Source organism: Kitasatospora sp. NPDC053057 (assembly GCF_044546945.1).
Lineage (GTDB): Bacteria > Actinomycetota > Actinomycetes > Streptomycetales > Streptomycetaceae > Kitasatospora.
The window spans coordinates 57,672-111,288 of record NZ_JBITZP010000020.1; the positions used below are offsets into that span (position 1 = coordinate 57,672).

The following is a 53,617-nucleotide window of genomic DNA, read 5'->3' on the forward strand; positions in this document are numbered from 1 at the left end:
ACGGCGTGCGCGGGGATCGCGGCACCGACACCGCCTTCAAGCGCAGGTCGGCCGGCGCCTACTACTGGCTGATGCGCAAGCTGGTCGGCAAGCGGATGCCCAACCAGGCCGGCGACTTCCGGCTGCTCAGCCGCAACGCCGTGGACGCCCTCAAGCAGCTGCCCGAGCACCAGCCGGTCTACCGGCTGCTGGTGCCGTGGCTCGGCTTCCCCAGCGGCGAGGTGGTGTACGTCCGCGAGGAGCGGGTGGCCGGCGGCACCCACTACCCGCTGTCCAAGATGGTGCGGCTCGCGCTGGACAGCATCACCAACTTCTCCGCCGCCCCGCTGCGGCTGGCCACCTACCTCGGCCTGGTGAGCTTCGTGGTCTGCATCGCGCTCGCGATCCACGCCACCGTCTCGTACGCGCTCGGCTCGACGGTGCCCGGCTGGTCCTCGCTGTTCATCGGGATGCTGTTCCTCGGCGGCGTGCAGCTGATCTGCGTCGGGCTGCTGGGGGAGTACGTCGGCCGGATCTACTCCGCGGTGCAGGCGCGCCCGACCTACTTCGTCGGCTACGACTCGGCCGAGGGCGACGAGCGGGGCCGGGGCCGGTGACGCTGACCGGGCAACCCGCCGCTCCCACCCCGGGGCCCCGCCGCCAGCTGCCGTCCTTCCTGGTCATCGGCGTCCTGAGCACGGTCTTCTACCTGGGGCTGTTCGTCGTCGCGCGGTGGTTCACCGACCCGCAGGCGGCGAACCTGATCGCCCTGGCCGTCAGCGCGGTGGCCAACACGGCGGCCAACCGCCGCTTCACCTTCGGGGTGGTCGGCTCGCAGGGGATGGTCCGCCACCAGCTGCAGGGCGCGGTGGCCTTCCTGATCGGGCTCGGCCTCAGCGCCGGGGTGCTCGCCCTGCTGGACCGGGTGGTGCCGCACGCGTCCCGGCCGGTGGAGGTCGGCGGGCTGATCGTCGCCAACGGGCTGGCCACGGTGGCGAGGTTCGTGCTGTTGAAGGTCTGGGTCTTCCGCGGCCGGGAGTCCGGGCCCTCCGGGTCCTGACCGGCGGATCCGCTCCGCCGCTGACCGCCCGGGCCCGCTCGGCGGGCGGGCCGCGTTCGCGCGCGAGTTCGCAGGCGGTCCGTGGGGGCCCTGGGCCGTCTGGGTCAATGTCACCGTCGGTATGCTGAGGACCTTGCAGCCTGCCCGCAGACGGTAGCGGAAGTCCGGACCCGGTAGGGGGGAGACGGGCGGCAGGGACTCAACCGGAGGGGCACGGCATCGTGTCGACCATGCACAGCTCGCTCGACAGCGAGATCCAGATTCCGACCGTGCCGTCGGGGCCGCCGCCTTCGCCCGCGGACAGTAGACGGTCGCGGCGCAACCCGATCGTCCTGGCAGGCGGGCTCGCCCTGTCCTGGCTGGTGCCGGCCGGCTTGGTCGCGCTGCACCTGGGCGTCGTGCTGCTGCCGCTGCTGCTGCTCGCGGTCGCCGCCGTGATCCGGGTCGGCGGTGTGCTGCTCGACCGGCTCTTCGTCGCCGGGCTGATCCTGGCCGGCTCGGTGCTGACCTTCGGCCTGGTCTTCTCGCTCTGGCCCTGGGGCCTGTCGCCGACGGCCACCACCGGTGTGATGTTCAGCGTGCTGACCACGGCCGCATGGGCCGCCAGGCGCGCCCCCCGGCTGCCGCTGCGCTTCCGCTGGTCCGACCTGCTGGTGCTGGGCACTTTCGCCGGGGTCTGGCACTACCTGTTCCACCCCGTCGCCGGCGCGTCGGCGGCCGAGCGGGTCGCCTACTTCGCCACGGCGGAGGACCGGCTCTCGCACTTCTCCTTCTTCTCCGGCATCCAGAGTGTCGGAGGCTTCGACTTCCTCCACCAGGAAGCCGCCAGGTCCTACCTGATACCGCCGTCCGAGGTGACCTACCCGCAGGGCTCGCACTTCCTGCTGGCCTGGACCGACACGCTGGTCCACTCCGCCGCCGACCCCGGCGACATGATCCAGACCATGAACCGGTACTTCCTGTACCTGCTGGTGGCGTACGCGCTGTTCTGCACCGCGCTGGTCTGGGCGGCTCGCTGGATCGGCGGACCGCGGCTGCGCGGCTGGCGGGCGGCGGCGGTCTGCGCGACCGTCGGCGCGATCATGTTCGCCAGCAACTACCTGGACCTGCTGGTCCACGGCTTCGACTCGACGTTCATCGGCCTGCTGCTGATCGCGCTCGCGCTCGCGGTGCTGATCCGGCCGGCGATGGGCCGAACAGAGTTCCTGCTGGTCGCCTCCGCCGGGCTGATCGCCGTCACCTACACGTACAACATCTACGGCGCTTTCGTCGGCGCGGCGCTGCTGGGCGCGCTGGTGGTGCACCGGCGCAGGTTCGCCGGGCGCTGGTGGTGGACCCTCGGCGCGCTGGCGTGCGCGCTGGGCGTGGCCGCGCTGCCGAGCGTCCTCTCGGTGATGGGCGATCTGGACGTGGCCAGCGCCTCGAACATGAGCGGCCCGAGCGTCAGCGCGGACCGGTCGATCCTCATCGGCGGCGGGCTGCTCGGGCTGCTGGCGGCGGCCATGCCGCGCACCCGCCGCACCGCCACCGGCCGGGCGCACCTGGCGGTGCTGCTCGGCACCGGCGGCCTGCTCAGCGCCTTCGCGGTCTACCAGCTGCACACCATCGGCAAGTACTCGTACTACTTCCACAAGATGACGGCCGTGGGCGTCGTGGTCGCCCTGATATCGATCGGCGCGGTCGGGGCGGTCCTGCAGACGCCCCACCGGGGCACCGGCAATGCGCTGACCCGGCGCCTGGGCGAGGTGGCGCTCTCCGGGCTGACCGTCGCCGCCGCACTGAGCCTCTTCGCCAACGTGCAGTGGGGCTTCCTGGCCACCAAGGACGCCCCGTCCGCGTGGTCCAACAACCCGCTGGTGGTCTGGGGCCGCGGCTCGTTCGAGACCGACATGGGCCCCAAGGGCATGGACGCGCTGAAGGTCCTGCGCGGCGACGGACCGGTGATCGCGCTGGTCTCCAACGACGACGTCAAGAACCTCAAGGCCACCTGGCTCGCCTCGCTGATGAACCGGCGCGGTGGCGACATGAAGGCGCTGTACGACATCCACTGGGTGGACATCGGCGGTCCGCAGGTGAAGGAGGAGGACTACCAGCGCTCCTTCGGCAGGCTGAAGGGCGCCATCGAGAAGCTCCCCGCGCCGCACCCGACGCCGACCATCCTGACCGCCGACCGTTCCGTGGGTGACCGGATCAAGCGGGATCTGGCCAAGAACGGCCTGACGGTCAATGTGCTGAGCGATCAGGGGCTCCTCTGGACCCAGCCGTGGGGCCGTACCTTCCCCGGGACCGTCTGAGATGACCTCCGAGGCGATGCCCGTGCGCACTGAGCATTCACGGCCACCCGCTACTATTCACAGCAATCGCACGGCTTGGCCGGCCTCGTGCGGAGGCGTGTGGCACGGCCGGCCGGTGAATTCGGTGGTCATGTGATGAAGAACCCGATCGCCAAGCTGCTTGGGGCGCTTCCCCCGGGGGCGCGGCTCGTGGTCGGTGGCACGGTCGTGCTCGGAGCCTCGGCGTACGTCTACATGGCGCTCGTGGGCTACAGCCTGAGCACCGTCGGCGCGGCCAGGGTGACGATGCTCTGGACCATCGTGATGTCCGTGGGATGGGGACTCTTCCAGCCGGTCGAGCTGGAGCTGACCCGACTGGTGGCCGCCCGCAAGGTCGCCGGGCACGGAGCACTGCCCGCGGTGCGGCGGATGCTGCTGCTCGCCATGGCGATCCTGGTCGCGGTCTGCGCGGTGCTGGCGATCGCCGCCCGCCCGATCGCCGACCAGCTGTTCAGCGGTGACCGGAGTCTGGTGGTCGCACTGGCCGGCGGCCTGGCCGGCCTCGCGGTGAGCTCGGTCGCCCGCGGCGCGCTGGCCGGTCTCGGGCTGTTCGGCCCGTACGGCACCCAGCTGGCGGTCGACGGCGGCCTGCGCATCGGGCTGGCCGGGCTGGCGGCGGCGGTCGGCCTGCACTCGGCGATGGTCTTCGGCCTGATCCTCTTCGTCTCCCCGCTGGTGGCCTCGCTGATCGGCCTGCGGGACACCCTGGCCGACCGCACCCCCGGGCCGGAGGTCTCCTGGAAGCAGCTGACCAGCGGCCTCGGCCTGCTGATCGCCTCGGTGATGCTCAGCCAGCTGGTGGTCAACGCGACCGTGGTCTGCGTGCGCCTGCTCTCGCCGAAGCACTCCGAGGCCTCCGACGCGCTGGTCTTCGCGGTCGGCCAGGCCGTGGTGATGGCCCGGGCGCCGCTGTTCGCCTACAGCGCCCTGCAGGCCTCGATGGTCTCCGCGCTCTCCGGCGCCGCCGCGGCCGGCAACCACGCCGAGTTCCGCAAGGTGCTGACCCGCACCACCGCGATCGTCGCCGCGATGTGCATCGGCGGCGGCCTGCCGGTGATCGTGCTCGGGTCCAAGCTCAACCCGCTGCTGTTCAACGCCAAGGACGTGCTCGGACCGCTGGACTTCGTCTGGCTGGTGTTCGGGACGCTCTGCTACGTCCTCGCGACGGTCTTCGGCCAGGCGTTGATGTCGAGTGCCCAGCACCGCCGTCAGCTGGTGGGCTGGACCGCCGGTTCCGTAGCATTGGTGGCTGTCGCGCTCGCTCCGGGTAACGTCGGCCTCCGCGCGGAGCTCGCCTACCTGGCCGGCTCGCTGGTCAGCGCGGTCCTGATGCTGTGGTCGCTCTACCGCGCGTTCCCGTCCCGTCCCGCCGCCGTCCCGACCGACCGGTCCGCAGCACAGCCGCTGCGGACGTCCTGAGGTGCGGGGCCCGACGCCATGACCATCACCGATAGACAGACCCGAGGCACGGGCCGCCGTGCCGTTCGCCAAGCATGGAGCACCTGTGTCCGAGTATGACAACGTCTGGCTGGTGATCCCGGCCTACAACGAAGGCCAGGTGATCGCCGAGGTCGTGGAGGGGGCGCGCAAGACCTTCCCGAACATCGTGGTGGTCGACGACGGCTGCACCGACGACACGGCCCAGCACGTCATGACGACCGGCGCCCACCTGGTGCGGCACCCGGTCAACCTGGGGCAGGGCGCCGCACTCCAGACCGGTCTGAAGTACGCGCTGGCCCAGAAGGGCGCCGAGTACTTCGCGACCTTCGACGCCGACGGCCAGCACCAGACCGTGGATGTCGAGAAGATGGTGGCGCTGCTGCGCGAGGGCGAGGCCGACATCGTGCTCGGCTCCCGCTTCATCGAGCAGACCGGCCAGGTGCCGTGGATCAAGCGCGTGGTGCTCCGCACCGCCGCCGCGGTCAGCCCGACGGCCCGCAAGCTCAAGCTCACCGACGCGCACAACGGTCTGCGTGTGATGAACCGCGAGGCCGCCAGCCGGATCAAGATCACCATGAACGGCATGGCGCACGCTTCGGAGATCGTTTCCTTCCTCGCCGGCTCGGACCTCCGGGTCGCCGAGGTCCCGGTGGACATCCTCTACACCGACTACTCGCGCGCCAAGGGCCAGTCCCTGATCAACGGCGTGAACATCCTCTTCGACATCTCGCTGCGGGAGCGTAACCGCCGATGAATCACCTCTGGATCCAGCTGATCCTGGTCGTGGCCGCGGTGGCCATGGCCCTCCTGTTCGTCCGGCGCTGGGACGCCGCGAACACCCGGGCGTGGAAGCGCATCGCCTTCGCGCTGTTCGTGATCGCCAACGTCGTCGCCATCCTGTGGCCGACCGGCGTGACCAAGCTGGCCACCGCGCTCGGCGTCGGCCGCGGCACGGACCTGGTGCTCTACCTGATGGTGATCGCCATGGGCTTCCTCACCCTCAACACCTACCTGCGCTTCCGCTCGCTGGAGAAGAAGCTCACGGACCTGGCCCGCACCGTGGCCATCACCGAGGGCGTCCGCCACAACAACGACCGCCTGGACACCCCGGTCGGTTCCGACCGCTGATCCCGAGCGGTCACGACGGCGCGGTACCAACGGCGCAGTGCCTACGGCTGAGGGCCGGCACCCCTGACGGGGTCCGGCCCTCAGCCGTAGGCGGTGGGGCTCAGCCCCCGGCCTGCTCCGCCGGCCTGACTTTCCGATCGGTGACGTACCCGAACGCCGGCACGCGCCGACGGGCCCCGGGGCGGACGACCCGGCCGACGCGAGCGTTTGAAAAAGCTGGTTGACTTGGCTCGCCCGGCGGCCGCGGCCGGTCGGCACCGAAGCACGACCCAGGACCAGGAGGTGCGGCGCCGCCATGAGCGTCGATTTCGTCATCCCGTACTACGGCGACCCGGAATACCTGTTCGCCACGATCGACAGCATCCGGGCCCAGCACCAGCAGGACTGGCGGCTGACCGTGGTGGACGACCAGTACCCGGGCAACCGGGCGCTGGAGTACATCGAGAGCCTGGACGACGAGCGGATCCGCTACGTCCGCAACGAGGAGCGGCTGGGCCCCAACGGCAACACCTACAAGGCGTCCACCCTGGCCGAGCGCGAGTTCGTCTCGATGATGGGTGCCGACGACCTGCTGGAGCCGAACTACCTGGACGTCGTCCTGGAGCGCATGAAGGCCGACCCGAACGCGATCGCGGTCCAGCCGGGCGTGAAGGTGATGGACAGCGACGGGGTCCTGGTGCCGGCGCTCGGCATCGGTGACAAGGTCAAGCGCCGGATCGCCGCCCCGGCCCGCAAGGCCGGCCTGATCAGCGGCGAGGACGCGGTGAAGAGCCTGCTGTCCGGCAACTGGCTGTACACCCCCTCGCTCCTCTACCGGCAGTCCGCGCTGTCGAAGATCCCGTACCGCCCGGACATCGACGCCGTCCACGACCTGGCGTTCATGGTCGACATGCTGATGGAGGGCGGCAACCTGCTGGTCGACGAGCGCGAGGTGTTCCGCTACCGCCGCCACCAGGCCAGCGACTCCTCGAACCGGGTCAAGGACGGCAAGCGCTTCGACGAGGAGCTGAAGTACTACGCCCTGATCGCCAAGGAGCTGCGTGCCAAGGGCTGGAACGCCGCGGCCCGCTCGGCCGACCTGCACCTCTCCTCCCGGCTGCACGCCCTGATGGTGGCCGCCGGACGCCTCGGCGCGGGCGACTTCGCCCACGCCGGCGCCATGGTCGGCCGCGCCGTCCGCAGCAGCTGACCCGGCCCGGTACGGGGGCTGTGTCCGGGCTTCGCACGGAATGATCACACTGGCTCCACACCAGGCCGCATGGCAGACTTCGCGAGCGATCCAAGGAGTGGGGTGCGTGCGGGCGACGCGCGGCGCACCTGCAAGTAGGACATGACAAGTGCTGGTTCCAACAACAAGGGAAGTGCCCCGGTGCAGCCGTTGACCGATTCCGCCCGCGAGTCCGACGGGCAGGCGTTGAGGCAGGACGGTGACGGGAACGCGGCCGGGGCCGCCGAGAGGACGACGCCCTCGGCCGTCATGGTCCGTCTGGGGGACCTCGCCGCACGCCGCTGGTTCTGGCCGGTGGCGCTGCTGCTCGGCTATCTCGGGCAGACGGCGTTCCGGCTGGCGCTGTCGATCCACAACTACTACCCCTCGGTGCACGCGGACGAGGACGGCTACCTCGCGATCGCGCGGGTGCTGGCCGGTCGGCCGACCACCGAGATGCCCACCGGCGTGATCATCCCCGGCGGCTACTCGCTGCTGATCTCGCCGGCACTGCGGATCGCCGACGACCCGGCCACCGCGTACCACTTGATCATGGTCATCAACGCGGTGCTCAACGCGCTGGTCTTCCCGCTGGTCTTCGTGGCGGCCCGCCGCCTGGGCCTGTCCCGGCCGCACGCGTTCCTGACCGGGACCGCCGTGGCGCTGCTGCCGCCGGTGATCTTCTACTCCCAGTTCGTCATGACGGACACCGTCCTCCCGGTGCTCCTGCTGATCTGGCTGATCGCGATGCACGGCTGGCTCTCGCCCGGATCGCCGCGCCGCCGCTCGCTCTACGCGGTGGCGATGAGCCTGGCCGCCGGCTACTCGATGGCCACCCATGACCGCGGCGGCGTGGTGGTGGCACTGACGGCGCTGGTCCTCGTCGTGGTGCTGGCCTTCGGCTGGGCGCCTCGGCTCTCCTCGGTGGCCGGGATCGGCGCGCTCGGGGTGGCCTACCTGGGCAGCAAGCTGCTGGCCGACTTCGTCACGAGCCAGTTCAAGGACGTGCCGGGGGCCGGCGTGGGCAACAAGGTCCTCGACAACCTCGAGGACAGCAAATACCTCGGCACGATCATCGTCCGGACCCTCGGCGAGCTGTGGTACTTCATGGCCTCCACCTACGGCCTCGGGGCGGTCGCCTTCGTGCTGTGCGCGGTGGCCGTGTTCCGCCGCCGGTTCCCGGTGGCCGACCGGGTGGTGGCCTTCTGCATGATCGCCATGCTGTGCGGCACCGCGCTGGCCTCCGCCGCCGGCCTCGCGGACACCGAGCGCGTCGACAACTGGGTGTACGCCCGGTACTGCGCCGTGCTGGTGCCGGTGTTCATGGTGGTCGGCCTGGTCGCACTGTTCCGCTCCGGCAAGCGCCCGCTGCTGAAGCTGTCCGCGCTCGGCGTGGTGGTCGTCGTGCTGACCGGGCTGTCGGTCACCGAGTACGCGGGCCGCAAGCTCAACGCCTGGGCCATCCCGTGGACGGTGCCGGACGCCCAGTTCCTGGCCTCCACCTGGGAGGGCCTGCACATGGGCCGGACGACCGTCGGCGCGCTCGCCGTGCTGGCCGCCTGCCTGCTGCTGCGGGTCGCCGGCGGTCGCCGGGTCGTCGCGGCCGTGGTGGCCTGCCTGGCGCTCTTCGCCGCCTACGCGACGGTCGCCGTGACCGAGAACGTCGCCCAGCCGCACTCCAGGTTCCGCGAGTACGAGGCCGTCGGCCTGGCGAAGGAGGCCGGCCTGGGCAAGGGCGACAACGTGGTCCTGGACTGGGACCTCGACTGGGGCGCCCGGACGTCGCTGGCCTTCGAGGTCTACTGGGGCCGGGTCTGGACCAGCAACGTGAAGCACGGCAACACCCCGCCGGAGAAGGCCACCGCGATCCTGCTGACCCTCCCCAAGGACGGGACGCCGCAGTCCAGCTGGGACAAGCCCCTGCCGGGCTGGCACGTCGCGAAGTACGACAAGGACCGCGGCTGGGTGCTCTGGCGCAAGGCCTGAGCCGCGGGACCACCCCATCGGGGCCGGTGAGGTACGCCTCACCGGCCCCGATTGGCATCCGGGCTGCTCCATGTGGCAGTATGTCCAAGTTGCTCGGTTGAGTGCCGATGCTGCGCGCCTCCCGCCGGGAGGACTGGAAGCGAGTCCCATGTACTCGTCGTTCCCGTGATGGCCGTCAAGCGTGAGTTCTACGCCGCGGCAGCTGCGGGGCGAAAGTACGGGAATCTTCCGGGAAGCGTGTGCGGGGCCTCGGCCCGGCTGCCCCCCACCCCGAAAGTTCGAAACCGACGAAGTACTTCGCCGGTTTTTTGCAAGCGCGAGTGCGACACGCCCGAGCGCGGGGGTCGGAGGGGAGTCGTGAAGTGACTAAGGACAAAGGACTACTGAGTAGCCATGGCGGGACAGAAGATCCGCATCCGGCTCAAGGCCTACGACCACGAGGTCATCGACTCCTCGGCGAAGAAGATCGTCGAGACGGTGATCCGTACTGGTGCGCAGGTCGCAGGCCCGGTGCCGCTGCCCACTGAGAAGAACGTGTACTGCGTCATCCGCTCGCCGCACAAGTACAAGGACTCGCGCGAGCACTTCGAGATGCGTACTCACAAGCGTCTGATCGACATCCTCGACCCCACGCCGAAGACGGTTGACTCGCTCATGCGTCTCGACCTGCCGGCGGGCGTCGACATCGAGATCAAGCTCTGAGAGGCGCACCGAAGATGGCTAAGCAGATTAAGGGCATCCTGGGCGAGAAGCTCGGCATGACCCAGGTCTGGGACGAGAACAACCGGGTCGTTCCGGTGACCGTCGTCAAGGCTGGGCCGAATGTCGTGACCCAGGTCCACACCGCCGACAGCCCGGCCGGCTACAGCGCCGTCCAGCTCGGCTTCGGCGAGATCGACCCCCGTAAGGTGAACAAGCCCCTCGCGGGCCACTTCGCCAAGGCCGGTGTCACCCCGCGCCGCCACCTGGTCGAGATCCGTACCTCGGACGCGTCCGAGTACACCCTGGGCCAGGAGATCACCGCCGAGCTGTTCGAGGCGGGTGTCAAGGTCGACGTGACCGGCACCTCCAAGGGCAAGGGCTTCGCCGGTGTCATGAAGCGTCACAACTTCAAGGGTCTCGGCGCCGGTCACGGCACCCAGCGCAAGCACCGCTCGCCCGGTTCCATCGGTGGCTGCGCCACCCCGGGCCGTGTGTTCAAGGGCCTGCGCATGGCTGGTCGGATGGGCCACGAGCGTGTGACCACCCAGAACCTGACCGTGCACGCGGTCGACGCGGAGAAGGGCCTGCTGCTCATCAAGGGCGCCGTCCCGGGCCCGAACGGCGGCCTCGTCCTCGTCCGCACCGCGGCGAAGGGGCTGTGAAGGATATGAGCACCATTGACATCCTGTCGCCGGCTGGCGACAAGACCGGCAGCCTGGAGCTGCCGGCCGAGATCTTCGACGCGAAGGTCAGCGTTCCGCTGATGCACCAGGTCGTCGTGGCGCAGCTCGCTGCGGCCCGTCAGGGCACCCACAAGACCAAGACTCGTGGCGAGGTCCGCGGTGGCGGCAAGAAGCCGTACCGCCAGAAGGGCACCGGCCGCGCCCGTCAGGGCTCGACCCGTGCGCCGCAGTTCGCCGGCGGTGGCGTCGTGCACGGTCCCGTGCCGCGCGACTACTCGCAGCGGACCCCGAAGAAGATGATCGCCGCCGCCCTGCGCGGTGCGCTCACCGACCGGGCCCGCCACAACCGCATTCACGTCGTCACCGGCGTGACCGCGACCGAGGCGCCGTCGACCAAGGCCGCCAAGGGCCTGTTCGGCAAGATCACCGACCGCAAGAACGTCCTCCTGGTCGTCGAGCGCTCGGACGAGCTGGGCCTCAAGTCCGCTCGCAACCTGCCGAACGTCCACATCCTGGACGCCGGTCAGCTGAACACCTACGACGTGCTCGTCTCCGACGATGTGGTCTTCACCCAGGCCGCCTTCGAGCGTTTCGTGGCCGGTCCGGCCGCGTCCGCCAAGGCCGTTGCCGCTGAGGGCGAGCTCGAAGGGAGCGCCGCCTGATGAGCGACGTTACGAGCAAGACGTTCACGGACCCCCGTGACGTCCTGGTGAAGCCGGTCATCTCCGAGAAGAGCTACTCGCTCCTCGACGAGAACAAGTACACGTTCATCGTGTCTCCGGGCGCCAACAAGACCCAGATCAAGCAGGCCGTCGAGGCGGTCTTCTCGGTCAAGGTCGAGGCTGTCAACACGATCAACCGTCAGGGCAAGCGCAAGCGCTCCAAGACGGGCTTTGGCAAGCGCAAGGACACCAAGCGCGCCATCGTGACGCTGGCCGAGGGCAACCGCATCGACATCTTCGGTGGTCCGGTCTCCTGAACCAGGAGATCGTGATCGTCGATTAGGACGAGGACGAGAGAGCCAAATGGGCATCCGCAAGTACAAGCCGACTACGCCGGGCCGTCGTGGCTCCAGCGTGGCCGACTTCGTAGAAATCACGCGGTCCACCCCGGAGAAGTCGCTGGTTCGCCCCCTGCACAGCAAGGGCGGCCGCAACAACGCCGGTCGTGTCACCGCTCGCCACCAGGGTGGCGGTCACAAGCGCGCCTACCGCGTGATCGACTTCCGTCGTCACGACAAGGACGGCGTGCCGGCCAAGGTCGCGCACATCGAGTACGACCCGAACCGCACCGCGCGCATCGCGCTCCTGCACTACGCGGACGGCGAGAAGCGCTACATCATCGCGCCGCGCGGCATCACGCAGGGTGACCGGATTGAGAACGGCGCTGGCGCCGACATCAAGCCGGGCAACAACCTGCCGCTGCGCAACATCCCGGTCGGTACCACCATCCACGCGGTGGAGCTGCGTCCCGGTGGCGGTGCCAAGCTGGCCCGCTCCGCCGGTTCCGGCATCCAGCTGCTCGCCCGTGAGGGTCGCATGGCGCACCTGCGCATGCCCTCCGGTGAGATCCGCCTGGTGGACGCGCGCTGCCGCGCCACCGTCGGCGAGGTCGGCAACGCCGAGCAGTCGAACATCAACTGGGGCAAGGCCGGCCGCATGCGCTGGAAGGGCGTCCGCCCGACCGTGCGTGGTGTCGCCATGAACCCGATCGACCACCCGCACGGTGGTGGTGAGGGTAAGACCTCCGGTGGTCGCCACCCGGTCTCGCCGTGGGGTAAGCCCGAGGGCCGTACCCGTCGCCCGAACAAGGCGTCGGACAAGCTCATCGTGCGCCGCCGCAAGACCAACAAGAAGCGCTAGGAGCAGGTCAGATGCCGCGCAGTCTCAAGAAGGGCCCCTTCATCGACGGCCACCTCATCAAGAAGGTGGACGCTCAGAACGAGGCGGGTACCCAGAACGTCATCAAGACCTGGTCCCGTCGCTCCGTGATCTCCCCGAGCATGCTCGGTCACACGATCGCGGTTCACGATGGCCGTAAGCACGTCCCGGTGTTCGTCACCGAGTCGATGGTCGGCCACAAGCTCGGCGAGTTCGCTCCGACCCGCACCTTCCGTGGCCACGTGAAGGAAGACCGGAAGTCGAAGCGTCGCTAGAGAGCCCATCAGTGGCTCCTGGCCACGGGCTGAGCTTGCGCGCCAAAAAGACTCAATGACTTACTCCATTAAGGGGACAACCATGGAAGCCAGGGCACAGGCGCGGTACATCCGCGTGACGCCCATGAAGGCCCGCCGCGTGGTGGACCTCATCCGTGGCATGAATGCCACGGAGGCCCAGGCCGTCCTGCGTTTCGCTCCGCAGGCAGCCACCGTGCCGGTCGGCAAGGTGCTCGACAGCGCCATTGCCAACGCCGCGCACAACTACAACCACTCCAACGTGGACGACCTCTACATCTCCGAGGCGTACGTTGACGAGGGTCCGACCCTGAAGCGGTTCCGTCCGCGTGCCCAGGGCCGTGCCTACCGGATCCGCAAGCGGACCAGCCACATCACCGTGGTCGTCAGCAGCAAGGAAGGGACCCGGTAATGGGCCAGAAGGTTAACCCGCACGGGTTCCGCCTCGGCATCAGCACGGACTTCAAGTCCCGCTGGTACGCCGACAAGCTGTACAAGGACTACGTCAAGGAAGACGTTGCCATTCGTCGCATGATGACGAAGGGCATGGAGCGCGCCGGCATCTCCAAGGTCGAGATCGAGCGCACCCGCGACCGCGTCCGCGTTGACATCCACACCGCTCGCCCCGGCATCGTCATCGGTCGCCGTGGCACCGAGGCCGACCGCATCCGCGGCGACCTCGAGAAGCTGACCGGCAAGCAGGTCCAGCTGAACATCCTCGAGGTCAAGAACCCCGAGCTGGACGCCCAGCTCGTGGCTCAGGGCGTCGCGGAGCAGCTGTCCTCCCGCGTCTCCTTCCGTCGTGCCATGCGCAAGTCGATGCAGGGCACCATGAAGTCCGGCGCCAAGGGCATCAAGGTCCAGTGCTCCGGTCGTCTCGGCGGCGCCGAGATGAGCCGTTCGGAGTTCTACCGCGAGGGTCGCGTGCCGCTGCACACCCTGCGTGCGAACGTCGACTACGGCTTCTTCGAGGCCAAGACCACCTTCGGCCGCATCGGCGTGAAGGTCTGGATCTACAAGGGCGACGTCAAGAACATCGCCGAGGTCCGCGCTGAGAACGCCGCTGCCCGCTCGGGCAACCGCCCGGCCCGTCCCGAGGGTGGTCGTCCCGCCCGCGGTGGCGAGCGCCGTGGTGGCGAGCGCGGTGGCCGTGGCCGTCGTCCCGCCGCTGCCGAGGCCCCCGCGGCCGCGGCCGTCGAGGCTCCGGCTGCTGAGAACACCGGAACGGAGGCCTGACCGCAATGCTGATCCCCCGTCGGGTCAAGCACCGCAAGCAGCACCACCCGAAGCGCCGCGGCGCTGCCAAGGGTGGCACCGAGCTGGCGTTCGGCCAGTTCGGCATCCAGGCCGTGACCCCGGCCTACGTGACGAACCGTCAGATCGAGTCCGCTCGTATCGCGATCACCCGTCACATCCGTCGTGGCGGCAAGGTCTGGATCAACATCTACCCGGACCGCCCGCTCACCAAGAAGCCGGCCGAGACCCGCATGGGTTCCGGTAAGGGTTCGCCGGAGTGGTGGATCGCGAACGTGCACCCGGGTCGGGTCATGTTCGAGCTGTCGTACCCGAACGAGAAGGTTGCTCGCGAGGCGCTCACCCGCGCCGCGCACAAGCTGCCGATGAAGTGCCGGATCGTCCGGCGCGAGGACGGTGAGAGCTGATGTCGGCCGCTACCAAGGCTGCTGAGCTTCGCTCGCTGGACAACGAGGGTCTCGTTGCCAAGCTGCGCGAGGCCAAGGAGGAGCTGTTCAACCTCCGCTTCCAGGCGGCGACCGGGCAGCTCGACAACCACGGACGGCTCAAGCTCGTCCGTAAGGACATCGCGCGGATCTACACCCTGATGCGCGAGCGCGAGCTGGGCATCGAGACGGTGGAGAACGCCTGATGACTGAGAACACCAACGAGACGCGCGGTTTCCGCAAGACCCGTGAGGGTCTCGTCGTCAGCGACAAGATGGACAAGACCGTCGTCGTCGCCGTCGAGGACCGCGTCAAGCACGCTCTGTACGGCAAGGTCATCCGCCGTACGAACAAGCTGAAGGCGCACGACGAGCAGAACGCGTGCGGCGTGGGCGACCGGGTCCTCCTCGCGGAGACCCGCCCGCTGTCCGCGACGAAGCGCTGGCGCGTCGTCGAGATCCTCGAGAAGGCCAAGTAACGAAGCCGATGTGGTACGGCCGTATGTGCACCGGGTCCCAGGACGCCGGTGTGAGCAGCGGCCGGCCCGTCGACTCTCGTTGACGATCAGGAGAAAGCTGTGATCCAGCAGGAGTCGCGACTGCGTGTTGCCGACAACACTGGTGCCAAGGAGATCCTTTGCATCCGTGTTCTCGGTGGCTCCGGTCGCCGCTACGCCGGAATCGGGGACGTCATCGTCGCGACCGTCAAGGACGCGATCCCCGGTGGTTCGGTGAAGAAGGGTGACGTCGTCAAGTGCGTCGTCGTCCGCACCGTCAAGGAGCGTCGTCGTCCGGATGGCTCGTACATCCGCTTCGACGAGAACGCCGCTGTCGTGCTGAAGAACACTGAGGGTGACCCCCGTGGCACCCGCATCTTCGGCCCGGTCGGCCGCGAGCTGCGCGACAAGAAGTTCATGAAGATCATCTCGCTGGCGCCGGAGGTGCTCTAACCCATGGCGAACAGCATGAAGATCAAGAAGGGTGACCTGGTCCAGGTCATCACCGGCAAGGACAAGGGCAAGCAGGGCAAGGTCATCCAGGCCATGCCGGCTGAGAACAAGGTCCTGGTCGAGGGTGTCAACCGGGTCAAGAAGCACACCAAGCCGGGTCCGGGTACCCAGGGTGGCATCGTGACCGTCGAGGCCCCGGTGCACGTCTCCAACGTCCAGCTGGTCGTGGAGAAGGACGGCAAGAAGGTCGTCACCCGCGTCGGTTACCGCTTCGACGACCAGGGCAACAAGATCCGCGTTGCCAAGCGGACCGGTGAGGACATCTGATGTCTGAGACGACTGTTGAGAAGGTGGCCCCCCGCCTCAAGGAGCGTTACAACTCCGAGATCAAGGGCCAGCTGCAGGAGCAGTTCTCGTACGAGAACGTCATGCTGATCCCCGGCCTGGTCAAGGTCGTGGTCAACATGGGTGTCGGCGAGGCCGCCCGTGACAGCAAGCTGATCGAGGGCGCGATCCGCGACCTGACCGCGATCACCGGTCAGAAGCCGGCCGTGACCAAGGCTCGCAAGTCCATCGCGCAGTTCAAGCTGCGCGAGGGCCAGCCGATCGGCACCCACGTCACCCTTCGCGGTGACCGCATGTGGGAGTTCCTGGACCGTCTGGTTTCGCTGGCCCTGCCGCGAATCCGTGACTTCCGTGGCCTCTCCCCGAAGCAGTTCGACGGCCGTGGCAACTACACCTTCGGTCTGACCGAGCAGGTTATGTTCCACGAGATCGACCAGGACAAGGTCGACCGTCAGCGCGGTATGGACATCACCGTCGTGACCACCGCTCAGACCGACGACGAGGGCCGGGCGCTCCTGCGCGCTCTGGGCTTCCCGTTCAAGGAGGCGTGAGCCAATGGCGAAGAAGTCCCTCATCGCGAAGTCCGAGCGCAAGCCGAAGTTCGGCGTCCGGGCCTACACCCGGTGCCAGCGCTGCGGCCGTCCGCACTCGGTGTACCGCAAGTTCGGCCTGTGCCGTGTCTGCCTCCGTGAGATGGCGCACCGCGGCGAGCTGCCGGGCGTGACCAAGAGCTCCTGGTAATCCCAGAGCTTTAGGCACTGCCAGCGAAGCAGAGGTGCCCGATCCCACACCGCCCGCCGATCTCACAATGCTGAGGTTTGGGCTGCCGTACGGATTCCCGTAAGGTAGTGGGGTCGGGCCCCCTGCCACGGCTTCCCCATGGATGTCCGTGGTCCTCTTCTGGGAGGGCTCGCACCCAGTCTTACTACGTCGCAGGTCCCCTGCGCTTGTGCCCCTGACGAACTCGGAAGAGTGCGGAAGGGGGACCTGGCGCGGAGAAACCACGGCGAGAGAGGCCTGAGGCCATCATGACCATGACCGACCCCATCGCAGACATGCTCACGCGTCTGCGTAACGCGAACTCGGCGTACCACGACTCCGTGGCGATGCCGGCGAGCAAGATCAAGGCGCACGTCGCCCAGATCCTGCAGCAGGAGGGGTACATCTCCTCCTACAAGGTTGAGGAGCCCGCTGAGGGCGAGGTCGGCAAGAAGCTGACCATCGAGCTCAAGTTCGGCCCCAACCGTGAGCGCTCCATTGCCGGCATCAAGCGCATCAGCAAGCCGGGTCTGCGCGTTTACGCAAAGTCCACCAACCTGCCGAAGGTGCTCGGCGGCCTGGGCGTGGCGATCATCTCCACGTCGTCCGGCCTCCTGACCGACAAGCAGGCCGCCAAGAAGGGCGTAGGCGGAGAAGTTCTCGCCTACGTCTGGTAATTCGGGAAACGGAGGTACAGCAATGTCGCGCATTGGACGGCTGCCCATCCAGGTCCCCGCTGGCGTGGACGTCACCATCGATGGCCAGACGGTCGCGGTGAAGGGCCCCAAGGGTTCCCTCACCCACGTTGTCGCTGAGCCGATCGAGATCGGCAAGGGCGAGGACGGCACCGTGCTCGTCTCCCGCCCGAACGACGAGCGTCGCTCGAAGGCCCTGCACGGCCTGACCCGCACGCTGGTGGCGAACATGATCACCGGCGTGACCGCGGGCTACCGCAAGTCGCTGGAGATCAGCGGTGTCGGCTACCGAGTCACGGCGAAGGGCTCCGACATGGAGTTCGCGCTGGGCTACAGCCACCCGATCCTGATCACCGCGCCGGAGGGCATCTCCTTCGTCGTCGAGTCGCCCACCAAGTTCCACGTGGACGGCATCGACAAGCAGAAGGTCGGCGAGATCGCCGCCAACATCCGCAAGCTGCGCAAGCCCGACCCGTACAAGGCCAAGGGTGTCAAGTACGCGGGCGAGGTCATCCGCCGCAAGGTCGGAAAGAGTGGTAAGTAAGCGATGAGTGTCTCTGTCAAGATCGGCAAGGGCAACGCCTACAAGAGCGCCGCTCGCAAGCGCCGCGCGATCCGCGTTCGCAAGCGCGTCGTCGGCACCGAGGTGCGTCCGCGCCTCGTCGTGACGCGCTCGAACCGTCACATGGTCGCCCAGGTCATCGACGACGCCAAGGGTCACACCCTGGCGTCGGCGTCCACCCTCGACGTGTCCATCAAGGGCGCCGAGGGCGACAAGACCGAGCTGGCCAAGAAGGTCGGGAGCCTGGTCGCCGAGCGCGCCAAGGCCGCCGGCATCGAGTCGGTCGTCTTCGACCGCGCGGGCAACCGGTACGCCGGCCGCATCGCCGCCCTGGCGGACGCGGCTCGCGAGGCCGGGCTCGACTTCTAAGCCGCTCGTCGACTCTGTCGACGGACGTAAACGAGAGAGGTAATTCCAATGGCTGGACCCCAGCGCCGCGAAGGCGGCGCCGGTCGCGGCACGGGTGGCGAGCGGCGCGACCGTAAGCGTGACGGTCAGGGCAACGCCCAGGCTGTCGAGAAGACCGCTTACGTCGAGCGCGTCGTCGCGATCAACCGTGTCGCCAAGGTTGTCAAGGGTGGCCGTCGCTTCAGCTTCACCGCGCTCGTCGTGGTGGGCGATGGCGAGGGCACCGTGGGTGTCGGTTACGGCAAGGCGAAGGAGGTTCCGGCCGCCATCGCCAAGGGCGTTGAGGAGGCCAAGAAGAACTTCTTCCGCGTCCCCCGTATCCAGGGCACCATCCCGCACCCGATTCAGGGTGAGAAGGCCGCCGGCGTCGTGCTGCTGAAGCCCGCCGCCCCCGGTACCGGTGTTATCGCCGGTGGTCCGGTGCGCGCCGTCCTGGAGTGCGCCGGCATCCACGACATCCTGTCGAAGTCGCTCGGCTCGGACAACGCGATCAACATCGTGCACGCCACCGTGGCTGCTCTGAAGGGCCTCGTCCGCCCCGAGGAGATCGCCGCCCGTCGTGGCCTGCCGCTGGAGGACGTGGCCCCCGCCGCTCTGCTGCGGGCGCGTGCTGCTGGGGTGAGCGCCTGATGGCTCGCCTGAAGATCACGCAGACCAAGTCGTACATCGGCAGCAAGCAGAACCACCGTGACACCCTGCGTTCGCTTGGTCTCAAGCGCATGCACGACGTCGTGGTGAAGGAGGACCGTCCCGAGATCCGCGGGATGGCCCACACGGTCCGTCACCTGGTGACGGTTGAGGAGGTGGACTGATCATGGGCGACAACCCGATCAAGATCCACAACCTGCGTCCCGCCCCGGGTGCCAAGACCGACAAGATCCGTGTGGGTCGTGGTGAGGGTTCCAAGGGTAAGACCGCCGGTCGTGGTACCAAGGGCACCAAGGCCCGCTACCAGGTTCCGCAGCGCTTCGAGGGTGGCCAGATGCCGCTCCACATGCGCCTGCCGAAGCTGAAGGGCTTCAAGAACCCGTTCAAGATCACGTTCCAGGTTGTCAACCTCGACAAGCTGGCCGAGCTCTACCCGCAGGGTGGCGAGGTCACGGTCGAGGACCTGGTCGCCAAGGGCGCGGTTCGCAAGAACTCCCTCGTCAAGGTGCTCGGCACCGGCGAGGTCTCGGTTGCGCTGCAGGTGACGGTCGACGCCGTCTCCGGCTCGGCCGCCGAGAAGATCAAGGCCGCCGGCGGTACGGTCACCGAGCTCGTCTGAGCCCGCTGAACCCGCCGACAACCGGCTTCGAGCCCCGCACCTCCTCCGGGAGGTGCGGGGCTCGTGCCTTTACCGGCCCTTTCACTCCGGGGCCGAAATCGGGTGGCACCGGGCCTCGTTCTTTTGTGTGGCAAAACCGGGCATCCCGTACCCCCGTGAGTGGGGGAGCGGCCGTACGCGCTTCTTTCGAGTGGCCGCGCACTGTTAGAGTCCGTGGAGTTCCCTTGTAGGCTGCGCGTAGGCTCGCCTGTGCCGTCTGTACGGGAGCCCGAACCGCAAACTCCCCATTCCAGGACCGACCCTCCCGCCGACGACGCGCGGGAGGCGCAGGAGGCACCGTGCTCAGTGCGTTCGCGCGGGCGTTCCAGACGCCCGACCTGCGCAAGAAGCTGCTGTTCACGCTGGGCATCATGGTGCTGTTCCGGCTGGGCTCGCACATTCCGATCCCGGGCGTGAGCTTCACGGCCGTGAACGAGTGCGTGAAGGAGACCAAGAACAACGGCCTCTTCGGACTCGTCAACCTGTTCAGCGGTGGCGCGCTCCTCCAGCTGACGATCTTCGCCCTCGGCATCATGCCGTACATCACGGCGAGCATCATCCTCCAGCTCCTCACCGTCGTGATCCCGCGACTCGAGGCGCTGAAGAAGGAGGGGCAGGCCGGCACGGCGAAGATCACCCAGTACACCCGCTACCTGACCATCGCGCTCGCCGTGCTCCAGGGCACCGGCATCGTGGCGACGGCCTCCAGCGGTGCGCTGTTCTCGGGCTGCGTGTATGCCAACCAGATCGTGCCGGACACCTCGGTGTTCCGGATCGCCGTCATGGTCATCACGATGACGGCCGGCACCACGGTCATCATGTGGCTGGGCGAGCTGATCACCGACCGCGGCATCGGCAACGGCATGTCGCTGCTGATCTTCACCTCGATCGCCGCGCAGTTCCCGTCCTCGATGTGGGCCATCAAGCAGTCCGGCACCATCGGCGGCGGCTGGGTCGAGTTCCTGTCCGTGGTCGCGGTCGGCGTCATCGTCGTGATGCTGGTCATCTTCGTCGAGCAGGCCCAGCGTCGGATCCCGGTCCAGTACGCGAAGCGGATGATCGGCCGCCGGGCGTTCGGCGGCACCTCGACCTACATCCCGCTCAAGGTGAACCAGGCCGGTGTCATCCCGGTCATCTTCGCCTCGTCGCTGCTGTACATCCCCGCCCTGGTGGTCCAGCTGACCAACAGCCAGTCGGGCTGGGCGGTGTGGATCAAGCAGAACTTCGTCAAGGGTGATCACCCGATCTACATGGCGACGTACTTCCTGCTGATCGTCTTCTTCGCCTTCTTCTACGTCGCCATCTCCTTCAACCCCGAAGAAGTTGCCGACAATATGAAGAAGTATGGTGGCTTCATCCCGGGCATCCGGGCCGGTCGGCCGACGGCCGAGTACCTGAACTACGTGCTGACCCGAATCACGTGGCCGGGTTCGCTCTACCTGGGCCTGATCGCGTTGATCCCGATGATCGCCCTGGTCGCCTTCGGACAGCAGACCAACTTCCCGTTCGGCGGCACCAGCGTTCTCATCGTCGTCGGCGTCGGACTCGAAACTGTGAAGCAGATCGAGAGCCAGCTCCAGCAGCGCAATTACGAAGGGTTCCTCCGCTGATGCGTATCGTCCTCGTTGGTCCTCCCGGGGCCGGGAAGGGTACTCAGGCGCACCTGCTCGCCAAGACCCTGTCCATCCCCCACATCTCCACCGGCGACCTGTTCCGCGCCAACATCGGTCAGGGCACCCCGCTGGGGCTCGAGGCCAAGAGCTACATGGACGCGGGTCGCCTGGTGCCGGATGAGGTCACCATCGGGATGGCCAAGGACCGCATGCTCCAGGCGGACGCCGCCAACGGCTTCCTGCTCGACGGCTTCCCCCGCAACCTGGGCCAGGCCAAGGCGCTCGACGAGTTCCTCGCCGAGCAGGGCATCAAGCTGGACGGCGTGCTGGACCTGGAGGTCCCCGAGGACGAGGTCGTCCGCCGGATCGCCGGCCGCCGCCTGTGCCGCAACGACGGGGGCCACGTCTTCCACGTGGACTACAACCCGCCGAAGGTCGAGGGCGTCTGCGACGAGTGCGGCGGCGAGCTGTACCAGCGCTCGGACGACACCGAGGAGAAGGTGCGCACCCGCCTGGAGGTCTACCACACGGAGACCGAGCCGATCATCGACTACTACGTCCAGCAGGGCCTGGTGGCGACCATCTCGGCCCTCGGCAAGGTGGACGAGGTCACCCAGCGCGCGATCGAGGCGCTGAAGCAGAACGGCTGAGGTCCCTCAGCGAGGTACGGCGTACGGCCGGGTCGCCCGTGGAGCGGGCTGCCCGGCCGTTTCGGCGTCGTACGGTGGTAGGCAGTGGTAATCCGGACTTGGAAGGCGTGACCCTGATGGTGGAGATCAAGACCCCCGAGCAGATCGCGAAGATGCGAGCGGCCGGGCTGGTCGTCGCCGAGGCGCTGAAGGCCTGCCGCGAGGCGGTCGCTCCCGGGGTGACCACCCAGGAGCTCAACGACATCGCCGACAAGGTGATCACCGACCACGGCGCCACCTCGAACTTCCGCGCCCACCACGGCGGCCTGTGGTTCCCCGGGGTGATCTGCGCCTCGGTGAACAACGAGGTCGTGCACGGCATCCCGGGTGACCGGGTGCTGCAGGAGGGCGACATCATCTCGATCGACTGCGGCGCCATCCTGGACGGCTGGCACGGCGACGCGGCGATCACCGTGGCGGTCGGCGAGGTCCGCCCGGAGGTCGAGATGCTGAGCCGGGTGACCGAGGGCTCGATGTGGGCCGGCATCGCCCAGATGAAGAAGAGCAACCGCCTGGTGGACGTCTCCAAGGCGATCGAGGGCTACATCCGCCGCCAGCCGCTGCCGCCCAAGGGCAAGTGGGGCATCACCGAGGGCTACGGCGGCCACGGCATCGGCACCGCGATGCACATGGAACCGCACGTGCTGAACTACGTCGAGCGCGGCCGCGGCAAGGGCCCGAAGCTCGTCCCCGGCACCGTGCTGGCGATCGAGCCGATGGTCTCGCTGGGCACCCCGCACACCGCCGTGCTGGACGACGACTGGACGGTCGTCACCAACGACGGCACCTGGGCCTCGCACTGGGAGCACTCGGTGGCCGTCACCGAGCAGGGCCCGCTGGTGCTGACCGCCTTCGACGGCGGCAAGGCCGAGCTCGCCAAGCTGGGCATCACCGCGGCTCCGGACCCGCTGGCCTAGTCGCCGCGGCGGCGAACTGCCGCTCCTGACAAGGGATCAGAGCCCTGGAGGTTTGGACCTCCAGGGCTTTTGTCCTATTTTTTATCGGCTGGCAGTGGCAGTCTGCGGCTTGACTGGCCTTCGATCGATGCAGGAGAGAACACGTGCTCAAGGGATTCCGCGACTTCATGATGCGCGGCAACGTCGTCGACATGGCCGTCGGTGTGGTCATCGGCGCCGCGTTCACCGCGGTGGTGACCGGCTTCGTGTCCGCGTTCCTCACCCCGCTGGTGGGCGTGGTGATCGGCGCGGCCGGCGACTTCAGCTCGTACAAGGCGACGATCGCCCATGTCACGTTCCCGTACGGCCAGTTCCTGAACGTGCTGATCGCGTTCTTCATGACCGCCGCGGTGCTCTACTTCTGCATCGTGCTGCCGGTCACCAAGGCCACCGCGCGCTACCTGCCGAAGAAGCCGAAGGCCCCGAAGCGCCCCTGCCCCGAGTGCCTGACAGAGATCCCCGAGGCCGCCCGCCGCTGCTCGGCCTGCACCGCCCACGTCGAGCCGCTGACCGTCTCCACCGGGGTCTGAGGCGCCGGGTGTGACGACGGACTCCTTCCGGTACCCCCGTTTTGGCCCGTGGGGCGCGCTGGCGTAGGATGGACCGTCGGCTCACTCGTAGCGTGCTTCAGCACGCCCTCTTCCCCTCGGGGATGGGGTGAACCCAGGTTCGCACGAGCGTTCCGCATACGGTAGCCGGTCCCGGAAGGTGGATCTCGCAGTTCATGGCTAAGAAGCAAGGCGCCATTGAGATCGAGGGCACCGTGATCGAGTCTCTTCCGAACGCGATGTTCAAGGTCGAGCTGCAGAACGGTCACAAGGTCCTCGCGCACATCAGTGGCAAGATGCGCATGCACTACATCCGCATCCTGCCGGACGACCGGGTCGTCGTGGAGCTCAGCCCCTACGACCTCACGCGCGGCCGGATCGTCTACCGCTACAAGTAAGAACGTCAGATCTAGACCCGGAGAACCTGAAACATGAAGGTCAAGCCGAGCGTCAAGAAGATCTGCGACAAGTGCAAGGTGATCCGCCGCCACGGCCGGGTCATGGTGATCTGCGACAACCTGCGCCACAAGCAGCGCCAGGGCTGATCTCTCCCCAGCATTTCTCGTAGTACTTCGCGCGACGCGAAAACGTCATAAGCGGGTCACCCGATCCGTCCCGTGCGGGACGGACTGCCGCCCCCGGTCAGAGGCCGGGGCTCCCTCACCGTGAGGTGTCGGAGTAGGTGGCTCGCCAGACCTCTGAAGAATCACAGGAGCCTTGAATGGCACGCCTCGCCGGCGTTGATCTCCCCCGTGAGAAGCGGATCGAGATCGCCCTCACCTACGTGTACGGCATCGGCCGTACCCGCGCCCAGCAGACCCTCGCCGAGACCGGCGTCAACCCGGATGTCCGCGTTCGCGACATCACCGAGGAAGACCTGGTCAAGCTGAGCCAGTACATCGACGCCAACTACACGGTCGAGGGTGACCTCCGCCGTGAGGTGGCCGCCGACATCCGCCGCAAGGTCGAGATCGGCTGCTACGAGGGTCTGCGTCACCGCCGTGGCCTGCCGGTCCGCGGCCAGCGCACCCACACCAACGCGCGTACCCGTAAGGGCCCGCGTCGCGCGATCGCCGGTAAGAAGAAGCCGGGCAAGAAGTAGTCCGTCCCGTAACCGGACATCCCTCCGGCCCGCGGGTCAGCGGACCGACCACCTCAGTAGGAGAACAGACTTATGCCCCCCAAGGGTCGTCAGGCTGCCGGCGCGAAGAAGATCCGCCGCAAGGAAAAGAAGAACGTCGCTCACGGCCACGCGCACATCAAGAGCACGTTCAACAACACCATCGTTTCGATCACCGACCCCGCGGGCAACGTGATCTCCTGGGCCTCCGCCGGCCACGTCGGCTTCAAGGGCTCGCGCAAGTCCACCCCGTTCGCCGCGCAGATGGCCGCCGAGGCCGCTGCCCGTCGCGCGCAGGAGCACGGCATGCGCAAGGTTGACGTCTTCGTGAAGGGTCCGGGCTCCGGCCGCGAGACCGCGATCCGTTCGCTCCAGGCCACCGGCCTGGAGGTCGGCTCGATCCAGGACGTCACCCCCACCCCGCACAACGGCTGCCGTCCGCCGAAGCGCCGCCGCGTCTGACGCAGCGCCTTCGGGCACGCAGCCTCTGCTGTGAACGTCGTACGGGCTCCCGCGCAGTTGATTCAACACAGCGCGCAGGAGCCCGTACGCTTGGCATGAGGCCATCGCCTCATGGCCATCCGTTCGGCGTCAAATAGTGGGCGCCGAAGACTGGAGGATCGAAACCCCATGCTTATCGCTCAGCGTCCCTCGCTGACCGAAGAGGTCGTCGACGAGTTCCGCTCCCGGTTCGTGATCGAGCCGCTGGAGCCGGGCTTCGGCTACACCCTCGGCAACTCCCTGCGCCGCACGCTCCTGTCGTCGATCCCGGGTGCCGCTGTCACCAGCATCCGCATCGACGGCGTCCTGCACGAGTTCACCACCGTGCCGGGCGTCAAGGAGGACGTGACCGACCTCATCCTCAACATCAAGCAGCTGGTCGTCTCCTCGGAGCACGACGAGCCGGTCGTGATGTACCTGCGCAAGCAGGGCCCGGGTGTCGTCACCGCCGCCGACATCGCCCCGCCGGCGGGTGTCGAGGTGCACAACCCCGAGCTGGTCCTCGCCACCCTCAACGGCAAGGGCAAGCTGGAGATGGAGCTGACCGTCGAGCGCGGTCGCGGCTACGTCTCCGCCGTCCAGAACAAGGCCTCCGGCCAGGAGATCGGCCGCATCCCGGTCGACTCGATCTACAGCCCCGTGCTGAAGGTCACCTACAAGGTCGAGGCCACCCGTGTCGAGCAGCGGACCGACTTCGACAAGCTGATCGTCGACGTCGAGACCAAGCCCGCCATGCGTCCGCGCGACGCCATGGCCTCGGCCGGCAAGACCCTGGTGGAGCTGTTCGGCCTCGCCCGCGAGCTGAACATCGACGCCGAGGGCATCGACATGGGCCCGTCCCCGACGGACGCCGCCCTGGCCGCCGACCTGGCGCTGCCGATCGAGGAGCTGGAGCTCACCGTCCGCTCCTACAACTGCCTCAAGCGCGAGGGCATCCACACCGTGGGTGAGCTCGTCGCCCGCTCCGAGGCCGACCTGCTCGACATCCGCAACTTCGGTGCGAAGTCGATCGACGAGGTCAAGGCGAAGCTGGCCGGCATGGGCCTGGCCCTCAAGGACAGCCCGCCCGGGTTCGACCCGACCGCCGCCGCCGACGCCTTCGGCGCCGACGACCTGGACGACGCGGGTTACGCGGAGACCGAGCAGTACTAAGAGATTTGGCCGCGGGGGCGGTTCTTCCGAGGACCGCCCCCGTCGTCGTGAAAGTCGTGCGGGCACAGTGCCCGTACGCCCGCTGCGGTACCTGATACGGCCGTAGTCGGAGATTCAAGGAGTAACCATGCCGCGTCCCACCAAGGGTGCCCGCCTCGGCGGCGGCCCGCACCACGAGCCGCTGCTGCTCGCCGGTCTGTGCCGGGAGCTGTTCCAGTACGGCCGCATCACCACGACCGAGGCCAAGGCCCGTCGGATGCGCCCGCTGGCGGAGAAGCTGATCACCAAGGCGAAGAAGGGCGACATCCACAACCGTCGCCTGGTGCGCAAGACCATCACCGACATCTCGGTGCTGCACACCCTCTTCACCGAGATCGCGCCGCGCTACGAGAACCGCCCGGGTGGCTACACCCGCATCACCAAGATCGGTCCCCGTCGTGGCGACAACGCCCCGATGGCCGTGATCGAGCTGGTCGAGGCGCTGACCGTCGCGCAGACCGCCGTCGGCGAGGCCGAGGCCGCCACCAAGCGTGCCGTCAAGGAGGCCGATGAGGCCGCCGTCGCCAAGGCTGACGAGAGCAGCAAGGCCGACGAGGCCGAGGCCGCCGAGCAGGCCTGACACCTCTAGGTGTGTTGCGGGCCCGCTCTCCCAGCGATGGGGGAGCGGGCCCGTTCCTTGTTTCCGAGGTCCCCGGGAGAAGAGAAGCAGTGGTCAACGATTGCGCCGAGCAGCCGCCGGTGAAGGACGGCCCGGCCGACGGGTACGTCCGGGTCCGGCTCGACCTCGCCTACCAGGGCGCCGAGTTCTCCGGCTGGGCCCGCCAGAAGGGCGGCCGCCGGACGGTCCAGGAGGAGATCGAGACCGCGCTGCAGATCGTCACCCGCAGCCCGGAGCTGTTCCCGCTGACCGTGGCCGGCCGCACCGACGCCGGCGTCCACGCCCGCGGCCAGGTCGCCCACGTCGACCTGCCGGCCGAGCTGTGGGAGGCGCACCGGGAGAAGCTGCTGCGCCGGCTGGCCGGGCGGCTGCCCGGGGACGTCCGGATCTACCGGGTCGGCGAGGCGCCGGCCGGGTTCGACGCCCGGTTCTCGGCGATCTGGCGCCGGTACGCGTACCGGGTCGCCGACCACCCCGGCGGGGTCGACCCGCTGCTGCGCGGGCACGTGCTCTGGCACGACCGGCCGCTGGACGTGGAGAAGATGAACGCGGCCGCGAAGCTGCTGCTCGGCGAGCACGACTTCGCCGCGTACTGCAAGAAGCGCGAGGGCGCCACCACCATCCGCACCCTGCTGGAGCTGCACTGGGACCGCGTCCCGGTGGACACCTACGCGAGCCAGGAGGGCACCCTCGCGGTGGCCACCGTGCGGGCCGACGCCTTCTGCCACAACATGGTCCGGGCGCTGGTCGGCGCGATGCTGCTGGTCGGCGACGGGCACCGGCCGGTGGAGTTCCCCGGCGAGGTGCTGGCCGGCGGGGTCCGCAACTCGGCCGTCAACGTGATCCGGCCCTACGGGCTCACCCTGGAGGAGGTCGGCTACCCGCCGGACGACCAGCTCGCCGAGCGCAACCGTCAGGCCAGGCGGATGCGCACGCTGCCCGGTCAGCCCGCCGCTTCTTAATCCGTTTTGGCCCGGGGCGTCCGCTTGGGACAATCCTTCCCATGGGACACGTCGAGATTTCGCACCTGGAGTACTACCTGCCGGACGGGCGGGTGCTGTTCGACGACGCGTCCTTCCGGGTCGGCGAGGGCGCCGCGGTCGCCCTGGTCGGAGCCAACGGGGCGGGCAAGACCACCCTGCTGCGCATGATCGCGGGGGACATCCAGCCGCACGGCGGCTCGGTGACGATCAGCGGCGGGCTCGGCGTGATGCGCCAGTTCGTCGGCACCACCGGGCGCGAGGACCAGTCCGCCACCCCGGGCGCGCTGCCGGCCGACGCCTCGGTGCGCGACCTGCTGGTGTCGGTCGCCCCCGAGCGGATCGCCAAGGCGGCCCGCGCGGTGGACGCGGCCGAGCTGGCGATGATCGCCCAGGACGACGAGAAGACGCAGATGGCCTACGCCCAGGCGCTCTCCGACTGGGCGGACGTCGGCGGCTACGACTACGAGACCGACTGGGACGTCTGCACCATGGCCGCCCTGGGCGTGCCCTTCGACAAGGCCCAGTGGCGCGGTCTGAACACCCTGTCCGGCGGCGAGCAGAAGCGGCTGGTGCTGGAGGCGCTGCTGCGCGGCCCCGAAGAGGTGCTGCTGCTCGACGAGCCCGACAACTACCTGGACGTCCCGGCCAAGCGCTGGCTGGAGGAGGCCATCAAGGCCACCTCGAAGACCGTCCTGTTCATCTCGCACGACCGCGAACTGCTCTCCCGCACCGCCGACAAGATCATCAGCGTCGAGTCCGGCGGCGCCGGCAGCAGCGTCTGGGTGCACGGCGGCGGCTTCGACACCTTCCACGAGGCCCGCAAGGCCCGCTTCGAGCGCTTCGAGGAGCTGCGCCGCCGCTGGGACGAGGAGCACGCCAAGCTCAAGAAGCTGGTCGTCACCCTGCGCCAGGCCGCCGCCGTCAGCCACGAGATGGCCTCGCGCTACGCGGCCGCCCAGACCAGGCTGAAGAAGTTCGAGGACGCCGGCCCGCCGGAGGCGCCGCCGCGCGAGCAGACCATCAGCATGCGGCTCAAGGGCGGGCGCACCGGCGTGCGCGCCTTCACCATGGAGCGGCTGGAGCTCACCGGCCTGATGCAGCCCTTCGACCTGGAGGTCTTCTACGGCGAGCGGGTCGCGGTGCTGGGGGCCAACGGCGCCGGCAAGTCGCACCTGCTGCGGCTGCTGGCCGGCGACAGCACGGTCGAGCACACCGGCGACTGGAAGCTCGGCGCCCGGGTCGTCCCCGGACACTTCCGGCAGACCCACGCCCACCCGGAGCTGTTCGGCCGCACCGTCCGGTCGATCATCGAGGAGGAGCACGCGCTCAGCCGCGGCGCCGCGATGGGTGCGCTGCGCCGGTACGAGCTGGACCGTCAGGAGGAGCAGAAGTTCGAGTCGCTGTCCGGCGGGCAGCAGGCCCGGCTGATGATCCTCAAGCTCGAACTCTCCGGTGTGACGGCCCTGTTGCTCGACGAGCCGACTGACAACCTGGACCTGGAGAGCGCCGAGGCGCTGCAGGCCGGGCTGGAGGCCTTCGACGGCACGGTGCTGTGCGTCACCCACGACCGCTGGTTCGCCAAGACCTTCGACCGCTTCCTGGTGTTCGGCGCGGACGGGCGGGTCTTCGAGTCGCCCGAGCCGGTCTGGGACGTCACCCGGGTCGAACGCGAACGCTGAGTGACGGCAGGGCGGGCGGCGGGCGATTTTTGACCGCTTCCCGCCCGCCCGGTAACCTGGACGCTTGATGTGCGTATTGGCTCGCTCTATCTCACGTGAGAGGTCGGTACGCCGGAGACATCAGGTCGACGACCAGCGGTCCCCCTTGAATTGCGTCCAAGGTTGGCCAGGCTGCTCTTCCGTCCGGGTGCTCCTGTCAGGACTCACTCACTGAAAAGCGAAGGCTACGACCGTGCGTACGTACAGCCCCAAGCCCGGCGACGTCCAGCGTCAGTGGCACGTCATCGACGCGACCGACGTCGTGCTCGGCCGCCTGGCTTCCCAGGCCGCCAACCTCCTCCGGGGCAAGCACAAGGCGATCTACGCGCCGCACGTTGACACTGGTGACTTCGTCATCATCATCAACGCCGACAAGGTGCACCTGTCCGGTAACAAGAAGACCCAGAAGCTGGCCTACCGCCACTCGGGCTTCCCGGGCGGTCTGCGCTCGGTGCGCTACGACGACCTGCTGGCGAACAACCCGGAGAAGGCCGTCGAGAAGGCCATCAAGGGCATGATCCCCAAGAACAGCCTGGGCCGCCAGATGCTCTCGAAGCTGAAGGTCTACTCGGGCGACCAGCACCCCCACGCTGCCCAGCAGCCGGTGCCGTTCGAGATCACCCAGGTCGCGCAGTAATTCGGCCACCAAGCCCCCCAACACTGAAAAGAGCTGAGGAACACCGTGGCCGAGACCACTGAAACCCTTGAGGTCGACTTCGACGAGGCCGTTGAGGCCGTCGAGGGCGAGTACACCTCCGAGGAGAGCTACACCTCCGAGTCGCTGGCCGGCCGCTTCGGCGAGGCCACCCCGGGCGCCGGCCTGGGCCGTCGCAAGGAGGCGATCGCCCGCGTGCGCATCGTCCCCGGCACCGGCCAGTGGAAGATCAACGGTCGCACCCTTGAGGGTTACTTCCCGAACAAGGTGCACCAGCAGACCGTGAACGAGCCCTTCAAGCTCCTTGAGCTGGACGGCCGTTACGACGTCGTCGCCCGCATCAGCGGTGGCGGCGTCTCCGGCCAGGCCTACGCGCTGCGCCTCGGCGTCGCCCGTGCCCTGAACGAGGCCGACGTGGACAACAACCGCGGCGCCCTCAAGAAGGCCGGCTTCCTGACCCGTGACGCCCGCGCCGTCGAGCGCAAGAAGGCCGGTCTGAAGAAGGCCCGCAAGGCGCCGCAGTACAGCAAGCGCTAATCGCGTCCCCGGGGGTGCGGTCCGCCCTGGCGGCGCACCCCCTGGTTGCGCAAACCGTCGCCCCGGAGTACCTCGTGTACTCCGGGGCGACGTGTTCCCCGGCTAACGTGCGGCGGCCGGGATCATCGGTGGGTTCCGAGCATGGTGATGGAGGACGTGACAGTGGGACGACTCTTCGGTACGGACGGCGTACGCGGTGTGGCCAACGAGGGCCTGACGGCGGAGCTGGCGCTCGGCCTGTCGGTGGCGGCCTCCCACGTGCTCGGCGAAGCCGGCGCCTTCGACGGGCACCGGCCGGTCGCGGTGGTCGGCCGTGACCCCCGTGCCTCGGGCGAGTTCCTGGAGGCCGCGGTCATCGCCGGCCTGGCGAGCTCCGGCGTCGACGTCCTGCGGGTCGGCGTCCTGCCCACCCCCGCCGTCGCCTACCTCACCGGCGCGCTCGGCGCCGACTTCGGCGTGATGCTGTCCGCCAGTCACAACGCCATGCCGGACAACGGCATCAAGTTCCTCGCCCGCGGCGGCCACAAGCTGGACGACCGGATCGAGGACGCCATCGAGGCGCACTACCGCAAGCACACCGTCGGCGGCGAGGACTGGAACCGCCCGACCGGCGCGGCCGTCGGCCGGGTGCGCGAGTACACCGAGGGCTTCGACAAGTACGTCGCCCACCTGATCGGCGTGCTGCCCAACCGCCTTGACGGCATCAAGGTCGTCATCGACGGCGCCCACGGCGCCGCCGCCTACGTCGCCCCCGAGGCCTTCGCCCGGGCCGGCGCCGAGGTCGTGCACACCCTGGGCGCCGAGCCCACCGGCCTCAACATCAACGACGGTGTCGGCTCCACCCACCTCGACCGGCTGCGCGTCGCGATGAAGGAGCACAAGGCCGACCTCGGCATCGCCCTGGACGGCGACGCCGACCGCTGCCTGGCCGCCGACGCCGAGGGCAACGAGGTGGACGGCGACCAGATCATCGCCATCCTCGCCGTCGCCATGAAGGAGGCCGGCACCCTGCGCCGCAACACCGCGGTGGCCACCGTGATGTCCAACCTCGGCTTCAAGCTGGCGATGGAGCGCGAGGGCATCGACCTGGTGGAGACCGCCGTCGGCGACCGCTACGTGCTGGAGGCGATGAAGGAGCGGGGCTTCGCGCTGGGCGGCGAGCAGTCCGGCCACGTCATCCTGCTGGACCACGCCACCACCGGTGACGGCACCCTGACCGGCCTGATGCTGGGCGCCCGACTGGCCGCCACCAAGCAGCCGCTGGCCGACCTGGCCGCCGTGATGACCCGTCTGCCGCAGGTGCTGGTCAACGTCAAGGACGTCGACAAGAGCCGGGTGAAGACCAGCACCGAGCTGGCCGCCGCCGTCGCCGAGGCCGAGACCGAGCTGGGCGCCACCGGCCGGGTGCTGCTGCGCCCCTCCGGCACCGAGCCGCTGGTCCGGGTCATGGTCGAGGCCGCCGACCCGGCGCAGGCCGAGACGGTCGCCCAGCGACTGGCCGAGGCGGTGCGCACCCACCTGGGCTGAGCCCCCGACACGCCGAAGGGCCCCCGCCTCGCGCGGGGGCCCTTCGCGTCGTGTCCTGGTGGTGGCTCAGAGCTTGCGCAGCAGCGCCCGGCGGACCTTGTGGTCCGAGCCCTTCTGCAGGATCAGCGTGGCCCGGCCCCGGGTGGGCAGCACGTTCTCCAGCAGGTTGGGCTTGTTGATGGTGCGCCAGACCTGCCGGCCGTACTCCATCGCCTCGTCCTCCGGCACCTCGGTGAAGCGGCGGAAGTAGGAGTTCGGGTCCTGGAAGGCGGTCTGCCGCAGCTTGCGGAAGCGGTCCAGGTACCAGTGCTCGATGTCGTCGGTGCGGGCGTCGACGTAGATCGAGAAGTCGAAGTAGTCGGCCACCGCGAGCCGGGTGCGGCCGTCGGTGCCCGGCAGGGCCGGCTGGAGCACGTTCAGGCCCTCGACGATCAGGATGTCCGGGCGCTCCACGGTCAGCCGCTCGTCGGGCACGATGTCGTACACCAGGTGCGAGTACACCGGCGCGGTGACCCGCTCCTTGCCCGCCTTCACGTCCGCGACGAAGCGCATCAGCGCCCGGCGGTCGTACGACTCCGGGAAGCCCTTGCGGGCCATCAGGCCGCGGCGGCGCAGCTCGGCGTTGGGCAGCAGGAAGCCGTCGGTGGTGACCAGCTCGACCCGGGGGTGCTCGGGCCAGCGGGCCAGCAGGGCCTGGAGCAGGCGGGCGGTGGTGGACTTGCCGACGGCGACGGAGCCGGCCACGCCGATGATGAACGGGGTGCGGGTGCGCTCGGTGTCCGGGGTGTCCAGGAACGTGCCCAGCGTGCCGCGCAGTTCGTGCGTGGCGTGGATGTACAGGTTCAGCAGCCGGGACAGGGGCAGGTAGACGTCACGGACCTCGTCGAGGTCGAGGGCTGTGCCGAGGCCGCGCAGCTGCTCCACCTCCTCGGCGGTCAGCGGCAGCGGCGTACGCTCGCGCAGCGCGCTCCACTCGGCCCGGCTGAGGTCCACGTAGGGGGACGGGGACGGGCCGGGCGTGGCAGCGCCCCGCGTACAGAGTTCGGTCAGCACATGCTCCATTGTGAGCCGTAGCGGTGTTCACCGTGGTTGTGGTGTCGGTCACGCAGCGTTCGCGCGAGACGGGAAAACGGCCACAGAACCGCCCTTATGCTGGCACGCATGTGCGGAATTGTTGGATACGTGGGCGCGCAGTCCGCCCTCGACGTAGTAATCGCGGGCCTGCAGCGACTGGAGTACCGGGGCTATGACTCGGCCGGTGTCGCGGTGCAGGCGCAGGACTCCCAGGGGCAGTGGAGTCTCGTCACGGACAAGCGGGCCGGAAAGCTCGGCAACCTGGAGAAGTCGCTCGCCGAGTCGCCCCTGCCCGGCGGCACCACCGGCATCGGCCACACCCGCTGGGCCACCCACGGCGGCCCGACGGACGCCAACGCCCACCCCCATCTGGACGACGACCTCCGGGTGGCCGTGGTCCACAACGGCATCATCGAGAACTTCGCCCAGCTGCGCGCCGAGATCGCGGAGCGCGGCCACACCCTCCGGTCCGAGACCGACACCGAGGTCGTCGCCCACCTGCTGGGCGAGGCCTACCAGGGCGACCTCGCCGAGGCGATGCGGACGGTCTGCCGCCGCCTGGACGGTGCCTTCACCCTCGTCGCCGTCCACGCGGACGCGCCCGACGTGGTCGTCGGCGCCCGCCGCAACTCGCCGCTGGTGGTCGGCCGCGGCGAGGGCGAGAACTTCCTCGCCTCCGACGTCGCCGCCTTCATCGCGCACACCCGCGAGGCGATCGAGCTGGGCCAGGACCAGGTCGTCGAGCTGCGCCGGGACGGCGTGACCGTCACCAACTTCGACGGCACCCCGGCCGAGGTGCGCGAGTACCACGTCGACTGGGACGCCTCCGCCGCCGAGAAGGGCGGCTACGACTACTTCATGCTCAAGGAGATCGCCGAGCAGCCGAAGGCCGTCGCCGACACCCTCCTCGGCCGGATCGGCGCCGACGGCCGGCTGACCCTCGACGAGCTGCGCATCTCCGACGCGGACCTGCGCTCGGTCGACAAGGTCGTCATCGTCGCCTGCGGCACGGCCTTCCACGCCGGCATGATCGCCAAGTACGCGATCGAGCACTGGACCCGCATCCCCTGCGAGGTCGAGGTCGCCTCGGAGTTCCGCTACCGGGACCCGATCATGGGCCCGGGCACGCTGGTCATCGCCATCTCGCAGTCCGGCGAGACCATGGACACCCTGATGGCCCTGCGGCACGCCCGTGAGCAGGGCGCCAAGGTGCTGGCGATCTGCAACACCAACGGCTCGACCATCCCGCGCGAGTCGGACGCGGTGCTGTACACCCACGCCGGGCCGGAGGTCGCGGTCGCGTCGACCAAGGCGTTCCTGACCCAGCTGGTCGCCTGCTACCTGGTCGCCCTCTACCTGGGCCAGGTGCGCGGCACCAAGTGGGGCGACGAGATCGTCACCATCATCCGCGAGCTCGGCGACGCGCCGAAGCAGGTCGAGCAGGTGCTGGAGACCATGGAGCCGGTGCGCGAGCTGGCCCGCTCGCTGGCCGACGCCCGCTCGGTGCTGTTCCTCGGCCGCCACGTCGGCTTCCCGGTGGCCCTGGAGGGCGCGCTCAAGCTCAAGGAGCTCGCCTACATGCACGCCGAGGGCTTCGCGGCGGGCGAGCTCAAGCACGGCCCGATCGCGCTGATCGAGGAGGGGCTGCCGGTCGTGGTGGTCGTGCCCTCGCCGCGCGGGCGGTCCATCCTGCACGACAAGATCGTCTCCAACATCCAGGAGATCCGGGCCCGCGGCGCCCGCACCATCGTGATCGCCGAGGAGGGCGACGAGGCGGTCGTGCCGTACGCGGACCACCTGATCCGCATCCCGGTCACCCCGACCCTGCTCCAGCCGCTGGTCTCCACCATCCCGCTCCAGGTCTTCGCCTGCGAGCTGGCCACGGCCAAGGGCCACGAGGTCGACCAGCCGCGCAACCTGGCCAAGTCGGTCACCGTCGAGTAGTGGCTCCTACGGCGTCCCTGCGGTGGCTGCGTCCTACCGCAGGGGCGCCGTGTCGAGCGTGAACGAGAACGGGGCGGGCAGGTCGATCGGCTTGCCGAAGGGGACAGGCTCCTTCTCGGTGTAGTCGTCGCCCTCAGGCTTGGTGAACAGGGTGACCTTGCCCTCGCTGCGGTCGACCAACAGGTAGCAGGGAATGCCGGCGGCGGCGTAACCACGGCGCTTCTGTTCGCGATCCCGGCGGGGAGCGGTGGACGTGACTTCGAAGACGAGCAGTACGCCGGCGGCGTCCGCCCACGAACCGGAGTTCAGAAAGTGCCCGACCGGGCTGACAGTGCCGTCGGGGATGAACCGGCCTGTCGGCACGATGAGCCCCTTGTTGCCCGACAGATCGAACTCGGCCTCGGCCTTTCGCATGAATTGCCGGTTCAGCAGGGAGAACGCGGTTTCGTGCTCTCCGTCCGGCGGTGGTGTCACGAAGATCTCCCCTTCGATGAGTTCGGCCTTGTAGCCAGGCGGGGTGTCCAGCTCCAGGAATGCCTGGAGGAGCTTGTCCTCGCCCAGCGGGTGCTCGACTGCTGGCATGGCGACCATGGCCCTTCTCCCTCCTGTGGGTCCGTGCCGAGCCACAAGGTAGGCGTACGGACCGACATCGGCGGGGGATCGAAGTGGGTGTCACTCGAAAGTGTGCCGCAGGCCCGGCTCCCGTGGGGCGGTGGCGCGGGCTAGCGTCGGCGGTAGCCGACTGCTGAAGGAGCTCCCGAATGCGTCATGCACACCCTGTGGAAACCGTCCGGGCCGCCGAGGCCGCGTTGATGGCCCGGTTGCCGGAGGGGGCGCTGATGCAGCGGGCGGCCGCCGGGCTGGCGGCGACGTGCGCCCGGCTGCTGATGCGGCGTCGGGGGCGGGTGTACGGCAGCCGGGTGACGGTGCTGGCGGGCAGCGGGGACAACGGGGGTGACGCCCTGTACGCCGGGGCGGCGCTGGCCCGGCGCGGGGCGCGGGTGACGGCGGTGCTGCTCGCGCCGGAGAAGGCGCACGCGGGCGGGCTGGCCGCGCTACGGGCGGCGGGCGGACGGGTGACGGCGGAGCAGGAGGTCGGCCTGGCCGACTTCTCGCGCGCGGACCTGGTGCTGGACGGGATCGTCGGCATCGGCGGCCGGGGCGGGCTGCGCCCCGAGGCGGTGCCGTACGCCCGGGCCGGGCGGAGCGGGACCGTGGTGGCGGTGGACCTGCCCAGCGGGGTGGACGCCGACACCGGTGAGGTGCCCGGCGAGGCACTGCGCGCGGACGTCACGGTCTGCTTCGGTACGTACAAGCCCGGGCTGCTGATCGACCCGGGGGCCTCGTACACGGGCGCCGTGCAGCTGGTGGACATCGGGCTGGAGTTGCCGGAGCCGGAGGTGACGGTCCTGCAGCACGCGGACGCGGCGGCGCTGCTGCCGCTGCCGGGCGCGGAGAGCGACAAGTACCGGCGCGGCGTGGTCGGGGTGGCGGCCGGTTCGGCGCGGTACCCGGGGGCGGCGCTGCTGGCGGTCGCCGGGGCGCTGCGGGGCGGCGCGGGTGCCGTCCGGTACGTCGGCACGGCGGCCGAGGAGGTGGTGCGGCGCTTCCCGGAGACGCTGGTCACCGAGGGCGGCCCGGCCGGGGCCGGGCGGGTGCAGGCCTGGGTGGTCGGACCGGGTGGCGGCGAGGGGGCGCGGCAGGCGCTGACCGAGGCACTGGCGAGCGACGTCCCGGTGCTGGTGGACGCGGACGGTCTGACCGAACTGGGCCGGCTCGGCCCGGACGCGCTGGCCGGCCGGACGGCGCCAACCCTGCTCACCCCCCACACCGGCGAGGCCGCCCGGCTGCTGGCCGGCGCCGAGGGCGGCGCGCCGCCCGCCGCCGAGGACCTCGCGGCCGCCCGGCTGGCCACCGCCCGGCGCCTGGCGGCCGCCTACCGGGCCACCGTGCTGCTGAAGGGCTCCACCACCGTGGTCGCCGACCCGGGCGGGGCCGTCCGGGTGAACCCCACCGGCACCTCCTGGCTCGCCACCGCGGGCAGCGGCGACGTGCTGGCCGGCCTGGCCGGCTCCCTGCTGGCCACCGGCCTGCCCCCGCTGGACGCCGCCTCGCTCGCCGCCTACCTCCACGGCCTGGCGGCCCGGGAGGCGGCCGGCGACCCGGGCGCCCCGGTGACGGCACTCGCGGTGGCCGGGGCCCTGCCGACGGCCTGGCGGAGGGCGCGGGAGGCGTAGGCAGGGGCCGCCCGCCCGGGTGCCGCAAAGCCCCCGAGACGGAACCGGAACGTCCGTTCGCCGCGTCCTCACCTGGGCGAAGGGGCCGTTTGCCGCAGGTCGGCGGGGTGGGGGAGGGCGCGGTGCCGATCGCCGCGCCGACGGGCCGTTCGGCGAGGACTCCGGGACGTCTGGGAGACTGACCCTGATGACAACTGCGAACACGACCGGCACAGCCACCCTCACCGACGGCATACGGGCCGAGGCGACCATCGATCTCGCCGCCCTGCGCGGCAACCTCGCCGCCCTGCGGGAGCGCGTCGGGAGCACGGCGGTGATGCTCGCGGTCAAGGCGAACGCCTATGGCCACGGCGCGGTCGAGTGCGCCCGCGAGGCGGTCGCGAACGGGGTCGGCTGGCTCGGGTGCGCGACGCCCGACGAGGCCCTGGCGCTGCGCGCCGCGGGCATCCGCCCCGAGCAGGCCCGGATCCTGTGCTGGCTGTGGACGCCCGGCGGGCCGTGGCGCGAGGCGCTGCGCGCGGACCTGGACATCTCGGTCAGCGGCCGGTGGGCGCTGGAGGAGCTGCTGACGGCCGTTCGGGAGACCGGCATCCCGGCGCGTGTGCACCTGAAGGCCGACACCGGCCTCGGCCGCAACGGCTGCCAGCCGCACGACTGGCCGCAGTTGGTGGCCGACGTGCGGCGGGCCGAGGCCGAGGGGCTGCTAAAGGCCGTCGGCATCTGGTCGCACTTCGCCGCCGCCGACGAGCCCGGCCACCCGTCGATCCAGGTCCAGCTGGACTCCTACCGCGCCGCGCTGGCGCACGCCGAGGCCGCCGGGCTGCGCCCCGAGGTCCGGCACCTCGCGAACTCCCCGGCCACCCTGCTGCTGCCGGAGTCGCACTTCGACCTGGTTCGCACCGGGCTGGCCGCGTACGGGCTGTCGCCGGTGCCGGAGGTGGGCTCGCCGGCGGACTTCGGGCTGCGCCCGGTGATGGCGCTGACGGCCCGGCTGGCGCTGGTCAAGCACGTGCCCGGCGGGCACGGGGTCAGCTACGGCCACCACTACGTGACGCCCGGCCCGACCACCCTCGGCCTGGTCCCGGTCGGCTACGGCGACGGCCTCCCGCGGCACGCCAGCGGCACCGGCCCGGTGCAGATCGGCGGCAAGTGGCGCACGGTGGCCGGCCGGGTGGCGATGGACCAGTTCGTGGTGGACCTGGGCGGCGACACCCCGGAGATCGGCGAGGAGGTGCTCCTGTTCGGCACCGGCGAGCACGGAGAGCCGACCGCCGAGGACTGGGCCCGCGCCAGCGGGACCATCTCGTACGAGATCATCACCCGGATCGGTGCCCGGGTGCCGCGCCGTTACCTGGGCGCCAGCCACGACGCGGGCCGCACGGCATGACCGAGGCACCGGACGGGACCAGCCCGGTGGCGGCGGTGGCCAAGGCGGCCGGCGCGGCCACCACCGGGGTGAGCCGGGCCGGTGTGATCGGGATCTCGGTCGGTGTGCTGGCGGCCGGCGCGGCCGCGGGCGTGGCGATGGAGCGGCTGACGGTCGGCCGGGCGATGCGCCGCCGGGCCCGGGCCGAGCTGGAGGCGGCCGCCCCGTACGGCTCGCTGCGCGGGCGCCCGCTGACGGTGACCGCACCGGACGGCACCGAGCTGTACGTCGAACTGGACGGCACGGGCTGGGGCGAGCCGGACGGCGGCCCCGGCAGCCCGGAGCCGCTGACCGTGGTGTTCAGCCACGGCTACTGCCTCAACCAGGACAGCTGGCACTTCCAGCGGGCGGCGCTGCGCGAGGGCCTGCGGCTGGTCTTCTGGGACCAGCGCAGCCATGGCCGCTCCGAGCGCTCCCGCTCGTACCTGGCGGGCGAGCCGGCCGGGATCGACCAGCTGGGCGGCGACCTCAAGGCCGTGATCGACGCCGTCGCGCCGACCGGGCCGCTGGTGCTGGTGGGCCACTCGATGGGCGGCATGACGGTGATGGCGCTGGCCGACCAGCACCCGGAGCTGTTCCGGGAGCGCGTGGCCGGGGTCGCGCTGGTCGGCACCTTGGCGGGGGACTGGAACGAGGTGAGCCTCGGTCTGCCGACGGTCGGGGCCAAACTGTTCAAGAAGGTCGCGCCCGGGGTGGTGAAGCTGCTGGGCCGACAGGTCGAACTGGTGGAGGCGAGCCGGCGGATCGGCTCGGAGGTCGCCGCCGTGTTCTACCGGAAGTTCTCCTTCGGGGGACGGGACGTCGATCCCGGCGTGGTGCGCTTCGCCGAACAGTTGCTGGACGCCACCCCGATCGACGTGGTCGCCGAGTTCTACCCGGTGTTCGGCGCGCACGAGAAGTACGAGGCGCTGGCCGCCCTGCGCGGTCTGCCGGCCCTGGTGCTGGCCGGGACGAAGGATCTGCTGACGCCGTCGGCGCACAGCGAGGCGATGGCCGAGCGGCTGCCGGGCGCCGAACTGGTCCTGGTCGAGGGTGCCGGGCACCTGGTGCCGCTGGAGCGTCCGGAGCTGGTCGACCACGAGCTGGCGCTGCTGCTGCGCCGGGCCGTCGACTTCGCCGGTGCCGCGCCGCTGCCGCCCGCCGTCCTCGCACTCGCCGAGGAGTCGCCCGCGGACGAGTCCGGCGAGGCGGCGGCCCCGGATCGGGCCGTCGACCCCGCCTGAGCCCCCCGCCCGCCGCGGCCGGGTGCGCCGGTGTGGCACGGTAGCGGTGGCGGCCGGTGGTCGGCGCGCCGCTACGGACGACCGAAGGGCAAGACACGCGCATGGGCTCGCACGCCACTCTCACCGTCCCCACTCCGGAGCGGATGGGCCGGCTCGGCCGGGAGCTGGCCGCGCTGCTGCGGCCGGGTGACCTGGTGCTGCTCTCCGGCGAGCTGGGGGCGGGGAAGACCACGCTGACCCGGGGCCTGGGGGAGGGACTGCAGGTCCGCGGGGCGGTGACCTCGCCGACCTTCGTGATCGCCCGGGTGCACCCCTCGCTGGTCGGCGGCCCGGCCCTGGTGCACGTGGACGCGTACCGGCTGGGCGGGGACCTGGACGAGATGGAGGACCTCGACCTGGACGTCTCGCTGCCGGAGTCGGTGGTCGTGGTCGAGTGGGGCGAGGGCAAGGTCGAGCGGCTGTCCGAGGACCGGCTGGAGGTGCGGATCGAGCGGGCGATCGGCGACACCGCCGGGGAGGACCACGATCCGCGCCGGGTCGTGCTGACCGGCCTCGGGGAGCGCTGGGCGGGCGTGGAGCTGGAGAAGCTGGCGTAGCACCGGCCGATCGGGTTCCACCGTTTTGCCGACAGGCTGTCGGCAAGGTGTTGCGGGCAGGGCGCCGGGCGTGGTGGGATGGGTGCTGCGGTTAGGTCTGCCTAACTAGGGAGGCGCCATGTCGAGCACCACCCCCGCCCCGGAGCGCGCCGCGCGCACCGCCGGGGCCGGAGAGTCCGCCCACCGCGCTCAGGGGGAGCCGATGCGGGCGCTGCTGGCCGCCTGCGCGGCCGCCGAGGCGGTGTCCACCCCGCCCGAACCGCGGCCCCGGCAGGCCGAGGAGCCCGAGGCGGAGACGCCCCGGGCCGCGTAGCACCCGTCTCCCGCGCCGCCCGCCGTGCGGGCGCGCGGCTCAGGCGACCACGACCACCTTGGTGCCGTTCGACGCGAAGTCCCAGAGCAGCTGACCGTCGGCGCGGCTGCTGCGGATGCCGCCGGTCTTGGTCTTCGGGTCGGCGGCCGGGGTCGCGTCGTCCAGCGCCGCGCCGAAGCCGAACACCACGCCGTTCTGCTGCGCGAAGCGCACCACGTGCTCGATCTTCCGGCCGTCCGTGCCGGTGCCGGACGGGGTGCGGCTGTACACCGAGTAGCTGCCCGGGGCGGGCTCGACCGAGCCCGGGGTGACCAGGAAGGCGGCCGCGACCTGCGGGTTCTTCTTCGGGTCGACCAGCCAGACGAAGTGGCTGCCGGCCGAGTAGACCACCCGGGTGCCGCTGCCCGAGGAGGCCGGCAGCGGCGGGACGGTCGGGGTGGCGGAGGCGCTCGGCGTCGCGGAGGCGGCCGGGCCGGTGGACGTCGAGGCGGCGGTCGGCCGGGCTCCGCCCGCGCGGTCCTGGGCACCGTTGGCCTGGAAGGCCAGCAGGCTCACCACCGCCAGGGCCCCCAGGGTCAGCCCCGTGACCACCACTCCAGGACCCATCTTCGCCACGTGCCCGCTCCCGCCGCCGTCCGTTGTTCGTACCGCCCTAATCGTGCCAGGTCCCCCTGGCCGCTCGGCAGCGCCCTTGCACGTGTGTTCCGGAGGGGGACACCAGCTCGATCAGCCGGTCGGCCGAACGTCGGTCTAACCTTGACCCCGTGCTGCTGCTCGCGTTCGACACCGCTACCCCCGCCGTCACCGCCGCCGTCCACGACGGCACCGCGGTCCTCGCCGAGACCCACCAGGTCGACGCCAGGCGCCACGGCGAACTGCTGCTGCCCGCGATCGACCAGGTCCTGCGGGCCGCCGGGGTGGACAAGCACCGGCTCACCGGGATCGCGGTCGGCGTCGGCCCCGGCCCGTACACCGGCCTGCGGGTCGGCCTGGTGACCGCCGCCGCGCTCGGCCACGCGCTCGGCCTGCCGGTGCACGGCGTCTGCACCCTGGACGCGATCGCCTTCCAGGCCCGCGCCGAGGGCCTGGCCGGACAGCCGTTCACCGTCGCCACCGACGCGCGCCGCAAGGAGGTCTACTGGGCCTCGTACGACGCCGACGGCAGCCGCACCGAGGGCCCCGGCGTGGACCGCCCGGCCGAGCTGACGCCCGCGGCCCGCTCGGTCGGCGCCGGCGCGCTGCTCTACCCCGACGCCTTCCCGGGCGCGCACGGCCCCGAGCACGTCTCGGCCGGCGCCCTGGCCGGCTTCGCGGCCGCCGAGCTGACCGCCGGTCGCGAGCTGCTGCCGAACGTGCCGCTGTACCTGCGCCGCCCGGACGCCCAGGTCCCGGCCGGCTACAAGACCGTTCTGGGGGGCAAGGCGGTGCTCCCGGCGTGAACCACGGCACCACCCTGCGCCCGATGCGCTGGTGGGACATCGAGCCGGTGATGGACCTGGAGCTCAGGCTGTTCCCCGAGGACGCCTGGTCCCACGGGATGTTCTGGTCCGAGCTCGCCGAGGCCCACCCCGGCGGCACCCGCCACTACTCGGTCGCCACCGCCGCGGACGGCACGATCGTCGGCTACGCCGGTCTGATGGCCGTCGCCGGCGAGGGCGACGTCCAGACCATCGCCGTCGACGAGCGCCACCAGGGCGCCGGCCTCGGTACGGCGCTGCTCACCGACCTGATCCACGAGGCCGCCCGGCGCGGCTGCGCCGACCTGCTGCTGGAGGTACGGGTGGACAACCAGCGCGCCCAGCGGCTGTACGAGCGCCACGGCTTCGAACCGGTGGGCATCCGGCGCGGCTACTACCAGCCCGCCAACATCGACGCGCTGGTGATGCGCCTCGAACACCCCAGCACTGACAGCACCGACCCGAAGGACATTGAGGACACCCCCCATGGCTGACGAACCGCTCGTCCTCGGCATCGAGACCTCCTGCGACGAGACCGGCGTCGGCATCGTGCGCGGCACCACGCTGCTGGCCGACGCGGTCGCCTCCAGCGTCAACGACCACGCCCGCTTCGGCGGCGTCGTCCCGGAGATCGCCAGCCGCGCCCACCTGGAGGCGATGGTCCCGACCATCCAGCGCGCCCTGGACACCGCCGGGGTCAAGGCCAGCGACCTGGACGGCATCGCCGTCACCGCCGGCCCCGGCCTGGCCGGTGCGCTGCTGGTCGGCGTCAGCGCGGCGAAGGCGTACGCCTGGGCGCTGGACAAGCCGCTGTACGGGGTCAACCACCTCGCCTCGCACATCTGCGTCGACCAGCTGGAGCACGGCCGGCTGCCCTCGCCGACGATGGCCCTGCTGGTCTCCGGCGGGCACTCCTCGCTGCTGCTCAGCGAGGACATCACCGCGGACGTCCGCCCGCTCGGCGCGACCATCGACGACGCCGCCGGCGAGGCCTTCGACAAGGTCGCCCGGGTGCTCGGCCTGGGCTTCCCGGGCGGCCCGATCGTCGACCGGACGGCCCGCGAGGGCGACCCCAAGGCGATCAACTTCCCGCGCGGCCTGAGCGGGAAGAACGACCCCGAGTACGACTTCTCCTTCTCCGGTCTGAAGACCGCCGTCGCCCGCTGGGTGGAGGCCAAGCGCCGGGCCGGCGAGGAGGTACCGATCGCCGACGTCGCGGCCTCCTTCCAGGAGGCGGTCACCGATGTGCTCACCCGCAAGGCCGTCAAGGCCTGCAAGGACAACGGCGTCGACCACCTGATGATCGGCGGCGGCGTCGCGGCCAACTCCCGGCTGCGCGAGATGGCCCAGCAGCGCTGCGACCGGGCCGGCATCCGGCTGCGGGTGCCCCGGCCGGGCCTGTGCACCGACAACGGCGCGATGGTGGCGGCGCTGGGCTCCGAGATGGTGTGGCGCGACCGCGCCCCCTCCGCCTTCGACCTGTCGGCGGACTCCTCGCTGCCCGTCACCGACGTCCACGTGCCGGCTGCGGTGATCGAACACGGCGATCTCCACGGCCAGGCCTACGACGCCCTCGGCGGCGGCGCCGCGTGACCGTCGCCGCGATGTGGGAGGCCCGGGCGGCGGACGGCCGATCGGCTGAACTCGCGGCCTGGGTGCGGGAGTTCGCGCTGCCCGCGCTGCGCGGCGCGGCCGGGCTCGCCCGGACCGAACTGTTCTCCGCGCCCGGTGAGCGGGTGCTGCTGATCACCTGGTGGGACGGCGAGCCGGCACCGGTCGCCGACCCGCCGGCCGAGCTGCTCGGCCGCCCGGTGCACCGTTGGTCCTTCGTCAGCGAGCACGTCGAGTAGACGGTGGTCGGGAACCGCCGCGGCGGCCGCTACCGTGCATAGCTGAGAGAAAGCTGGACGGGACCGGGAGCGCGGTGCGGTGAACAGGGACGGGCGAAGCAGGACCAGGACGTACGTGGCGGGGGCGCTGGCCCTGCTGGCCTTCGCCACCGCCTGCGGCGACAACGGGGACGGCGGCGGCGCCGCACCCGGGACCAAGGCCGCGTCTGCGGCGCCCCAGCCGTCCGGCGGTGGCGGCACGCCGGGCGCCGCGGCCACCACGCCCGGCGCGGCCCCGGCCGAGGGCGACGCCGCGGCCTGGGCGAAGTGGAACCTCAAGCCGCTGACCCCGGCCCCCGCGCCGCCCGCCGACAAGCCCATCAAGCTCGAACGCACGGGCACCGTACCGGTGTTCAGCGACGTGAAGACCACCGACAAGGTCGTCTTCATCACCATCGACGACGGCGCCGAGAAGGACCCGAAGTTCGTCGAGATGCTGACCGACCTCAAGGTGCCGATCACGATGTTCCTGACCAAGGACATCGTCAAGAACGACTACGGCTACTTCAAGCCGCTCCAGGCGCTCGGCAACCACATCCAGAACCACACCGTCACCCACCCGGTGATGAGCAAGCTTCCGCCGGACAAGCAGAAGTCCGAGATCTGCGAGGACCAGGCCGCGCTCACCCAGCAGTACGGCACCGCCCCGCTGCTGTTCCGCCCGCCGTTCGGCGACGGCGCCAACACCCCGACGCTCAACAACTCGGTGCAGCAGTGCGGCCCGCGCGCGATCGTGCTCTGGCGCGAGTCGATGCAGATCCACGACATGCAGTACCAGGCGGGCGACAAGAAGCTGAAGCCCGGCGACATCATCCTGGCGCACTTCCGCGGCCCCAAGGAGCTCAAGGGCGCCACGATGACCCAGATGTTCGCGGACCTGCTCGCCCGGATCCAGGAGCAGGGCTTCTCGGTGGCCCGGCTGGACGACTACATCCAGCCGCCGGCCTCCTGAGGCGTCTGCACCGGCTGGCCCAGCATCATCAGCGGCCCGTTGTCGGTGCGGCTGAGGATCACCGTGACGGTGTTCGGCCCGGAGGGCTTGAGCTGACGGCGCAGCTCCTCCGGGGTGATCGCCATCCCGCGCTTCTTGATCACCACCGTGCCGACCCCGCGCTCGCGCAGCAGCGCCTTCAGCTTCTTGATGTGGAAGGGCAGCACGTCGGTGAGCTCGAAGGCGTGCGCGTACGGGGTGGCGATCAGCCGGTCCGAGGTCAGGTAGGCGATCTTCGGGTCGATCAGCCGGCCGCCGACCTGCTCGGCCACCTCGGCCACCAGGTGCGCCCGGATCACCGCGCCGTCCGGCTCGTACAGGTACCGCCCGACCGGGCCGGCCGGCGGGTCGGGCAGGTCGCCGCCGGTCAGGCTGGCGGCCTGCGGCAGCAGGGTGGCGCGGTGCGGGCGGGTCGCCCCGGTGCCGAACCAGAGCACCGCCTCCTTGACGTCCCCGTGGTCGGACACCCACTCCGCCTCGGCGTCCGCCGGGACGGCCTCGTGGGGGATGCCCGGGGCGACCTTCAGGGCGCCGATCGGGGTCCGCCGCCCGGCCTCGATCGCCCAGGAGAGCGGCGGCGCGTACGCCTCCGGGTCGAACACCCGGCCGCGCGAGGTGCGCCGGGCCGGGTCGGTGAACACCGCGTCGTAGCCGGTCACGTCCACCTCGGCGACGTCCGCGCAGACCACCTCGACCAGTTCGGCCAGACCCAGCGCGGCGGCGTTGGCCGCGGTGGCGGCGCAGGCCGCCGGGTCCTTGTCGACGGCCAGCACCCGGATCCCGGCCCGGGCCAGCGCCAGTACGTCCCCGCCGATGCCGCAGCACAGGTCCGCCAGCCGCCGTACGCCCAACTCGGCGAAGCGGCGCGCCCGCCACTCGGCCACGCTGCGCCGGGTGGACTGCTCGACCCCGTTGGGCGTGAAGTACATCAGGTCGGCGTCCGCCCCGAACTTCGCCCGCGCCCGCTGCCGCAGCCGCGCCTGCCCGAACGCCGCCGACACCAGCTCCGCCGGGTGCTCCCGCCGCAGCCGGGTGGCCAGCGCCAGCTCCTCCTCGGGAGCGAACTCGCGCAGCTCGGCGAGCAGGGCCTGACCCTGGGGTGTCAGCAGGGGCTGGAGGTTCTCGGTGTCCACGAGGTCATTCTGACCGGTCAGGGGAGGCAATCAGAGTCCGTCGGGCGCGCCGTTGGCACTCTGGTTGACTGAGTGCTAACCGCAGCCTATGGTCATCCTTGGCACTCCCCACTGGGGGAGTGCTAACGCGAAGACGTGTGTCTGACCCCCGCGACGGCAGGCCCGCAGGTTCGCCCCTACCCGTTAGAAAACCCCGTAATCTCCGAAGGGGAGCTCGGACGTGACCACCAGCAGCAAGGTTGCCATCAAGCCGCTCGAGGACCGCATCGTGGTCCAGCCGCTCGACGCCGAGACCACCACGGCCTCCGGCCTGGTTATCCCGGACACCGCCAAGGAGAAGCCCCAGGAGGGCGTCGTCCTGGCTGTCGGCCCGGGCCGCTTCGAGGACGGCCAGCGTCTGCCGCTCGACGTCGCCGTCGGTGACATCGTCCTGTACTCGAAGTACGGCGGCACCGAGGTGAAGTACCAGGGCGAGGAGTACCTCGTCCTCTCGGCTCGCGACGTTCTCGCCATCATCGAGAAGTAACGCGGCATCGAGAAGTAAGTCGTTCCGACCCGCCCCGGATCCGTGTCCCAAGTGACAGGGGCCCGGGGCGTGGTTGTTGGTTCACGTAGTTCGGCGGCCGGTGGGCCGGCCGCAGCCCCGAGGGAATAGGGAACATGGCGAAGATCCTGCAGTTCGACGAGGACGCCCGCCGCTCGCTGGAGCGCGGTGTCAACAAGCTGGCCGACACCGTCAAGGTGACCATCGGCCCCAAGGGCCGCAACGTCGTCATCGACAAGAAGTTCGGCGCCCCGACCATCACCAACGACGGTGTCACCATCGCCCGTGAGGTCGAGCTGGACGACCCGTACGAGAACCTTGGCGCGCAGCTCGTCAAGGAGGTCGCGACCAAGACCAACGACGTCGCGGGTGACGGCACCACCACCGCCACCGTGCTGGCCCAGGCCCTGGTCAACGAGGGTCTGCGCAACGTCGCCGCCGGTGCCGGCCCGGCCGCTCTGAAGAAGGGCATCGACAAGGCCGTCGCCGCCGTCTCCGAGCACCTGCTGTCCATCGCCCGCGAGATCGAGGGCAAGGACGACGTCGCCGCCGTCGCGTCCCTCTCCGCGCAGGACACCCAGGTCGGCGAGCTGATCGCCGAGGCGATCGACAAGGTCGGCAAGGACGGTGTCATCACCGTCGAGGAGTCGAACACCTTCGGCGTGGAGCTGGACTTCACCGAGGGCATGCAGTTCGACAAGGGCTACCTGTCGCCGTACTTCGTCACCGACGCGGAGCGTCAGGAGGCGGTCCTCGAGGACCCGTACATCCTGATCAACCAGGGCAAGATCTCCTCCATCCAGGAGCTGCTGCCGCTGCTGGAGAAGATCCTGCAGAGCGGTGCCTCCAAGCCGCTGCTGATCATCGCCGAGGACGTCGACGGCGAGGCGCTGTCGACCCTGGTCGTGAACAAGATCCGCGGCACCTTCAACGCCGTCGCCGTCAAGGCCCCGGGCTTCGGCGACCGCCGCAAGGCGATCCTCGGCGACCTGGCCGTCCTGACCGGCGGCACGGTCATCTCCGAGGAGGTCGGCCTCAAGCTCGACCAGGCCGGTCTGGACGTGCTGGGCACCGCCCGCCGCGTGACCATCACCAAGGACGACACCACCATCGTCGACGGTGCCGGTGACTCCGAGGCCGTGGCCGGCCGCGTCGCCCAGATCAAGGGCGAGATCGCCGCGACCGACTCCGACTGGGACCGCGAGAAGCTGCAGGAGCGCCTGGCCAAGCTGGCCGGCGGCGTCTGCGTCATCAAGGTCGGCGCCGCCACCGAGGTGGAGCTGAAGGAGCGCAAGCACCGCCTGGAGGACGCCATCTCGGCGACCCGCGCCGCGGTCGAGGAGGGCATCGTCGCCGGTGGTGGCGCCTCCCTGGTCCACGCCGCCAAGGTGCTGAACGACGGCCTGGGCCTGTCGGGTGACGAAGCCACCGGTGTCGCCGTGGTCCGCAAGGCGCTGCACGAGCCGCTGCGCTGGATCGCCCAGAACGCCGGCCTGGAGGGCTACGTCATCACCTCCAAGGTCTCCGAGCTGGAGGCCGGCCAGGGCTACAACGCGGCCACCGGCGAGTACGGCGACCTGGTGAAGGCCGGCGTCATCGACCCGGTCAAGGTCACCCGCTCCGCCCTGGAGAACGCCGCCTCGATCGCCTCCCTGCTCCTCACCACCGAGACCCTCGTGGTGGAGAAGAAGGAGGAGGAGGCCGAGGCCGGTCACTCGCACGGCGGCCACGGCCACTCGCACTGAGGCACCGACGCCTGACCGGAGGCCCGGTCCGCTCCCTCGGGGAGTCGGGCCGGGCCTCCGGCTGTCACTCACCCGCGCTTGAGGCTTCAGCTATCAGTAGAATTTTGCAGAATGCAAAGATTGCCTTATAACTGAGGCATGATCGAGGCCCGCCATCTGCGCGTCCTGCGTGCCGTCGCCCGCACCGGCTCCTTCTCCGCCGCCGCCCGCGAGCTGGGGTGTACGCAGCCTGCCATCAGCCAGCAGATGAAGGCCCTGGAGAAGTCGGTGGACACCCCGCTGGTGGTCCGCTCGGGCCGCGGGATGCAGCTCAGCGAGGCCGGGCGGGTCCTGCTCAAGCATGCCACCGGAATCCTGGCCGGGCTCTCCGCCGCCGAGGAGGAGGTCGCCGCGATCGCCGGGCTGCGGGCCGGACGGGTGCGGCTGGTCTCCTTCCCGACCGCGAGTTCCACCCTGGTGCCGCCCGCGGTCGCCCGCCTGCGGGACAGCCATCCGGGGGTGCGCGTGTCGCTGGTCGAGGCCGAGCCGCCGGAGTCGCTGGCGATGCTGCGCGGCGGCGAGTGCGAGATCGCGCTGGCCTTCCGCTACCCGCAGTCCGACGGTGCGACCGTGGTGCCGGCGCCCGCGCACGGCTCGCCGCGGGAGGCGCGGGCCGAGGCGAACCTGGAGGCGCAGCAGCTGTCGGCTGGCACCGACTGGTCCGATCTGGTGGTCACCCCGCTGCTGGACGATCCGCTGGTGGGCCTGCTGCCCGCCGGTCACCCGCTGGCCGGGCGGGGCGGGCCGGTGGGGCTGGCCGAGCTGGCGGGGGAGCAGTGGATCGCCGGCTGCCCGCAGTGCCGGGGGCACCTGGTGGAGCTGTGCGCGGGGGCGGGTTTCGAGCCCCGGATCGACTTCGCGACCGACGACTACCCGGCGGTGGTCGGCCTGGTGGCGGCCGGGCTCGGGGTGGCGGTGCTGCCCCGACTGGCTCTGCAGTCGGTGCGTCCTGACGGTGTGTCGACGGTGCCGGTGCGGACGGCCTCCGGGGTGCCGGCGGTGCGCCAGGTGGTGGCGCTGACCCTGCCGGACCTGGCCGAGGTCCCGGCCGTCGCGCTGATGCAGGAGCGGCTGGCGGGTGCGGCGGCCGACCGCTGACGGTCGGTGACCGGGGGCCTCGTGCCCCCGAATGGGGTGGCAGGGGCCTGAAGCGCCGCGAAGAAACGTTTCTCCACAGCGCACCGCGGAGGCGGGTCTAACGGTGCGCGACCGCCGGCGGGGCCAGCGGGACCTCCACCAGGCGGTGCCGCGAGCGGCCCAGCATCTCCTCGCGCTCGTCCTCCGTCATCCCGCCCCAGACGCCGTACGGCTCACGGACCGCCAGGGCGTGCGCGGCGCACTCCGCGATCACCGGACAGCGCATGCACACCTCCTTGGCGCTGGCCTCGCGCGAGCTGCGCGCCGCCCCGCGCTCGCCCTCGGGGTGGAAGAAGAGCGAGCTGTCCACGCCGCGGCAGGCTGCCGAGAGCTGCCAGTCCCAGAGGTCCGCGTTGGGACCGGGGAGACGGGAGAAATCTGCCATGGCTCATTCCCTTCAGAGGCGGTCGGCGGCGGCCGGGCTTTTCGGCGGGCTGCTGCCGAGCGGTGCCCGGCGGGGCGTCCCGCGCTGGTATGGACACCTGGAAATATGACTTAAGGCAACTCCATGGACAAGTCACCCACACACTGGCACAACAGTCAATGACCATACGAAAGCTATAAAAACGGGCAAAGTGGGCATGGGCTTTCGCTGGGCTCGGGCGTGGCAATCGGGTGGCCGAGGGGCGCGCGACACGCCGCACCGGTGTGCGGGTCGTACGCCGACCGCGCGCGAGCTGCGCAAAAGTGCGGCGTGTGCACCGCGATGCGGCTGATCGGTAATGGGTTGGCCACGTACAGTGGTGGAGATGCCCTGAAGGCCGTAACTCATTCGAGTGACGGTCGTTGGAAGTGCGGAGGCGGTTAGCGGGCGCCGGACGTCGGGAACGATCGCGGGCAAGTCGGGGCGATCAGGACGAAGTCTGTCGCCGATCGGCCGTGTCGGAGAGGTTCGTACCAGCCAGGAGGCTCAACGTGACGCGGATCAGCTGCGGAGGACGACGGTCATGACTTCCGTTCTCGTTTGCGACGATTCCCCGCTCGCCCGCGAGGCGCTTCGCCGCGCCGTCGCGACCGTACCCGGTGTGGACCGGGTCACCACCGCGACGAACGGGGAGGAGGTTCTCCGCCGCTGGGTGGCCGACCGCTCCGATCTCGTCCTGATGGACGTCCGGATGCCCGGCCTCGGCGGGGTCGAGACCGTCCGGCGGCTGCTGTCCGCCGACCCGGGCGCCCGGATCATCATGCTCACCGTCGCCGAGGACCTCGACGGCGTCGCGCTCGCGGTGGCCGCGGGTGCCCGCGGGTACCTGCACAAGGACGCCTCGCGCGCCGAACTGCGGGCCACCGTCACCCAGGCCCTCGCCGACCCGACCTGGCGGCTCGCCCCGCGCCGGCTGCGCAGCCCCGACATGGGCGCGGCGCCGACCCTGACGGCACGTGAGATCCAGGTGCTGGAGGGCATGAGCCACGGACGGAGCAACGCCGAGATCGGGCGCGAGCTGTTCCTGTCCGAGGACACCGTGAAGACCCACGCCCGACGGCTGTTCAAGAAGCTCGGGGCCTCCGACCGCGCGCACGCGGTGGCGCTGGGTTTCCGCTGGGGCCTGGTCCGCTGACCACCGGCGGCGCCGCCGGCTGCGGCGCGCCGCAGTCGAATTCCGGAGCGGGCGCCGCACAGGCGTGTGACGTTACGGTCCCGAGGTTGCACCATGGAGGAGTGGAGCACCTCGGGGACCAGCGGACAGGCACTGCGGCGAACCACGCAGCCGCAGGACACTCGGCGGACGGCGCGACGGACGGGACCACCCACGGCGGCGGGGCGGAAGGCGGAACGGTGCAGGAGGGGCCGGTGGTGCGCGGCACGCCGCACGGTGCCGCAGCGCATAACGTTCCGGTGCACAACTCCGGACGCGGTGCCGCGTTTTCCCGGCCGACCAGGCACCATGGACCGATGCGCGACGATGTCGCCGGTGCGGCCGGCCAGGCGGACCCGGGGGAGGCCGAGCCCTCCGACCCGGGCCACGATCCGTCGTACGCGGATTCCGGCGGCCCCGGTGCCGAAGCCGGCCCGGGCCGCCCGCCGGTGCTCGGCACGGGCGGCTCGCCCCTGGTGGGCGAACTGGTCGCGGCCGCCGTGCGCGGCGAGGGCCCGGCCATCGACGCGCTGCTCGCCTACGTCCACCCGCTCGCGCTGCGGTACTGCCGCGCCAAGCTGGTCCGGCTGCCCGGCGGGGCGCGGCACCACGTGGACGACGTGGCCCAGGAGGTCTGTGTCGCGGTGCTGTGCGCGCTGCCCCGGTACAAGGACCAGGGGCGGCCGTTCGAGGCCTTCGTCTACGGCATCGCCGCACACAAGATCGCCGACCTGCAGCGGGCCGCGATGCGCGGACCCGGCTCGACCGTGGTGCCGCAGGACGACCTGCCGGAGGTGCCGGACGAGGCGCTCGGCCCGGAGGAGCAGGCGCTGCTCAGCAGCGACGCGGCCTGGGCCAAGGAGCTGCTCTCCAACCTGCCGGCCCGTCAGCGCGAACTGGTGCTGCTGCGGGTGGCCGCCGGGCTGTCGGCGGAGGAGACCGGCGAGGTGCTCGGGATGTCGCCGGGGGCCGTCCGGGTGGCCCAGCACCGGGCGCTCAGCCGGCTGCGGGCGCTCGCGGAGGAGTCCTCCTGAGCGGAGGCGCAGGCCAGGGGGGTCCCGCCCGGGTGGAATGAGGGGGGCGGGGGTGGTTGTTGTCAAGGGCACACGAGGGCACATTCGCGGTGCCAGTACCATGGGGTATCGGCGCCTGGGCAGGTTGCCAAAGTTTCGCGGGTGCGCACGGGGTTCCTTTGGAGGTTCCTCCAGGCCACCCGGCTTTCGGCCGTCTGCGCGAGTGAGCGATCAACGCGCCCCTTCCCTCTGGGCGCGAGCGGATTAGGCCGGCCACGGAAGGTACTCCCCAAATGTCTTACAACGCCGCAGGCGTACCCGAGAAGTTCGCCATGCTCGGGCTCACGTTCGATGACGTCCTGCTGCTGCCCGGGGCCTCCGAGGTGCTGCCGAACCAGGTCGACACCTCCTCCCGGGTCTCCCGGAACGTCCGCGTCAACATCCCGCTGCTGTCCGCGGCGATGGACAAGGTCACCGAGGCGCGGATGGCCATCGCGATGGCCCGTCAGGGTGGCGTCGGCGTGCTGCACCGCAACCTGTCGGTCGAGGACCAGGCCAACCAGGTCGACCTGGTGAAGCGCTCCGAGTCCGGCATGGTCACCGACCCGATCACGGTCGGCCCGGACACCACGCTGGCCGAGGCCGACGCGCTGTGCGCCAAGTTCCGCATCTCCGGCGTGCCGATCGCCGACGAGGCCGGCAAGCTGCTCGGCATCGTCACCAACCGCGACATGGCCTTCGAGTCGGACCGCAGCCGCCAGGTCCGCGAGATCATGACCCCGATGCCGCTGATCACCGGCAAGGTCGGCATCTCCGGCGAGGACGCGATGGCGCTGCTGCGCCGCCACAAGATCGAGAAGCTCCCGCTGGTCGACGACGAGGGCCGGATCAAGGGCCTGATCACCGTCAAGGACTTCGTCAAGGCCGAGCAGTACCCGAACGCCGCCAAGGACGCCGAGGGCCGTCTGCTGGTCGGCGCCGCGGTCGGCGCCAGCGCCGAGGCCTTCGACCGGGCCCAGGCCCTGGTCGAGGCGGGCGTGGACTTCCTGGTCGTCGACACCTCGCACGGCCACAGCCACAACGCGCTGGCCTGGATCGAGAAGATCAAGTCGGCCGTCCGGGTCGACGTGGTCGGCGGCAACGTCGCCACCCGGGACGGCGCCCAGGCGCTGATCGACGCCGGTGTGGACGGCGTCAAGGTCGGCGTCGGCCCCGGCTCCATCTGCAC

Annotated in this window: 66 protein-coding genes (2 of these 66 only partly in view); 61 read left to right on the forward strand and 5 right to left on the reverse strand. The window is 70.3% G+C overall.

From position 1 onward, the window contains the following. The 44 genes from ACIG5E_RS21730 to glmM all read left to right on the forward strand — a co-directional run. On the forward strand, positions 1-596 hold the 3' portion of the coding sequence (locus tag ACIG5E_RS21730) for a glycosyltransferase family 2 protein (RefSeq protein ID WP_396535653.1). The gene continues 364 nt to the left of window position 1, outside the view; the window shows 596 of its 960 coding nt (coding positions 365-960); the start codon falls outside the window, past its left edge; the stop codon is at positions 594-596. Then, the gene (locus ACIG5E_RS21735) at positions 593-1,039 is read left to right on the forward strand and encodes a GtrA family protein (RefSeq protein WP_396535655.1); all 447 of its coding nucleotides are present in this window, start codon (positions 593-595) and stop codon (positions 1,037-1,039) included. The genes ACIG5E_RS21730 and ACIG5E_RS21735 overlap by 4 nt, the downstream gene beginning before the upstream one ends. A gap of 230 nt (positions 1,040-1,269) precedes the next feature. Continuing rightward, a complete protein-coding gene (locus ACIG5E_RS21740; protein ID WP_396535657.1) occupies positions 1,270-3,333 on the forward strand; it encodes a hypothetical protein in 2,064 nt (687 codons plus the stop codon). 135 nt (positions 3,334-3,468) lie between these two features. Beyond that, positions 3,469-4,791, forward strand: coding sequence for a hypothetical protein (locus tag ACIG5E_RS21745; RefSeq protein WP_396535659.1), 1,323 nt, complete (start codon positions 3,469-3,471; stop codon positions 4,789-4,791). Between the two features lie 85 nt (positions 4,792-4,876). Next, entirely contained in the window at positions 4,877-5,566 is a 690-nt protein-coding gene (locus ACIG5E_RS21750) for a glycosyltransferase family 2 protein (RefSeq protein WP_396535661.1), read from the forward strand. Continuing rightward, entirely contained in the window at positions 5,563-5,940 is a 378-nt protein-coding gene (locus tag ACIG5E_RS21755; protein WP_396535663.1) for a DUF2304 domain-containing protein, read from the forward strand. Before ACIG5E_RS21750 ends, ACIG5E_RS21755 begins: the two co-directional genes overlap by 4 nt. A gap of 295 nt (positions 5,941-6,235) precedes the next feature. Further along, positions 6,236-7,129, forward strand: a complete 894-nt coding sequence (locus tag ACIG5E_RS21760; protein ID WP_396535664.1) for a glycosyltransferase — start codon at positions 6,236-6,238, stop codon at positions 7,127-7,129. Positions 7,130-7,318: 189 nt separating this feature from the next. Then, positions 7,319-9,133 carry a hypothetical protein gene (locus tag ACIG5E_RS21765; protein ID WP_396535665.1) on the forward strand — a complete coding sequence of 605 codons (1,815 nt, stop codon included), beginning with the start codon at positions 7,319-7,321 and terminating at the stop codon, positions 9,131-9,133. A 393-nt stretch (positions 9,134-9,526) separates the two neighbouring features. Further along, complete coding sequence (gene rpsJ, locus ACIG5E_RS21770; protein ID WP_012785157.1) at positions 9,527-9,835, forward strand: 30S ribosomal protein S10; 309 nt, start codon at positions 9,527-9,529, stop codon at positions 9,833-9,835. A 14-nt stretch (positions 9,836-9,849) separates the two neighbouring features. Then, positions 9,850-10,497: a 50S ribosomal protein L3 gene (rplC, locus tag ACIG5E_RS21775; protein WP_207810335.1), complete on the forward strand. Its 648-nt coding sequence runs from the start codon at positions 9,850-9,852 to the stop codon at positions 10,495-10,497. Between the two features lie 5 nt (positions 10,498-10,502). Then, positions 10,503-11,180, forward strand: a complete 678-nt coding sequence (rplD, locus tag ACIG5E_RS21780) for a 50S ribosomal protein L4 (protein ID WP_030280765.1) — start codon at positions 10,503-10,505, stop codon at positions 11,178-11,180. Further along, complete coding sequence (gene rplW / locus ACIG5E_RS21785; protein WP_030280768.1) at positions 11,180-11,497, forward strand: 50S ribosomal protein L23; 318 nt, start codon at positions 11,180-11,182, stop codon at positions 11,495-11,497. Before rplD ends, rplW begins: the two co-directional genes overlap by 1 nt. A 46-nt stretch (positions 11,498-11,543) precedes the next feature. Continuing rightward, positions 11,544-12,380 (forward strand): 50S ribosomal protein L2, encoded by an 837-nt coding sequence (gene rplB / locus ACIG5E_RS21790; RefSeq protein ID WP_360419391.1) that lies wholly within the window; start codon positions 11,544-11,546, stop codon positions 12,378-12,380. Between the two features lie 11 nt (positions 12,381-12,391). Continuing rightward, positions 12,392-12,673: a 30S ribosomal protein S19 gene (rpsS, locus tag ACIG5E_RS21795; protein ID WP_030280772.1), complete on the forward strand. Its 282-nt coding sequence runs from the start codon at positions 12,392-12,394 to the stop codon at positions 12,671-12,673. Positions 12,674-12,755: 82 nt separating this feature from the next. Beyond that, positions 12,756-13,103: a 50S ribosomal protein L22 gene (rplV, locus tag ACIG5E_RS21800; RefSeq protein WP_030280773.1), complete on the forward strand. Its 348-nt coding sequence runs from the start codon at positions 12,756-12,758 to the stop codon at positions 13,101-13,103. After that, positions 13,103-13,927, forward strand: a complete 825-nt coding sequence (rpsC, locus tag ACIG5E_RS21805; protein WP_030280775.1) for a 30S ribosomal protein S3 — start codon at positions 13,103-13,105, stop codon at positions 13,925-13,927. Before rplV ends, rpsC begins: the two co-directional genes overlap by 1 nt. A gap of 5 nt (positions 13,928-13,932) precedes the next feature. Then, on the forward strand, positions 13,933-14,352 hold the full coding sequence (rplP, locus tag ACIG5E_RS21810; protein WP_030232476.1) for a 50S ribosomal protein L16: 420 nt from the start codon (positions 13,933-13,935) through the stop codon (positions 14,350-14,352). Next, the gene (rpmC, locus tag ACIG5E_RS21815; protein ID WP_030232478.1) at positions 14,352-14,576 is read left to right on the forward strand and encodes a 50S ribosomal protein L29; all 225 of its coding nucleotides are present in this window, start codon (positions 14,352-14,354) and stop codon (positions 14,574-14,576) included. Before rplP ends, rpmC begins: the two co-directional genes overlap by 1 nt. Further along, complete coding sequence (gene rpsQ / locus ACIG5E_RS21820; protein WP_030280777.1) at positions 14,576-14,848, forward strand: 30S ribosomal protein S17; 273 nt, start codon at positions 14,576-14,578, stop codon at positions 14,846-14,848. Before rpmC ends, rpsQ begins: the two co-directional genes overlap by 1 nt. Before the next feature lie 99 nt (positions 14,849-14,947). Then, positions 14,948-15,319: a 50S ribosomal protein L14 gene (gene rplN / locus ACIG5E_RS21825; RefSeq protein WP_030232481.1), complete on the forward strand. Its 372-nt coding sequence runs from the start codon at positions 14,948-14,950 to the stop codon at positions 15,317-15,319. Positions 15,320-15,334: 15 nt separating this feature from the next. After that, a complete protein-coding gene (gene rplX / locus ACIG5E_RS21830; protein WP_030263484.1) occupies positions 15,335-15,646 on the forward strand; it encodes a 50S ribosomal protein L24 in 312 nt (103 codons plus the stop codon). Then, positions 15,646-16,215 carry a 50S ribosomal protein L5 gene (rplE, locus tag ACIG5E_RS21835; RefSeq protein WP_030280779.1) on the forward strand — a complete coding sequence of 190 codons (570 nt, stop codon included), beginning with the start codon at positions 15,646-15,648 and terminating at the stop codon, positions 16,213-16,215. Before rplX ends, rplE begins: the two co-directional genes overlap by 1 nt. Before the next feature lie 4 nt (positions 16,216-16,219). Continuing rightward, on the forward strand, positions 16,220-16,405 hold the full coding sequence (locus tag ACIG5E_RS21840) for a type Z 30S ribosomal protein S14 (RefSeq protein ID WP_030055830.1): 186 nt from the start codon (positions 16,220-16,222) through the stop codon (positions 16,403-16,405). A gap of 287 nt (positions 16,406-16,692) precedes the next feature. Then, positions 16,693-17,100 (forward strand): 30S ribosomal protein S8, encoded by a 408-nt coding sequence (gene rpsH, locus ACIG5E_RS21845; protein ID WP_030280781.1) that lies wholly within the window; start codon positions 16,693-16,695, stop codon positions 17,098-17,100. A gap of 22 nt (positions 17,101-17,122) precedes the next feature. Beyond that, entirely contained in the window at positions 17,123-17,662 is a 540-nt protein-coding gene (rplF, locus tag ACIG5E_RS21850) for a 50S ribosomal protein L6 (RefSeq protein WP_396535666.1), read from the forward strand. A gap of 3 nt (positions 17,663-17,665) precedes the next feature. After that, the gene (rplR, locus tag ACIG5E_RS21855) at positions 17,666-18,049 is read left to right on the forward strand and encodes a 50S ribosomal protein L18 (protein ID WP_030280785.1); all 384 of its coding nucleotides are present in this window, start codon (positions 17,666-17,668) and stop codon (positions 18,047-18,049) included. Between the two features lie 48 nt (positions 18,050-18,097). After that, a complete protein-coding gene (gene rpsE, locus ACIG5E_RS21860; protein ID WP_030280788.1) occupies positions 18,098-18,718 on the forward strand; it encodes a 30S ribosomal protein S5 in 621 nt (206 codons plus the stop codon). Then, a complete protein-coding gene (gene rpmD, locus ACIG5E_RS21865; RefSeq protein ID WP_030055835.1) occupies positions 18,718-18,900 on the forward strand; it encodes a 50S ribosomal protein L30 in 183 nt (60 codons plus the stop codon). The genes rpsE and rpmD overlap by 1 nt, the downstream gene beginning before the upstream one ends. Before the next feature lie 2 nt (positions 18,901-18,902). Further along, positions 18,903-19,355 carry a 50S ribosomal protein L15 gene (gene rplO / locus ACIG5E_RS21870; RefSeq protein WP_030280790.1) on the forward strand — a complete coding sequence of 151 codons (453 nt, stop codon included), beginning with the start codon at positions 18,903-18,905 and terminating at the stop codon, positions 19,353-19,355. Positions 19,356-19,693: 338 nt separating this feature from the next. Continuing rightward, positions 19,694-21,004: a preprotein translocase subunit SecY gene (secY, locus tag ACIG5E_RS21875; RefSeq protein WP_396535668.1), complete on the forward strand. Its 1,311-nt coding sequence runs from the start codon at positions 19,694-19,696 to the stop codon at positions 21,002-21,004. Continuing rightward, complete coding sequence (locus ACIG5E_RS21880; protein ID WP_387616915.1) at positions 21,004-21,657, forward strand: adenylate kinase; 654 nt, start codon at positions 21,004-21,006, stop codon at positions 21,655-21,657. The genes secY and ACIG5E_RS21880 overlap by 1 nt, the downstream gene beginning before the upstream one ends. A gap of 116 nt (positions 21,658-21,773) precedes the next feature. Further along, positions 21,774-22,613, forward strand: a complete 840-nt coding sequence (gene map / locus ACIG5E_RS21885) for a type I methionyl aminopeptidase (protein ID WP_396535670.1) — start codon at positions 21,774-21,776, stop codon at positions 22,611-22,613. 143 nt (positions 22,614-22,756) lie between these two features. Further along, entirely contained in the window at positions 22,757-23,182 is a 426-nt protein-coding gene (gene mscL, locus ACIG5E_RS21890) for a large conductance mechanosensitive channel protein MscL (RefSeq protein WP_396535672.1), read from the forward strand. 194 nt (positions 23,183-23,376) lie between these two features. Further along, positions 23,377-23,598, forward strand: a complete 222-nt coding sequence (gene infA, locus ACIG5E_RS21895; RefSeq protein WP_003956442.1) for a translation initiation factor IF-1 — start codon at positions 23,377-23,379, stop codon at positions 23,596-23,598. Between the two features lie 33 nt (positions 23,599-23,631). Beyond that, positions 23,632-23,745, forward strand: coding sequence for a 50S ribosomal protein L36 (gene rpmJ / locus ACIG5E_RS21900; RefSeq protein ID WP_003956441.1), 114 nt, complete (start codon positions 23,632-23,634; stop codon positions 23,743-23,745). Positions 23,746-23,921: 176 nt separating this feature from the next. Further along, positions 23,922-24,302, forward strand: coding sequence for a 30S ribosomal protein S13 (gene rpsM, locus ACIG5E_RS21905; protein ID WP_030259703.1), 381 nt, complete (start codon positions 23,922-23,924; stop codon positions 24,300-24,302). Between the two features lie 72 nt (positions 24,303-24,374). Then, positions 24,375-24,782 (forward strand): 30S ribosomal protein S11, encoded by a 408-nt coding sequence (rpsK, locus tag ACIG5E_RS21910; RefSeq protein WP_030232513.1) that lies wholly within the window; start codon positions 24,375-24,377, stop codon positions 24,780-24,782. Between the two features lie 168 nt (positions 24,783-24,950). Continuing rightward, positions 24,951-25,973: a DNA-directed RNA polymerase subunit alpha gene (locus ACIG5E_RS21915; protein WP_030055844.1), complete on the forward strand. Its 1,023-nt coding sequence runs from the start codon at positions 24,951-24,953 to the stop codon at positions 25,971-25,973. Between the two features lie 127 nt (positions 25,974-26,100). Beyond that, positions 26,101-26,592 (forward strand): 50S ribosomal protein L17, encoded by a 492-nt coding sequence (gene rplQ, locus ACIG5E_RS21920; protein ID WP_396535674.1) that lies wholly within the window; start codon positions 26,101-26,103, stop codon positions 26,590-26,592. A gap of 89 nt (positions 26,593-26,681) precedes the next feature. Next, positions 26,682-27,593, forward strand: coding sequence for a tRNA pseudouridine(38-40) synthase TruA (gene truA / locus ACIG5E_RS21925; protein WP_396535676.1), 912 nt, complete (start codon positions 26,682-26,684; stop codon positions 27,591-27,593). Between the two features lie 41 nt (positions 27,594-27,634). Continuing rightward, the gene (locus ACIG5E_RS21930; protein ID WP_396535678.1) at positions 27,635-29,293 is read left to right on the forward strand and encodes an ABC-F family ATP-binding cassette domain-containing protein; all 1,659 of its coding nucleotides are present in this window, start codon (positions 27,635-27,637) and stop codon (positions 29,291-29,293) included. 232 nt (positions 29,294-29,525) lie between these two features. Then, complete coding sequence (gene rplM, locus ACIG5E_RS21935; protein ID WP_030055846.1) at positions 29,526-29,969, forward strand: 50S ribosomal protein L13; 444 nt, start codon at positions 29,526-29,528, stop codon at positions 29,967-29,969. A gap of 45 nt (positions 29,970-30,014) precedes the next feature. Continuing rightward, positions 30,015-30,524, forward strand: coding sequence for a 30S ribosomal protein S9 (gene rpsI, locus ACIG5E_RS21940; RefSeq protein WP_229928575.1), 510 nt, complete (start codon positions 30,015-30,017; stop codon positions 30,522-30,524). A gap of 162 nt (positions 30,525-30,686) precedes the next feature. Continuing rightward, positions 30,687-32,051: a phosphoglucosamine mutase gene (gene glmM, locus ACIG5E_RS21945; RefSeq protein ID WP_396535781.1), complete on the forward strand. Its 1,365-nt coding sequence runs from the start codon at positions 30,687-30,689 to the stop codon at positions 32,049-32,051. A gap of 66 nt (positions 32,052-32,117) precedes the next feature. On the opposite strand, the gene coaA is transcribed toward glmM, so the two are convergent. Continuing rightward, the gene (gene coaA, locus ACIG5E_RS21950; protein ID WP_396535680.1) at positions 32,118-33,113 is read right to left on the reverse strand and encodes a type I pantothenate kinase; all 996 of its coding nucleotides are present in this window, start codon (positions 33,111-33,113) and stop codon (positions 32,118-32,120) included. 99 nt (positions 33,114-33,212) lie between these two features. Here coaA and glmS point away from each other — a divergent pair, with 99 nt between their 5' ends. Further along, positions 33,213-35,069 carry a glutamine--fructose-6-phosphate transaminase (isomerizing) gene (gene glmS / locus ACIG5E_RS21955; RefSeq protein ID WP_396535682.1) on the forward strand — a complete coding sequence of 619 codons (1,857 nt, stop codon included), beginning with the start codon at positions 33,213-33,215 and terminating at the stop codon, positions 35,067-35,069. Positions 35,070-35,102: 33 nt separating this feature from the next. On the opposite strand, the gene ACIG5E_RS21960 is transcribed toward glmS, so the two are convergent. After that, entirely contained in the window at positions 35,103-35,651 is a 549-nt protein-coding gene (locus tag ACIG5E_RS21960; protein WP_396535783.1) for a Uma2 family endonuclease, read from the reverse strand. A gap of 179 nt (positions 35,652-35,830) precedes the next feature. Between ACIG5E_RS21960 and ACIG5E_RS21965 the strand changes: the two genes are divergently transcribed. From ACIG5E_RS21965 to ACIG5E_RS21985, 5 genes are all read left to right on the forward strand, one after another. Continuing rightward, entirely contained in the window at positions 35,831-37,306 is a 1,476-nt protein-coding gene (locus tag ACIG5E_RS21965) for an NAD(P)H-hydrate dehydratase (protein ID WP_396535684.1), read from the forward strand. A 187-nt stretch (positions 37,307-37,493) separates the two neighbouring features. Next, positions 37,494-38,693, forward strand: a complete 1,200-nt coding sequence (gene alr / locus ACIG5E_RS21970) for an alanine racemase (RefSeq protein WP_396535686.1) — start codon at positions 37,494-37,496, stop codon at positions 38,691-38,693. Continuing rightward, complete coding sequence (locus ACIG5E_RS21975; protein WP_396535688.1) at positions 38,690-39,955, forward strand: alpha/beta fold hydrolase; 1,266 nt, start codon at positions 38,690-38,692, stop codon at positions 39,953-39,955. The genes alr and ACIG5E_RS21975 overlap by 4 nt, the downstream gene beginning before the upstream one ends. Positions 39,956-40,056: 101 nt before the next feature. Next, positions 40,057-40,551 carry a tRNA (adenosine(37)-N6)-threonylcarbamoyltransferase complex ATPase subunit type 1 TsaE gene (gene tsaE, locus ACIG5E_RS21980; RefSeq protein WP_396535690.1) on the forward strand — a complete coding sequence of 165 codons (495 nt, stop codon included), beginning with the start codon at positions 40,057-40,059 and terminating at the stop codon, positions 40,549-40,551. Between the two features lie 118 nt (positions 40,552-40,669). After that, on the forward strand, positions 40,670-40,864 hold the full coding sequence (locus tag ACIG5E_RS21985) for a hypothetical protein (RefSeq protein ID WP_396535692.1): 195 nt from the start codon (positions 40,670-40,672) through the stop codon (positions 40,862-40,864). A gap of 39 nt (positions 40,865-40,903) precedes the next feature. Here the strand turns inward: ACIG5E_RS21985 and ACIG5E_RS21990 are convergent, their stop codons facing one another. Continuing rightward, on the reverse strand, positions 40,904-41,470 hold the full coding sequence (locus ACIG5E_RS21990) for a hypothetical protein (RefSeq protein WP_396535785.1): 567 nt from the start codon (positions 41,468-41,470) through the stop codon (positions 40,904-40,906). 158 nt (positions 41,471-41,628) lie between these two features. Here ACIG5E_RS21990 and tsaB point away from each other — a divergent pair, with 158 nt between their 5' ends. The 5 genes from tsaB to ACIG5E_RS22015 all read left to right on the forward strand — a co-directional run bounded on the left by tsaB (position 41,629) and on the right by ACIG5E_RS22015 (position 45,162). Continuing rightward, entirely contained in the window at positions 41,629-42,303 is a 675-nt protein-coding gene (gene tsaB, locus ACIG5E_RS21995) for a tRNA (adenosine(37)-N6)-threonylcarbamoyltransferase complex dimerization subunit type 1 TsaB (protein WP_396535693.1), read from the forward strand. Between the two features lie 23 nt (positions 42,304-42,326). Then, positions 42,327-42,815 carry a ribosomal protein S18-alanine N-acetyltransferase gene (gene rimI, locus ACIG5E_RS22000; RefSeq protein ID WP_396535787.1) on the forward strand — a complete coding sequence of 163 codons (489 nt, stop codon included), beginning with the start codon at positions 42,327-42,329 and terminating at the stop codon, positions 42,813-42,815. Then, complete coding sequence (gene tsaD / locus ACIG5E_RS22005; RefSeq protein ID WP_396535695.1) at positions 42,808-43,914, forward strand: tRNA (adenosine(37)-N6)-threonylcarbamoyltransferase complex transferase subunit TsaD; 1,107 nt, start codon at positions 42,808-42,810, stop codon at positions 43,912-43,914. The genes rimI and tsaD overlap by 8 nt, the downstream gene beginning before the upstream one ends. Beyond that, complete coding sequence (locus ACIG5E_RS22010) at positions 43,911-44,171, forward strand: hypothetical protein (protein ID WP_396535697.1); 261 nt, start codon at positions 43,911-43,913, stop codon at positions 44,169-44,171. Before tsaD ends, ACIG5E_RS22010 begins: the two co-directional genes overlap by 4 nt. A gap of 79 nt (positions 44,172-44,250) precedes the next feature. Continuing rightward, positions 44,251-45,162: a polysaccharide deacetylase family protein gene (locus ACIG5E_RS22015; protein ID WP_396535699.1), complete on the forward strand. Its 912-nt coding sequence runs from the start codon at positions 44,251-44,253 to the stop codon at positions 45,160-45,162. Here the strand turns inward: ACIG5E_RS22015 and ACIG5E_RS22020 are convergent. Next, positions 45,138-46,334, reverse strand: coding sequence for a methyltransferase domain-containing protein (locus tag ACIG5E_RS22020; RefSeq protein ID WP_396535701.1), 1,197 nt, complete (start codon positions 46,332-46,334; stop codon positions 45,138-45,140). The genes ACIG5E_RS22015 and ACIG5E_RS22020 overlap by 25 nt on opposite strands. A gap of 220 nt (positions 46,335-46,554) precedes the next feature. Between ACIG5E_RS22020 and groES the strand changes: the two genes are divergently transcribed. From groES to ACIG5E_RS22035, 3 genes are all read left to right on the forward strand, one after another. Next, positions 46,555-46,860: a co-chaperone GroES gene (gene groES / locus ACIG5E_RS22025; RefSeq protein WP_014136232.1), complete on the forward strand. Its 306-nt coding sequence runs from the start codon at positions 46,555-46,557 to the stop codon at positions 46,858-46,860. Positions 46,861-46,994: 134 nt separating this feature from the next. Beyond that, positions 46,995-48,623, forward strand: coding sequence for a chaperonin GroEL (gene groL / locus ACIG5E_RS22030; protein ID WP_396535703.1), 1,629 nt, complete (start codon positions 46,995-46,997; stop codon positions 48,621-48,623). Between the two features lie 138 nt (positions 48,624-48,761). After that, positions 48,762-49,760 carry a LysR family transcriptional regulator gene (locus ACIG5E_RS22035; RefSeq protein WP_396535705.1) on the forward strand — a complete coding sequence of 333 codons (999 nt, stop codon included), beginning with the start codon at positions 48,762-48,764 and terminating at the stop codon, positions 49,758-49,760. Between the two features lie 97 nt (positions 49,761-49,857). Here the strand turns inward: ACIG5E_RS22035 and ACIG5E_RS22040 are convergent, their stop codons facing one another. Continuing rightward, entirely contained in the window at positions 49,858-50,184 is a 327-nt protein-coding gene (locus ACIG5E_RS22040) for a WhiB family transcriptional regulator (RefSeq protein ID WP_380418051.1), read from the reverse strand. A 562-nt stretch (positions 50,185-50,746) separates the two neighbouring features. Between ACIG5E_RS22040 and ACIG5E_RS22045 the strand changes: the two genes are divergently transcribed. The 3 genes from ACIG5E_RS22045 to guaB all read left to right on the forward strand — a co-directional run. Beyond that, a complete protein-coding gene (locus ACIG5E_RS22045) occupies positions 50,747-51,358 on the forward strand; it encodes a response regulator transcription factor (protein WP_014136228.1) in 612 nt (203 codons plus the stop codon). 335 nt (positions 51,359-51,693) lie between these two features. Next, complete coding sequence (shbA, locus tag ACIG5E_RS22050; protein ID WP_396535707.1) at positions 51,694-52,410, forward strand: RNA polymerase sigma factor ShbA; 717 nt, start codon at positions 51,694-51,696, stop codon at positions 52,408-52,410. Positions 52,411-52,682: 272 nt separating this feature from the next. Further along, positions 52,683-53,617, forward strand: the 5' portion of a protein-coding gene (gene guaB / locus ACIG5E_RS22055; protein WP_396242150.1) for an IMP dehydrogenase. 568 nt of this gene lie beyond the right edge of the window; 935 of the gene's 1,503 nt are visible here — the first part of the coding sequence; its start codon is at positions 52,683-52,685; its stop codon lies off the right edge, out of view.

What these genes read in the sequence shown, in the direction of transcription:
- rpsC (WP_030280775.1), top strand. Translation starts at nt 13,103, where the DNA reads ATGGGCCAGAAGGTTAACCCGCACGGGTTCCGCCTCGGCATCAGCACG.
- rplV (WP_030280773.1), top strand. Translation starts at nt 12,756, where the DNA reads ATGGAAGCCAGGGCACAGGCGCGGTACATCCGCGTGACGCCCATGAAG.
- rpmD (WP_030055835.1), top strand. Translation starts at nt 18,718, where the DNA reads ATGGCTCGCCTGAAGATCACGCAGACCAAGTCGTACATCGGCAGCAAG.
- rpmJ (WP_003956441.1), top strand. Translation starts at nt 23,632, where the DNA reads ATGAAGGTCAAGCCGAGCGTCAAGAAGATCTGCGACAAGTGCAAGGTG.
- rplE (WP_030280779.1), top strand. Translation starts at nt 15,646, where the DNA reads ATGTCTGAGACGACTGTTGAGAAGGTGGCCCCCCGCCTCAAGGAGCGT.
- rplQ (WP_396535674.1), top strand. Translation starts at nt 26,101, where the DNA reads ATGCCGCGTCCCACCAAGGGTGCCCGCCTCGGCGGCGGCCCGCACCAC.
- ACIG5E_RS21975 (WP_396535688.1), top strand. Translation starts at nt 38,690, where the DNA reads ATGACCGAGGCACCGGACGGGACCAGCCCGGTGGCGGCGGTGGCCAAG.
- rplO (WP_030280790.1), top strand. Translation starts at nt 18,903, where the DNA reads ATGGGCGACAACCCGATCAAGATCCACAACCTGCGTCCCGCCCCGGGT.
- ACIG5E_RS21915 (WP_030055844.1), top strand. Translation starts at nt 24,951, where the DNA reads ATGCTTATCGCTCAGCGTCCCTCGCTGACCGAAGAGGTCGTCGACGAG.
- rpsK (WP_030232513.1), top strand. Translation starts at nt 24,375, where the DNA reads ATGCCCCCCAAGGGTCGTCAGGCTGCCGGCGCGAAGAAGATCCGCCGC.
- groL (WP_396535703.1), top strand. Translation starts at nt 46,995, where the DNA reads ATGGCGAAGATCCTGCAGTTCGACGAGGACGCCCGCCGCTCGCTGGAG.
- rpsM (WP_030259703.1), top strand. Translation starts at nt 23,922, where the DNA reads ATGGCACGCCTCGCCGGCGTTGATCTCCCCCGTGAGAAGCGGATCGAG.
- rplD (WP_030280765.1), top strand. Translation starts at nt 10,503, where the DNA reads ATGAGCACCATTGACATCCTGTCGCCGGCTGGCGACAAGACCGGCAGC.
- ACIG5E_RS21755 (WP_396535663.1), top strand. Translation starts at nt 5,563, where the DNA reads ATGAATCACCTCTGGATCCAGCTGATCCTGGTCGTGGCCGCGGTGGCC.
- rpsQ (WP_030280777.1), top strand. Translation starts at nt 14,576, where the DNA reads ATGACTGAGAACACCAACGAGACGCGCGGTTTCCGCAAGACCCGTGAG.
- ACIG5E_RS21745 (WP_396535659.1), top strand. Translation starts at nt 3,469, where the DNA reads ATGAAGAACCCGATCGCCAAGCTGCTTGGGGCGCTTCCCCCGGGGGCG.
- ACIG5E_RS22040 (WP_380418051.1), bottom strand. Translation starts at nt 50,184, where the DNA reads ATGGCAGATTTCTCCCGTCTCCCCGGTCCCAACGCGGACCTCTGGGAC.
- ACIG5E_RS21990 (WP_396535785.1), bottom strand. Translation starts at nt 41,470, where the DNA reads ATGGGTCCTGGAGTGGTGGTCACGGGGCTGACCCTGGGGGCCCTGGCG.
- rplF (WP_396535666.1), top strand. Translation starts at nt 17,123, where the DNA reads ATGTCGCGCATTGGACGGCTGCCCATCCAGGTCCCCGCTGGCGTGGAC.
- ACIG5E_RS22045 (WP_014136228.1), top strand. Translation starts at nt 50,747, where the DNA reads ATGACTTCCGTTCTCGTTTGCGACGATTCCCCGCTCGCCCGCGAGGCG.
- ACIG5E_RS21880 (WP_387616915.1), top strand. Translation starts at nt 21,004, where the DNA reads ATGCGTATCGTCCTCGTTGGTCCTCCCGGGGCCGGGAAGGGTACTCAG.
- ACIG5E_RS21740 (WP_396535657.1), top strand. Translation starts at nt 1,270, where the DNA reads ATGCACAGCTCGCTCGACAGCGAGATCCAGATTCCGACCGTGCCGTCG.
- rplX (WP_030263484.1), top strand. Translation starts at nt 15,335, where the DNA reads ATGAAGATCAAGAAGGGTGACCTGGTCCAGGTCATCACCGGCAAGGAC.
- ACIG5E_RS21965 (WP_396535684.1), top strand. Translation starts at nt 35,831, where the DNA reads ATGCGTCATGCACACCCTGTGGAAACCGTCCGGGCCGCCGAGGCCGCG.
- ACIG5E_RS21760 (WP_396535664.1), top strand. Translation starts at nt 6,236, where the DNA reads ATGAGCGTCGATTTCGTCATCCCGTACTACGGCGACCCGGAATACCTG.
- rpsJ (WP_012785157.1), top strand. Translation starts at nt 9,527, where the DNA reads ATGGCGGGACAGAAGATCCGCATCCGGCTCAAGGCCTACGACCACGAG.
- infA (WP_003956442.1), top strand. Translation starts at nt 23,377, where the DNA reads ATGGCTAAGAAGCAAGGCGCCATTGAGATCGAGGGCACCGTGATCGAG.
- ACIG5E_RS22035 (WP_396535705.1), top strand. Translation starts at nt 48,762, where the DNA reads ATGATCGAGGCCCGCCATCTGCGCGTCCTGCGTGCCGTCGCCCGCACC.
- rpsE (WP_030280788.1), top strand. Translation starts at nt 18,098, where the DNA reads ATGGCTGGACCCCAGCGCCGCGAAGGCGGCGCCGGTCGCGGCACGGGT.
- rplC (WP_207810335.1), top strand. Translation starts at nt 9,850, where the DNA reads ATGGCTAAGCAGATTAAGGGCATCCTGGGCGAGAAGCTCGGCATGACC.
- ACIG5E_RS21960 (WP_396535783.1), bottom strand. Translation starts at nt 35,651, where the DNA reads ATGCCAGCAGTCGAGCACCCGCTGGGCGAGGACAAGCTCCTCCAGGCA.
- rpmC (WP_030232478.1), top strand. Translation starts at nt 14,352, where the DNA reads ATGTCGGCCGCTACCAAGGCTGCTGAGCTTCGCTCGCTGGACAACGAG.
- tsaD (WP_396535695.1), top strand. Translation starts at nt 42,808, where the DNA reads ATGGCTGACGAACCGCTCGTCCTCGGCATCGAGACCTCCTGCGACGAG.
- glmS (WP_396535682.1), top strand. Translation starts at nt 33,213, where the DNA reads ATGTGCGGAATTGTTGGATACGTGGGCGCGCAGTCCGCCCTCGACGTA.
- rplW (WP_030280768.1), top strand. Translation starts at nt 11,180, where the DNA reads ATGAGCGACGTTACGAGCAAGACGTTCACGGACCCCCGTGACGTCCTG.
- map (WP_396535670.1), top strand. Translation starts at nt 21,774, where the DNA reads ATGGTGGAGATCAAGACCCCCGAGCAGATCGCGAAGATGCGAGCGGCC.
- ACIG5E_RS21985 (WP_396535692.1), top strand. Translation starts at nt 40,670, where the DNA reads ATGTCGAGCACCACCCCCGCCCCGGAGCGCGCCGCGCGCACCGCCGGG.
- ACIG5E_RS21930 (WP_396535678.1), top strand. Translation starts at nt 27,635, where the DNA reads ATGGGACACGTCGAGATTTCGCACCTGGAGTACTACCTGCCGGACGGG.
- tsaE (WP_396535690.1), top strand. Translation starts at nt 40,057, where the DNA reads ATGGGCTCGCACGCCACTCTCACCGTCCCCACTCCGGAGCGGATGGGC.
- rplP (WP_030232476.1), top strand. Translation starts at nt 13,933, where the DNA reads ATGCTGATCCCCCGTCGGGTCAAGCACCGCAAGCAGCACCACCCGAAG.
- rplB (WP_360419391.1), top strand. Translation starts at nt 11,544, where the DNA reads ATGGGCATCCGCAAGTACAAGCCGACTACGCCGGGCCGTCGTGGCTCC.
- shbA (WP_396535707.1), top strand. Translation starts at nt 51,694, where the DNA reads ATGCGCGACGATGTCGCCGGTGCGGCCGGCCAGGCGGACCCGGGGGAG.
- rpsH (WP_030280781.1), top strand. Translation starts at nt 16,693, where the DNA reads ATGACCATGACCGACCCCATCGCAGACATGCTCACGCGTCTGCGTAAC.
- alr (WP_396535686.1), top strand. Translation starts at nt 37,494, where the DNA reads ATGACAACTGCGAACACGACCGGCACAGCCACCCTCACCGACGGCATA.
- rpsS (WP_030280772.1), top strand. Translation starts at nt 12,392, where the DNA reads ATGCCGCGCAGTCTCAAGAAGGGCCCCTTCATCGACGGCCACCTCATC.
- ACIG5E_RS21840 (WP_030055830.1), top strand. Translation starts at nt 16,220, where the DNA reads ATGGCGAAGAAGTCCCTCATCGCGAAGTCCGAGCGCAAGCCGAAGTTC.
- coaA (WP_396535680.1), bottom strand. Translation starts at nt 33,113, where the DNA reads ATGGAGCATGTGCTGACCGAACTCTGTACGCGGGGCGCTGCCACGCCC.
- rplR (WP_030280785.1), top strand. Translation starts at nt 17,666, where the DNA reads ATGAGTGTCTCTGTCAAGATCGGCAAGGGCAACGCCTACAAGAGCGCC.
- rimI (WP_396535787.1), top strand. Translation starts at nt 42,327, where the DNA reads ATGCGCTGGTGGGACATCGAGCCGGTGATGGACCTGGAGCTCAGGCTG.